Raw genomic sequence first — 55,348 nt, 5'->3', positions numbered from 1 at the left:
CACCGCGATGCGGCAGGCGTCGACCCCATCGACCACGCGGCCGATGTTGCCCAGCTTGTAGGCGCACGAACACACGTCGAGGTCGTCGTTGCGCTGGCGGAAGTCGGCATGGCCGCCAGTCTGCGACAGCGCCTTGCCCGACGGGAAGATGCGCGGGCCCGGCACGAGCCCGGTGCGCACCGCTTCGGCCAGCGACCAGTCGGCCCCGCCCGCGTCGCGCACGGAGGTGAAGCCGCGCTCCAGCATGGCTTTCATGATGGGCAGCGAGCGCAGCATCACGAACACGTTGGGCATCTTCGCGACCGTGCCCAGGTTGAAGGACGAGGCCACCGTGTGCACGTGGCAATCGATCAGGCCGGGCATCAGCGTCATGCCCTTGGCGTCGATCACCGGGGTGCCGACGGGCGCCTGGACGTCGGTGCCAAGCGCGGCGATGCGGCCGTCCTGCACGAGCACCGACAGGCCGCGGCGCAAGGTGAGCGCATGCACATCCAGCACATGGCTGTTCTCGATCAACAAAGAGGTCATGAAGGGTTCAGGGATTCGGGAGGGCTTCGGATTACTCATGGCCGACAGGCGGCATACCTTCGGCAGGGGTTGCATTTATCGGGCCAGACCGCATGAACCGCAACACCTAAAATCTCACCCGCCCATGACTCCTGCTCATACCCCCGCATGCGCCGCCTCTGCCCGACCATCTCCGAACTGAACGCCTTCCACTCGGCAGCCAAGCACCAGGCCTTCACCATGGCGGCCAAGGAGCTGTGCGTGACGCAGAGCGCCATCAGCCGCCACGTCGCCGGGCTGGAGGACTACCTGGGCCAGAAACTGTTCGTCCGCAAGTCATCGGGCCTGGAGCTGACCGATGCCGGCGCCACCTACCTCAACGCCACACGCCCGGCCATGGCCGCGCTCGAATCGGCCACCGCGCAGCTGATGTCCCACGGCGGCGACGGCGGCACGCTCAACATGTCGGTGCCGCCCACCTTCGCGGCGCAATGGCTCTTTCCGCGGCTCGGGCACTTCAAGCGGACCCTGCCGCAGGTGTCGCTGAACTTCGTGCGCTACCAGCATGCGCACGACTTCGCGGTGTCGCACGAGTTCGACGCCGCCATCCAGTACGGCTATGGCAACTGGCCCAGCGCCAATGCGCGCTACCTGGTCGGCAAGGAAACCAGCATCGTCTGCAGCGCCCAGTTGCGCGATTCCCTGCCCCTGCGCACCGCCGACGACCTGCAGCGTGCCACGCTGCTGCAACACATCGAGGTGCCGCTGGCCTGGCACGACTGGATGGAGGTCAACGACGGCGACACCAGCGGCAGCCGCTTCGGGCCGGGCTTCAACCTGTACTCGCTCATCATCCGCGCCGCAGTGTCGGGCTTCGGCGTCGGCATCGTGCCGACCTGCCTGGTGGAAGACGAGATCCAGGCCGGCACGCTGGTCGAGCCGCTGGGCCGACGCTACGAGAGCCCGCTGGGCTACTACCTGTGTGCGCCGATGACGCGCACCAACCTGTCGGTGTACCGGCTGGTCGGCGGCTGGCTGGAGCATTGCTGCAACCACGAGGCTGGCACCCAGACCGCGCCGGCATCGTCCTGCATCTTCTGCAGCCCACAGGCGGCGCTCGCTGCTTGATCAGTCCTGGACGCGGCCGCGCAGGCTCTTGGTTTCCGAGCGCTGGCTCTTGCCTTCGAGGCGGCGTTGCTTGGAGCCGTACGTGGGCTTGGTTGCACGCCGGGCGCGCGGCGGCGTGGCGACGCTGTCGATCACGGCCTGCAGCCGCGCCAGCGCATCGCTGCGGTTCATCTCCTGGGTGCGATGCTGCTGCGCCTTGAGCACCAGCACGCCTTCCTGCGTGATGCGGCTGTCACGCAGGGCCAGCAGGCGCTCCTTCACGTCCGGCGGCAGCGAGCTGGCGAGGATGTCGTAGCGCAGGTGCACCGCACTCGACACCTTGTTCACGTTCTGGCCGCCCGCGCCCTGCGCGCGGATGGCGCTCATCTCGACCTCGTCGGGGTCGATTTCCAGGGGGCGGCGGCTCGGGGTCATGGGGCGATTGTCCGGGAAGCGCGGCCCCGGCGCCGCCCGCCGGAATGCGCCACCAAACGTTACCGGCTCGGCGGGGGTCGCGGTGTAGACTGCCGGGTTTTTCGAAGCTCGCGTATGGTGCAAGTCCCCCGGCGTACAGCCTTCGCCGATTCGGCGCTGGTCCGCCTGCTCGCGCGCTGGAACGAGGCCGAGGTGCGCGAGCCCGCGGCCTCCACCGCGGAACGCCTGAGCCAGTGGCTGGCCTGGACCGACGCCATCGCGCTGTCGACGGTACTGAACGCCCCGGCCACCCGCGCCAAGGCCATCGCCGGCCCGCCGGACGACGAGTGCGCTCGGGTGCGTGACGGCCTGGCGCGGACGATCCGCGACGACAGCCTCTATGCAGATGTCGATGAGGCCGCTGTGGGAACCATCGACTTCGCGCCCTACCGCCTGCGCTACCTGGCGCGGCAGCAGGCGATGGAGGCTGGCGTCGGCCCGCTGCGTGCCAAGCTGCGCAGCGCACTGGCGGCGCGCTCTGCGGCGATGGCCAAGCTCGCCACGGTCGACGCGGTGATGGAACAGGCGCTGGAAGCGCGCGGGCACAGCCTGCTCGCGACCGTGCCCGCGATGCTCGAGAAGCGTTTCAAGCACCTGCATCAGGCTGCCCTGCCAGCGCCGGACGCACCCGAGACCGACGCCGCGCCGACGGCCTGGCTGCCGGTCTTCCACCAGGACATCCGCGATCTGCTGCTCGCGGAACTGGACTTTCGATTTCAACCGGTCGACGGGCTGCTCGAAGCCCTGCGATCGCATTAGGGCCTGTTGCCCTTAGGTGTTCATGAACAGATTCCTTCAACCCCTCGTCTTCGCCGCCGGCCTCGCCGCCATCGGCTGGGTCGGCGTCGGCTACATCGGCCACCATCCACTGGCGCTGGCCATCACCGCGCTGATTGCCGTCTTCTACTTGATCGGCGCACTCGAACTGCACCGCTACCAACGTGCCACCGTCGGCCTCGCCGACGCGCTGCAGGGCCTGAACGAAGCGCCCGCCCGCCTCGGCCCGTGGCTCGACCGGATCGACGCCTCGCTGCAGAACGCGGTGCGCCTGCGCATCGAGGGCGAACGTGTCGGCCTGCCCGGCCCGGCGCTCACGCCCTACCTGGCCGGACTGCTGGTGCTGCTGGGCATGCTCGGCACCTTCCTTGGCATGGTGGTCACGCTCAACGGCACCGGCGCCGCGCTGCAGGGCGCGACCGACCTGCAATCGATCCGCGATTCGCTCTCCGCGCCCGTCAAGGGCCTGGGCCTGGCCTTCGGGACCTCGGTGGCCGGCGTGGCCGCCTCGGCGATGCTCGGCCTGATGTCGGCCCTGTGCCGCCGTGCGCGGCTGCAGGCGGGGCAGCAGCTCGACACGCGCATCGCGACCACGCTGCGCCCCTTCTCGCTGGCGCACCAGCGCGAGGCCTCGTTCCAGCTGCTCGAACGGCAGGCCCAGGGCATGCCCGAACTGGTGGCCCAACTGAGCGCCATGACGGCCGCGATGGAGCGCCAGAGCGAAGCGTTGAGCGAACGCCTGCTCGCCGGCCAGGACCGCTTCCACACCGAAGCCGGCGGTGCCTACACCGGCCTGGCCGCATCGGTCGACCGCGCGCTGAAGGACAGCCTGATCGAAAGCGCCCGCCTGGCCGGCGCCACCATCCGCCCGGTGGTCGAGGAAGCGATGGCCGGCATCGCGCGCGAAACCACCGCGCTGCACGGCGCCGTGGCGCAGACGGTGCAGCAGCAGCTCGACGGCGTGTCGGCCCGCTTCGACGCCGCCACGGGCGACGTCACCGGCACCTGGAAGGCCGCGCTGGCCGACCACCGCCAGACCAGCGAGACGATGGCCGGCGACCTGCGCCAGGCGCTCAATGGTTTCAGCGACACCTTTGCGCAACGCTCGGCCGCGCTGGTCGACGGCGTGTCGACGCGCCTCGACAGCACCGTCGGCACCGTGTCGACGCAATGGAGCGGCGCGCTCGCGCAGCACGAACGCACCAGCGCCCAACTGGCCGCCGACACGCAACAGGCGCTGACGCGCGCCGCCGACAGCTTCGTGCAGCAGGCCGCCGGCCTGCTGCAGAGCGTCGACCAGGCCCATGCCGGGCTGCAGACCGACATCGCATCGCGCGACGCGCAGCGGCTGGCCGCATGGACCCAGGCCCTCGAAGCGATGGCCGCCGCGCTGCGCCAGGAATGGCAACAAGCCGGCGAGCACACCGTGCGCGAACAACGCCAGCTCGGCGAGACGCTCACGCAGGCCGTGCGCGAGATGTCGGAGCGCACCGAGGCGCAGGCCAAGAGCACCATCACCGAAGTCGCCGGCCTGCTGCAGGCCGCAGCCGAAGCGCCACGCGCCGCCGCCGAGGTGGTGGCCGAGCTGCGCACCAAGCTGTCGGACAGCATGGCGCGCGACAACACGATGCTGGAGGAGCGCGCCCGCATCCTCGAGACGCTGGGCACCCTGCTCGATGCGGTCAACCATGCATCGACCGAACAGCGCGCGGCGATCGACACGCTGGTCGCGTCGTCGGCCGACCTGCTGGAACGCGTGGGTGGCCGACTCACCGGCCAGATCGGCGAACAGGCCGACAAGCTGGCCACCGTGGGCGCGCAGATCACCGGCAGCGCCGTCGAGGTCGCCAGCCTGGGCGAGGCCTTCGGCTTCGCGGTCGAGCGCTTCGGCGAATCGAACGACAAGCTGGTGGCGCACCTGCAGCGCATCGAAGGTGCGCTGGGCAAATCGATCACGCGCAGCGACGAGCAACTGGCCTACTACGTGGCGCAGGCGCGCGAGGTGATCGACCTGAGCATCATGTCGCAGAAGCAGATCGTCGAAGACCTGCAGCAGATCGCCGCGCGGCAGACGGCGGGCAGCGACGCATGATGCGCGACGACATCGACGAGGCCGACGGCGCCGGCGTGGCGCAGACGGTGCCCGTCTGGGCCGTCTTCGGCGACCTGATGGCCGGGCTGGTCGGCGCCTTCGTGCTGATCCTCGTCTACGCCATCGGCATGCAACTCGACCTGGCCAGCAAGCTCGAAGCCGAGGTGCAGCAGCGTCAGGTCGCGGCGAAGCGCCTGCAGGCGCTGGAAGAAGCGCTGGCCGGCCCGCTCGCCGCCGGCCGCGTGACGATCGCCAACGGGCGCATCGGCATCAGCGGCAGCGTGCTGTTTGCCTTCAACTCCGCCGACCTGCAGCCCGAAGGCCGCCAGGTGCTCAAGAGCCTGGCCAGCCCGCTGGCACGCTACCTGCGCGAGCGCAACGAGATTTTGATGATCAGCGGCTTCACCGACGACCGGCAGATGCGCGGCAACGCGCGCCTCTTCGCCGACAACTGGGAGCTGTCGGCCCAACGCGCACTGACCGTGACGCGTGCGCTGATCGAAGAAGGCATGCCCGCGGCGTCGGTGTTCGCCGCGGCCTTCGGCTCGGAACAGGCGGTGGCGTCGAACGCCGACGCCGAAGGGCGCGCGAAGAACCGCCGCGTGGAGATGGCGCCCACGCCGAAGCCATCGAACGACATCGGCGCGAAGCCCCGTGGCTGACGGCGGGTCGACGGTGGCCACGGTCAGCGAAACGCTCGACGCATGGCGCCAGCACGGCGCCGATCGGCTCGACCCGGTGCGCTTCCGCTTCATCGAAGCCCTGGCGCGGCGCACGGCCGCGCACGAGGGCGAGGCGCGCCGCCGCCTTGACGAGCGGCTGGCCGAGCTGGTGACCGCGTACAGCGCGACGCTGGCCGCGAGCGACACATCGAAGAAGAAGACAGTGCCTGCGACGACGCCCGCTGCGAGCGGATTGGCGGAACTGCTTGCGCACGTCGCCGAGCGCAACGGTGCGACCGAAGGCACTGCCCCACCGGCCGTACTGCAGGGCACCTCCGACCTCAAGTCACTGCGCTACTTCCGCAGCACCTGGTCACGCCTGAGCGCCGACCGGCGGCTGACCCAGTCGCAGGCCAGGATGCCGGAGAACGCCGGGCCGCTCAATTCGCAGCACCTGGTGCACCGCGCGATCACGCTGATGCGCGATGTGTCGCCGGACTACCTCAATCGCCTGATGGCCTACGTCGATACGCTGTCGTGGATCGAGCAGGCGAATGCGAGCGCGGCGCCGCCCGCAGCGGCCCGGCCCGAAGGTCGCAAGGCCGCGCGCAACAAGAACGCCTGAGCGCCGCGCGCGACGCGTTCAGACGCGCTCGAAGATCGCCGCGATGCCCTGCCCGCCGCCGATGCACATCGTCACCAGCGCATAGCGCCCGCCCGTGCGGTGCAGTTCGGCGATCGCCTTCGTCGTGATGATCGCGCCGGTCGCGCCGACCGGGTGGCCCAGCGAAATGCCCGAGCCGTTCGGGTTCACCTTCGCCGGGTCGAAGCCCAGTTCCTGGATCACCGCACAGGCCTGCGCCGCAAACGCCTCGTTCGACTCGATCACGTCGAGGTCGGCCACCTTCAGGCCCGTGCGCTCCAGCACTTTGCGCGTGGCCGGCACCGGGCCGATACCCATGTACGCCGGCTCGACGCCCGCGTGCGCATAGCCGACCAGGCGCGCCATCGGCTTCAGGCCCAGCGCCTTCACGCGGTCGCCGTTCGCCAGCACCACGGCGGCCGCACCGTCGTTGATGCCCGAGGCGTTGCCGGCCGTCACCAGGCCGTCCTTCTTGAAGGCCGGCTTCATCTTCGACAACGATTCGACGGTGGTGTCGGCGCGCACATGCTCGTCGGTGTCGAACAGCACCACGCCCTTGCGCGTCTTCACCTCGACCGCAACGATCTGTTCCTTGAAGCGGCCGGCCGCGATGGCGGCGGCGGCACGCTGCTGGCTCTGCGCGGCGAGCGCGTCCTGCATCTCGCGCGAGATCTGGTAGCGCGCGGCCACGTTCTCGGCGGTGATGCCCATGTGCATCTTCTCCCACGGGTCGTGCAGGATGCCGAGCATGTAGTCGACCAGCACCGCGTCGCCCATGCGCATGCCGTAGCGCGCCGAGGTGTCGAAGTACGGGCCGCGGCTCATCGACTCCGAACCGCCGCCGATGGCGATGCCGCAGTCGCCCAGCGCGATCGCCTGCGCCGCCGACACGATCGCTTGCAGGCCGGAGCCGCAGAGGCGGTTGACGTTGAAGGCCGGCGTCTCGATCGGGCAGCCCGCGTCGATGGCGGCCACGCGGCTGAGGTACGCGTCCTTCACGTCGGTGGGGATCACGTTGCCCATCACGACGTGGCCGATGGCGTCGGGCGCCACGCCGCTGCGCTCGATCGCGGCCTTCACCGCGGTGGTGGCGAGCTGGGTGTTGGGCACGTCCTTCAGCGCGCCGCCGAAGGTACCGATGGCGGTGCGGGCGGTGCCGACGACGAAGATGTCCTGGATGCTCATGGGTTGCTCCTGAAGATGAAGAGGTGTCGGCCTAGCGGCCGGTGAAGGTGGGCGTCTTCTTCGCGAAGAAGGCGTCGATGCCGAGTCGGAAATCATCGCTGGTGGCGCATTCGCGGAACGCCGCGGATTCGGCGTCGAGCTGGCCGGGCAGGTCGCGCTCGAACGAGGTGCGCATCAGACGACGCAGCCGCCCGAGCGCCACCGTCGGCCCCTGGGCGAGGCGCTGCGCGAAGGCCATCGCCTCGCGCTCGAGGTCGGCGGCAGGCAGCACGCGGTTGATCAGGCCCATGCGCTCGGCGGCGGCGGCGTCGAACATCTCGCCCAGCATCGCGATCTCCAGCGCGCGGCGCAATCCCACCAGCCGCGGCAGCGCCCACGAAGCACCGACGTCGCAGCTGGCACCGATGTTCACGTAGGCCAGATTGAAGCGCGTGCCCTCGGCGGCCAGCACGAAGTCGGCTTGCAGCATCAGGCTCAGTCCGGCGCCGGCCGCCACGCCGTGCACCTGCGCAACCAGCGGCGCGTCCATGCCCGCGAGCACCGTGAGCGCCTCGTGCAGCGGGCCGATCAGGTCGGCTGCACCCTGCAGCGGATCGGCCTGCAGCACGGCGAGGTCGCCGCCGGCCATGAAGCCCTTGCCGGCGCCACTGAGCAGCACGGCACGCACGCTCCGGTCGGCAGACAGTTCGCGTGCCGCGGCAAGGAAGGCATTCGCCATCGGCACGTCGATGGCGTTCAGCGCACCCGGCCGGTTGAAGCGCAGCGTGGCGACGTCCCCTTCACGGCCGACGAGGAGCGAGGGCTCGGAGGTGGTCATGCTTTTCCTTTCTTGCGAGGCGTCTTGGCGGCGGCCTTCGAAGCCACCGCCTTTTTGGCAGCCACAGGGCGCTGGAGCACGCCGTTGAGCAGCAGGTCGATGCCCTGCTCGGCAATCTCTTCGGGCGTGAGATGACCGTCGCTGCGGTACCAGCGGCCGACCCAGCTCAACGCACCGGCGAGCATGAAGGCGGCCATCTTCGGGTCGCACGGCGCGAGCGAACCCTCGGCCACGCCGTCGGCGATGAGGCGGCGGAACTGATGGTCGATGCCCGCCTTGAGCCGACGCAGCTCGGTCTTGAGCGGATCGGGCAGTGGGTCTTCGCCGATGCGGATCACGCACATGCCGAAGTCCTGCGTGACGACGCCGGTGTAGATGCGCATGCAGGCCTTGAGCTGCGCGATGGCGCTGCCGCCGGCCGCACGCACCGCTTCGATGCCGTCGTGCATCAGGTCGAGCGCGGTGCGCACGCACTCGAGCAGGATCTGGTCCTTGCTCTCGACGTAGTAGTAGAGCGTCGGCTTGCTGACGTTGAGCCGCTCGGCGATGTCGTCGAGCGAGGTGGCGTGGAAGCCGCGCTCGTTGAAAAGCTGCGCCGCGGTCTGCAGCACGGCATTGCGCTTGACCTCGCGCTGCTGGGCGCGGGTGCTCGCCGGCTCCCAGGGCGATGCCGGGGCGGCGGTGCGAAGGGCGGAAGTGGCCATGGCGAGAAGGGTGGGCACGGGAAAGTCCGGATGCCGCGACCTGCGGCGAACGGTGACATTACCGGCGAGTAGAAATTCTACGGACAAGTAGATTTTCCCGCTGGTCACGCAAACCCTAGCCATCTTTTCCGCACGCACGCGCCAAGCTCCGTCACCATGTCCGCATCGCTCGCCGGCCACGTCCCCGCCCCTGCATCGCCGGTGCTGCAGGTCGAGGCGTTGACGCTGGCCTTCGGCGGCGTGAAGGCGCTCACGGGCGTGGGCTTCGGCGTGCAGCCGGGCGCCATCACCGCGGTGATCGGCCCCAACGGCGCAGGCAAGACCTCGCTCTTCAACACCATCTCCGGCTTCTACCGACCGGCCGCCGGACGCGTGGTGTTCGAGGGCAGCGACATCACCCGCATGCCGCCGCCTCAGCGCGCCAGGCTGGGCCTGGCACGCAGCTTCCAGAACATCGCGCTGTTCCGTGGCATGACGGTGCTCGACAACATCAAGCTGGGCCGCCACGCGCACCTGAAGACCAACGTCTTCGACGCCCTGCTGTACATCGGGCGCGCGCGCCGCGAAGAGGCCGAGCTGCGCCGCGACGTCGAGGAACGCATCATCGACTTCCTCGAGATCGACCACATCCGCCACGCACCGGTCGCCGCCCTGCCCTACGGCCTGCAAAAGCGCGTGGAGATGGCGCGTGCGCTCGCCATGCAGCCGAAGGTGCTGATGCTCGACGAGCCGGTCGCGGGCATGAACCGCGAAGAGACCGAGGACATGGCGCGCTTCATCCTCGACGTGCGCGACGAATGGGGCGTGACGGTGCTGATGGTCGAGCACGACATGGGCATGGTGATGGACCTGTCGGACCATGTCGTGGTGTTGAACTTCGGCCAGGTCATCGCACAGGGCGCACCGGCGCAGGTGCAGGCCGACCCCGAGGTGATCCGCGCCTACCTCGGCGCCGGTGACGTGGGTGACCTTCGCCGCAAGCTGCGCGGCGAAGCCGTGCCGAGCGAGGCCGCATGATCGACTGGCCCTACCTCTTCGAGATCAGCCTGACCGGCGTCGCCAGCGGCGGTCTCTATGCGCTGGCCGCCCTCGCCTTCGTGCTGGTCTACAAGGCGACGCGCGTCGTGAACATCGCCATCGGCGAGATGCTGATGGTCGGCGCCTACCTGTTCTTCACCTTTGCAGCCAGCTTCGCGCTGCCGATCTGGATGGCGGTGATCGGCGCGGTCATCGGCACCGGCCTGCTGGGCGCCGTCGTCGAGCGCACGATGATCCGCCCGCTGCTGGGCGAGCCGCCGATCTCGGTGTTCATGGTGACGGTGGGGCTGGCGTCCATCCTCGTCGGCCTCGTCGAGATCATCTGGACCTCCGACCAGCGGCGCCTGCCCGAGTTCCTGCCCAAGGCGCCGATCATGGTGGGCGACGCCTTCCTCGCGCCCAAGGTGTTCTACGGTGCGCTGATCGCGGCCGTGCTGATCGGTGCGGTGCTGCTGGTATTCCGCTTCTGGCGCGGCGGCGTGGCCCTGCGCGCCACGGCGTCGGATCAGGCGGCCGCCTATTCGATGGGCATCAACGTGCCGCGCGTGTTCTCGCTGGCGTGGGTGGCCTCGGCCATGATCGCCTCGGTCGCCGGCATCATGGTCGGCGCCATCGGCGGCATCTCGTCGTCGATGGGCGTGTTCGGGCTGTCGGTGCTGGTGGTGGTGATCGTGGGCGGTCTCGACAGCGTGCTGGGAGCACTGGTCGGCGGCGTCTTCATCGGCCTGATCGAGGCACTGGCCGGGGCGTTCCTGGGCGGCGAGTACAAGCTGCTGGCCACGTTCATCGTGCTGGTGCTGGTCTTGATGGTGCGGCCCTACGGGTTGTTCGGCACGCATGAGATCGAGAGGCTGTGATGACCGCGCTTCCTTTGCTTGAGAGCGTTTGGAGTCATTCGGGGCGAGATCACGCCGACGGCGTACTCTGCTCCGCGAATGTCCCCCGGCCTGCGGCCTCCTCCTTGATTTCGCTGCGCAGAGCACACCATCGACGCGATCCGGACGCGCAGTGGTTGATCGCCGGCGGCAGCCTGCGCACACCGCGTCCACGTGCGCAGGGTATCGGGTGCTCCCCGCAGCGAAATAAAGGAGGAGCCGAAGGCGGGGGACATTCGCGGAGGGGAGTACCCGGTGGCCTGCACACGCCCCCCGAACAGCAACGCAACAAACACGAGCAGGCGCACCCATGCGCATAGGCACCCTCAAAGAAAGCTACGTCGCCGACGCCGCGCTGTTCGACTCGCGCACGCAGAAGGCCTGGCTCGCCATCGGCGCAGCGCTGTTGCTGCTGTTCCCCTTCATCGCCAGCGACTACTGGCTCTACCTCGCCTGCCTCGTCGCCATCAACGTGGCCAGCGCCACGGGCCTGAACATCCTCACGGGTTACACCGGCCTGGTGAGCCTCGGTCAGGCGGCCTTCATGGGGCTCGGTGCGTACACGGTGGCGATCCTGGAGACGCGCCTGGGCACGCCCTTCCTGCTGAACCTGATCGCGGGCGGCGTTGTCGCGATGCTGGGTGGCCTGGTGGTGGGCATTCCGTCACTGCGCGTGAAAGGCCTGTACCTGGCCATCGCCACCATCGCCGCGTCGTTCATCACGCACTTCCTCTTCGCCAACCTCAAGCTCACCCGCGGCACCAGCGGCATCTCGCTGCCGCCCGCGACCTTGTTCGGCGTGGCGCTCGACACGTCCTTTCGCCTCTACTGGCTGATCGTGCCCGTCATGGTCCTGATGGTGCTGGGCGCGGCCAACCTGTTCCGCACGCGCGTGGGGCGCGCCTTCATCGCGATCCGCGACCGGGACATCTCGGCGGAGGTGCTGGGCATTCCGCTGCTGCGCTACAAGCTGCTGTCCTTCGGTCTCTCGTCCTTCTACGCCGGCGTGGCGGGCGGGCTGTGGGCCTACTTCTTTCGCGTGGTCACGCCAGAGAGCTTTCCGCTGCTGATGTCGATCTTCTTCCTGGCCGCGATCATCGTGGGCGGCATGGGCTCGATCCTCGGCGGCATCTTCGGCGCGGTCTTCATGACCATGGTGCCCGAGCTGCTCAAGCTCATCGTCGACATCCTGCCCGGTGGCACCGAGATGACGGTGTTCCTGTCGCCGGTACGCACCGTCGTCTTCGGTCTTCTCATCGTCGGATTTCTGGTGTTCGAGCCGCACGGGCTCGCAGAAGTGTGGCGGCGCACGCGCCGCTTCTTTCATCTATGGCCGTTCAGAAACTAGACCCCAGGAGACAAGCATGAAAAAGACATCGACGCTCTCGCAGAATCGCCGCGCCCTGTTGCTCGCAGCCGGGATCGGACTGGTGGCGCCCCTCGCGCACGCCCAGGCCAACGAGGACATCGTCATCGGCGGCTCGATCCCGATGACCGGCGTGTTCGCCTTCGCGGGCATCGGCATCAACGCCGGGATGGCCGACTACGTGAAGATCGTGAACGACGCCGGCGGCATCAAGGGCCGCAAGCTGCGCTACGTGCCGGAAGACACCGGCTACAAGGTCGACGTGTCGGTCGCGGCCTTCAAGAAGATCACGAGCCAGAACAAGGTCAACCTCTACTACGGCGACTCGACCGGCTTCTCCAAGACCATCAATCCCGAGCTCGACCGCAACGGCCAGATCCTGATGGCGGGCGCGTCCTTCGCGACCGAACTCAACGACCCGGCCAAGTACCCGAACCAGTTCCTGGTCGGCCCCGACTACACCGAGCAGATCGGCATCCTGCTGCGCCACATCGCCAAGGAAAAGCCGGGCGCCAAGGTCGCCTTCGTGTACTCCGACTCCGAGTTCGGCCGCGACCCGATCGAGGCCAGCGAAGCCGCCGCGAAGAAGCTGGGCCTGTCGGTGCCGATCAAGCTCATGACGCCGCCGGGCAGCGTCGACGTGTCGACCGAGGTCATCAAGCTGCGCCGCGCCGCGCCCGATTACACGATCTTCCACGGCTACGTGCTGGCACCGATTCCGGAGTTCGTCCAGCAGGGCAAGCAGATGGGCATGACCAGCCAGTGGATGGGCACCTTCTGGACCATGGACAGCTCCACCGTCATGAAGATGGGTGAAGGCGCCGACGGCTTCATGGGCGTGATGCCCTACCGCTACTACTACGACACCTCGGCCAAGTCGCCGATGCTCGACAAGATCCGCGCGCTGCGGCCTGAGTACCAGAGCACCGCCTACACGCAGGGCTTCCTCACCGCGATGCTCTTCACCGAGGCCGCCAAGCGGACGCTCGATGCCGGCAAGCCGCTGGACGGCAAGAACCTGAAGGCCGCGCTCAACACCATCAAGGACTTCGACACCGGCGGCCTGATCGGCACGCCGATCACCATCAGCGGCAACTCGATCCCCGTGGGACGCGTCTACAAGGCCGACATGAAGGCGCAGAAGATGGTGCCCGCGTCCGACTGGATCAACCTCAGCAAGTAGGCCGATGGAAGCAGGCGCGGTCATGGCAGGCGAGATCGTCCTCGGTGTGAACAACATCGAGGTGGTCTACAACAAGGTGGTGCAGGTGCTGCGCGGCCTGTCGCTGGCCGTGCCGCGCGGCGAGATCGTCGCGCTGCTGGGCAGCAACGGTGCAGGCAAGTCGACCACGCTCAAGGCCATCTCGGGCCTGCTCGCGCTCGAAGACGGCGAGGTCGAGGCCGGCCGCATCGAGTTCAACGGCCGCATCACGGCCGACCGGCTGCCGCAGCAGCTGGTGCGCGACGGGCTCAGCCACGTGATGGAAGGCCGCCGCGTCTTCGAGGACCTGACGATCGAGGAGAACCTGGTCGCCGCGACCTACGCACTGACCGGCCGCAAGGACGCGAAACCCGACTTCGACGCGGTCTACAGCTACTTCCCGCGCCTGCACGAGCGGCGCAAGGGCCTGGCCGGCTACCTCTCGGGTGGCGAGCAGCAGATGCTGGCCATTGGTCGTGCGCTGGTGGCGCAGCCGCAACTCATCCTGCTCGACGAGCCGTCGCTGGGCCTGTCGCCCAAGCTGGTCGAGGACATCTTCACCATCATCGCGCGCATCAACGCCGAGCGAGGCGTGTCGATGCTGCTGGTGGAACAGAACGCGACGGTGGCATTGGCCGTGGCGCACCGCGGCTACATCATGGAGAACGGCAAGATCGTGATCGACGGCAGCGCGGAACGGCTCGCGTCCGACCCCGACGTGCGGGAGTTCTACCTGGGCGTGGGCGGCAGCGGCGAGGCGCGCAGCTTCAAGGCCATCAAGCACTACAAGCGGCGCAAGAGATGGCTGTCGTGAAGCTGCCCGAACTCACCCTCCCGCAGATGCTGCGCGAGCAAGCGCGGCTCAAGCCGTCGCACATCGCGATCCGCCAGAAGGACTTCGGCATCTGGAAGCCGCTCTGCTGGCAGGCCTATGCCGAGCGCGCGATGCATGTCGGGCTCGGCCTGCGCGCGATCGGGCTCGCGGCCGGCGGCCATGTCGGCGTGCTGTCGGAGAACCGCACCGAGTGGGTCCTGGCGCAGATGGGCACTGGCCTGGTCGGCGGCGTGACGGTCGGCGTGTACCCGACCAGCCCGGCGAGCGAGGTCGCCTACGTGGTCGGCCATGCGGACATCGAGGTCCTCGTCTGCGAAGACCAGGAGCAGACCGACAAGGTGATCGAGTCGCTCGCCCTGCTGCCGCGCCTGCGCCGCATCGTCGTGATCGAGACCAAGGGCCTGCGCAACCTGGCGCCGGAACATCGCGACCTGGTGACGCCCTTCGCCGAGCTTGAGCGGCTCGGTGCCGCGTCTGCCGCGCAAGGCGGCGGTGCGCTGGTCGACACGGCGCTCGCCGCGCAGACGCTCGATGACATCGGGCTGATGATCTACACATCGGGCTCGACCGGCAAACCCAAGGGCGCAATGCTGTCGTACCGCAACATCCGCGGCGTGGTGCCGGGCATCGTCGACCGGCTCGGCCTCGACGCCGACACCACGCACCTGTCGTACCTGCCGCTGTGCCATGTGGCCGAGCAGATGCTGACGGCCTTCGTGCCGCCCTACCTCGGCTCGCAGGTGAACTTCGGCGAGTCGATCCGCACCGTGCAGGAAGACCTGCGCGAGGTCGCGCCCAGCATCTTCCTCGGCGTGCCCCGCATCTGGGAGAAGCTGCACGCGTCGATCAGCATCAAGCTGCAGGAGACCGGCCGCCTGCAGCGCGCGCTGTTCGACCGCGCATGGAAACGCTGCGAGGCGCTGGCCGCCAAGCCGCGCACGCACTGGTCGCTGGCCGACCGCACGGCGCATGCCGCGAGCTACTGGCTGGTGCTGCGCGCGCTGCAGAACTTCATCGGCCTGCGCCGCGTGCGCGTGGCGCTCACCGGCGCGGCGCCGATCCCGCCGGACATCGTGCGCTTCTTCCGCACGCTGGGCGTGCCGCTGGTCGAGGTGTATGGCCTCACCGAATCGAGCGGCATGGTGACCGGCCACCGGCCCGTCGACGTGGTGGTCGGCACGGTCGGGCCGCCGACGCTGGGCGTGGAACACCGCGTGGCCGACAACGGCGAACTGCTGCTGCGCGGCGACATGGTCTTCGCGGGCTATTACAAGAACGACGAGGCCACGGCGCAGTCGATCCGCGACGGCTGGCTGCACACCGGCGACGTGGTGCGGCAGGAGCCGAACGGCCACCTGCGCATCGTCGACCGGCTCAAGGACATCATGATCACCGCCGGCGGCAAGAACCTCACGCCCTCGGAGATCGAGAACACGATGAAGGGCAGCCCCTACATCAAGGAATGCGTGATCGTGGCCGAGGGCCGCAAGTTCGTCGGTGCGCTGATCCAGATCGACTACGAGACGGTCGGCAAATGGGCCGAGGCGCAGCGCATTCCCTTCACCAACTTCCGCTCGCTCACCGAGCACGCCGACGTGTTGAGGCTGATCGGCGACGAGGTGGCGCGCGGCAATGGCAAGCTGGCGCAGGTGTCGCACATCCGCCGCTTCCACCTGCTTGCCAAGGAACTGGACCACGACGACGGCGACGTCACCGCAACCATGAAGGTGCGGCGCTCCGCCATCTACAAGAGCTACGCGAACGAGATCGAGCGGCTCTACGTCTGAGGGAAGCGCGACGGCACCGATGAGGGCGATCAGGCGCCGAAGGCACCGTCGATCGTGTGCATCGCCCCCGTCACGAAACCGGCTTCGGGCCCCGCCAGCCATGCCACCATGCCTGCCACCTCTTCCGAACGGCCGTGGCGCTTGATCGCCATGAAGCTGTGCATCAGATCCTTCATCGGCCCGTCTTCCGGATTCGCGTCGGTGTCGATCGGACCCGGCTGCACGATGTTGATCGTGATGCCGCGCGGGCCGAAATCGCGGGCCAGCCCGCGCGCCATTCCTTGCAGCGCGGACTTGCTCAGCGCATAGGACGCCATGCCGGGGATCGGCATGCGGTCACCGTTGACCGATCCGATCACGATGATCCGCCCGCCTTGCGGCATCTGCCGCGCTGCCTCGACCGAGGCGTGGTACGGCGCATGGACATTGATGCGGAACAGGCGATCCACGGCATCGGGGTCTTGCTCCAGCGCATCGCCGAAGATGGCGATGCCGGAATTCACCACCAGCACGTCCAACGGGCCGCTGTCGCGGACGCGGGCGATGACCGCGTCCCGGTCGGCACTGTCCGCCAGGAACGCGGTGCTGCCTGTTTCGGCCGCCAGGCGCTGTGCCGCTTCCGGCGAGCCGGCGTAAGTGAACGCCACCCGCGCACCGTCCGCCACGAAGCGCCGCACGATGGCCGCCCCGATTCCCCGGCTGCCGCCGAGCACCAAAACCGACTTGTCTTTGAACGCTGACATGGATCACTCCTGGGTATTAATGTAGTGCATGATACATAATGTACCCTGCCCCTTGTCAAGGATTTTGTAATCATGGCTACAGATATTTCGCGCACCCGCGGTCGACCGCGGGGATTCGACCCGGACGAAGCGGTCGTGACCGCGCAGCGCCTTTTCCACGAGCGCGGCTACGACGCTGTCAGCGTGGCGGACCTGACGAAAGCGCTGGGCATCAACCCGCCCAGCTTCTATGCGGCCTTCGGCAGCAAGGCCGGCCTGTATGCACGCATCCTCGATCGCTATGCCGAGACCGGTGCCATCCCGCTTTTGGAGATCCTGGGCGCCGACCGGCCGTTGGCCGTGTCGCTTGCACAGGTGCTGGAGCAGGCCGCTCGCAACTACGCCGCGGACCCCACCGCGACGGGCTGTCTGGTACTGGAGGGCACACGCTGCAACGACCCGGAGGCGCGCGACGCGGCCTGCGGCTTTCATGTGGCTGCGCAAGACGTGATTCGCCGCAGCATCGCCGAACGCTACCCGCAGGAGGCGGATCGGCTGGCGGATTTCGTCAGCACCACCATGGCGGGGCTCTCGGCCAGCGCCCGCCACGGGCAAGACCTCGATCGCCTCCTGGCCACCGCGCGGCTTGCCGGCATGGCGCTCAAGCAGGCGATTCCTGCTTAGCTGCGTCTACGTCTAAAAATCTCGCGCGCCCACAAAGACCGCGCCTCAATCAACCCGCAGGGCCGCTTCGACCGCCAGCGCCACCGCGGCGAGCCGCGCATCGTCGCCGCGCACCGACGACAGCATCAGTCCGACCGGCAGCTCGCCTTCGCGCTGGCACGGCAGGCTGAACGAACAGCCGTCGAGGAAGTTGATGGCGAAGGTGTTGCGCAGCAGCAGGCCATTGGCTTTGAAGAAGGCCTCGTCGGTCGCCAGCGCGTCGATGGCCGGCGCGACGATCGGCACCGTGGGGCACAGCAGCGCGTCGAAGCCTTCGAGGGTGCCTTCGACGCGCCCGATCCAGTCGCGGCGGCGGTCCTGCATGACGATGTAGTCGGCCGCGCTCACCGACATGCCGAGGTCGACGCGGGCGGCCACGCGCGGGTCGAAGCGCTCGCGCTGCGCGCCGATACGCGCGCGGTGCACGGCCGAAGCCTCCACCGGCGAGAAGCCGCCGGGGGCGTTGATCTGCGCGATCTCGGCCAGCTCGGCCAGCGTGAGGTCGACCACGATGGCGCCCGCAGCGGACAACACGCCCAGCGCGCGGTCGAAGGCCTGGGCGACCGCGGGTTCGATGCCGTCGAACATCATCGTGCGTGGCACCGCGAAACGCATGCCTTGCAGCGGGCGGCGACGCACGGTCAACGGCACATCGGCGATGGCCGCATCGACGATCAAGCAATCGGCCACGCTGCGCGTCATGGCGCACACCGTGTCGAGCGAGCGTGCCAGCTCGAAGGCGCCGGTGCGCGGCACGCGCGACTGCGTACTCTTGAAGCCGACCAGGCCGCACAGCGCGGCCGGAATGCGGATCGACCCGCCCGTGTCGGAGCCCAGCCCGGCCACCGCCAGACCCAGCGCAACGGACACTGCCGCGCCCGACGACGAGCCGCCCGGGATGCGCGCGACCGCGGCATCCGCCGGATTGCGCGGCGTGCCATGGTGCGGGTTGATGCCGACGCCCGAGAAGGCGAACTCGGTCATGTTGGTCTTGCCGACGATGGCGGCGCCGGCCATGCGAAGACGCGCCACGGCCACGGCGTCCGCCGTTGCAGCAGCCTCGCCCTCGCACACGACGGAGCCGGCCATCGTGGTCTCGCCGGCCACGTCGTACAGGTCCTTCACGGTGACGGGCAGGCCGGCCAGCGCGCGCAGCGCCACACCGGCGCGTTGCGATGCATCGGCATGGCGCGCGGCGGCCAGCGCGGCGTCGCCGTAGAGGCGCGTGAAGACGTGCTTCGCTGCATCGGACGACGCGCCCTCGATCGCCTGCGCGACGACGGCTTCGTGCGACAACTCGCCCCGCGCGATGCGGGCGCGCAGTGTCGTGATGTCCAGGCCTGCGGCGGCGGCCATCAGGCGACCACCTCGAGCGCCTGCACGGCGTAGCGATGCACGATGCTGCGCTTCAAGCGCGGGTCGTGGATCTCCAGTTCCATCTCGGTCGCAGGGCGGATGCCTTCGCCCTTGCCATTGGGAATGGCGCCCAGCGTGCCGCAGGTCATGAAGCGACCTTCGGCGCCGCCCTCGGCCTGGTAGATGCCGTCGCGCAAGGCCGCCAGCGGGCGGATCGAGACGAAGCTGCCCTTCTGGTAGTCGATCCACTGGCCGTCTTCGAGGATGCGCGAGCGCAGCTGCAGTTCGTCCTGGTAGCCGGCCACGTCGCGCCAGCGCCAGGCGGCGGTGGCCAGCGGCTTGGCGCACATCTGCTTGGACACGACGACCGAGTAGGTCTCGACATGGCGGTCGGTGTGGTCGGACGCGACCGTCAGCCACCACTCGCCGTCGGCGAAGAAGAGCATCGGCTCGGCCTCGCCGGAGCTCTGCGCGCCGAGCGCCTCGATGACGGGTGATTGCGTGAGCAGGCCGGCGCCGACGCGGTAGTACAGCGGTACGCTCGACGGCCGCGGCACGCCGATCGCTTCGAGTTCTTCGATGTGGTGTTCGATGGCGGCGGCGTCGCGGCCGGTCCAGCCGGCGATGACCAGCTGGCGCGGCACCACCGACAGCAACTGCGTGGCACGGGTGCCGTCGGCCGCCACGGATTCGCCGGCGAAAGAAAGGGTCAATGACATGAAGGGAGGCTCCGCAAAAAAGGGGATCACATGAGGTAGGCCGGCAGCCACAGCGCGATGGCAGGAAACACCATCAATACGATGATCGCGAGCATGTAGACGAGCATGAAGGGCATCACGCCGGCGAACACATCGGTGATGGGTCCGGGTTGCCGTCGCATGCCCTGCAGCACGTAGAGCACCGTGCCGTCGGGCGGGCTGATCATCGCGATCTCCACCAGCATCGTGATGACCACGCCGAACCAGATCGGGTCGTAGCCCAGCGCCGTGACCACCGGGAACAGCAGCGGGATGGTGGTGATCACCATCGACATGCCTTCCATGAAGGTGCCCAGCGCCAGGTAGAAGCCGATGATCACCAGCATGATCACCCAGCCCGGAAACGGCAGCCCCGTGAGGAACTTCGCCAGCATCTGCGGGATGCCCAGCGACGACAGGATGTAGTTCAGGAAGTACGCCCCGAACAGGATCAGCGCGATCATCGAGGTGGTGCGCGCGGTCGCCTTCATCGACTCGGCCAGCATCTTCCACTTGAGCTTGCGGTCCACCAGCGCCAGCACCAGACTGCCCGCCACGCCGAGCGCGGCCGACTCGGTGGGCGTGGCCCAGCCGGCGTAGATGGTGCCCAGCACCAGGCCGATCAGCAGCGCGGTGGGCACCAGGTCCGACAGGCTGGCGATGCGATGCTGCCAGGTGATGGCCTTGGACGCCTCGTCGCCGTGCAGCTTGAGCTTGTAGCTGTAGTACAGGATGACGGCCGTGAACAGCGCCACCACCAGGATGCTCGGCCCCACCGCCGCCAGGTACAGCGCGCCCACCGAGGTCTCGGTGATCAGGCCGTAGATGATGAAGGTGATGCCCGGCGGGATCAGGTTGCCCAGCGCACCGCCGGCGGCGAGCGAGCCCAGCACCAGCTTGGGCGGGTAGTGGCTCTTCTCGAAGTACGGCAGCGCGACCGAGCCCATGGTGGCGGCGGTCGCCACGCTGGAGCCGGCCACGGCCGAGAACACGCCGCACGAGATGATGTTGGTGTGCAGCAGGCCGCCGGGCAGGCGGCCCATCCAGATGTTGAGCGCACGGTACAGCCGCTCCGACAGGCCGGCGCGCAGCATCACCTCGCCCATCAGCAGGAAGAGCGGCACCGACACCAGCACGAAGTTGGTCGACGGGCTCCAGATCATCTCGCCGATGAAGTTCCAGAACGGGCGGTCCGACAGCGCATAGCCGGCCAGCAGCGACAGTACCGCGAGCGCGGCGCCCACGTAGATGCCGCCCGCGAAGAAGCCGACGAAGGCCACCAGCACCGAGGCCAGCGCCCACCAGGGCACGCCGGAGGTGGCAATGGCCGCCGCATGGTCGTGCATGCCGAACAGCGAAGCGCCGCCGATCAAGAGGCCAATCGCGACGATGAAGACGATGGCGATCATCGCGAAGCTCCTGTGGTCGTGGAAACGGCAGGTTGTTGCATGCCTTGCTGCGCCTCGGCCACGGCCTCCAGCGTTTCGGCCGCTTCGTCGACGTAGGTGCGCGCCATCAGCATGCGGTCCATGCCGTCGGCGTCGCCCTGGGCGAGCTGGCGCACGGCGCGCGCGCCGATGGCCACGCAGGCGAGCAGCATCAACACCAGCCCGGCGGCCCACAGGCCTTGCGGGATGGCCAGCGGTGTGTGCAGCGCCGAGAGGTCGGTGGCACCGAAGTCCCACGAATCCTTGGCCAGCGAGAAGGCGCCGAAGGCGAAGAAGCCGGTGGCCACCAACAGGGCCAGCAGCGACGCCAGGTGGAGCCAGACGCGCACCTTCAGCGGCATCTTCTGCACCAGCACGTCGATGCGCACATGGCCGCGCTCGAACAGCGTGCCCGCCAGCCCCCAGCTCATGCCGATGGCCATCAGGTAGCCGGTGACTTCGGTCGTCGCCTCGGTCGAGAAGCCCAGCAGGCGCCGGGCCGCGATGTCGAAGCAGATCAGCAGGGTGATCACCAGGTAGCACCAGCCGGCGATGGTCATCGCCTTGGCGCTCACCCATTCGAGCGCACGGAACATCACTTGGCCACGTACTTGATGCCGGTGATCGGGGCGATCACCTCGGTGTACACCGCAGCGCAGCGGTCACCGCAGCGCTTGATCCAGCCGGGCAGCACGTCGTCGGCCAGGTGCTTCTGCAGCGACACGGTCACGCCGGCTTCGGGCTTGGCTTCGACCATCGGCTTCTTCATCAGCGTGTGCAGCTTGCAACCTTCGGCGCGGCCGACGTTGCAGGCGATGCCGTCGTTGGTGGCTTCGACGCCGAGCTTCCACTGCGCTTCCTGCACCTCGCTCATGGTCTTCTCGAACTGGCCGCGCACGGCCGGGTCGAGCTTGTTCCACCAGGCCAGGTTCACGAAGTAGCCCGAGGTCGACCACGACAGCGGCAGTGTGTAGAGATGCGTCGTGACTTCCGGCCACTTCACGCCGTTGCCCGAACCGGCACCGGTGATGCCGCAGTCGACTGTGCCGCGCTCCAGCGCGGTGTAGACCTCGCCGAAGGCCAGCGACACCGGCTGGCCGCCAAGCGACTTGATCAGGTCCGACGCCGACGGGCCGTTGGTGCGCACCTTCAGGCCCTTGAGGTCGGCCAGGCTCATCACCGGCTTGCGGCAGAACAGCATCTGGCCGGAGAACGGGTAGGTCGCGACCAGCTTGATGCCCAGGCGCTCCAGTTCCTTGTTGGCGACCGGCACCATCGCGTCGGCCACCTTGCGAGCCTGGGCGATGTCGGCGTTCATGCCCGCGAGGTCGACGCCGTCGAGCATCGGCACGTCGCCCGACACGGTGGTCAGCGGCGCGGCGGCGATGTCCACCTGGCCGGAGCGCACCAGGCGCAGCACTTCAGGGCCGTTCACGTTGCGTTCCGGCCAGGACGACAGCGTGACCTCGACGCGGCCGTTGGTGGCCTTGTTGATGCCGTCGCGCAGCAGCGGCTGGTCGACCTTGGTGTACTGCGGCAGGTTGGGCGCCACCTGCGTGATGGCCTGCACGGCGATCTTGGGACCGGCCGGCACCTGGGCGACGGCGGTGCCGGCGAGCAGCATGGCGGCCACGGCGACAGATGCGAGGGAAGAGAGCGTTGGCTTCATCGAGGACTCCTGAAGAAAAGAAGAAAGACGGCGACTAGAAACTGGCGATGCGGTGGTTGAGCCAATCCGTGACCAGCATGCAACCCGGCGCATGCGTGATGCAGAACGAGGGCTTGGCGGCCATCACGACGGACTGCGGCGTGACGCCGCAGGCCCAGAACACGGGCAGCTCGTCGTCCATCACGGCCACCGGCTCGCCAAAGTCCGGTGCACCGAGGTCGGCGATGCCGATGAGGTCGGGCCGGCCGATGTGCACCGGCGCGCCGTGCACCTGCGGGAAGCGCGAGGTGACCTGCACCGCGCGGATCGCGTCGGCCGCCTTCATCGGACGCATCGACACCACCAGCGGGCCCTGGAAGATCCCGGCGGGCACGGTCGACACGTTGGTGCGGTACATCGCGACGTTGCGGCCCTCGGCCACGTGCCGCAACGGCACGCCGGCTTCGAGCAGTGCTTCTTCGAATGAGAAGGAACAACCGATGACGAAGCTCACCAGGTCGTCGCGCCAGAGCGCGCCGATGTCCTGCACCTCGTCGACCAGCACGCCGTCGCGCCAGACGCGGTAGAGCGGCAGGTCGCTGCGGATGTCGATGTCTTCGCCCAGCGTCGGCAGCGCCGGGTCACCCGGCTCCGACACCGCCAACAAAGGGCAGGGTTTGGGGTTGCGCTGGCAGAAGCGCAGGAAGTCATCGGCCTGCGCCTTCGGCAGGATCGCGAGGTTGCCCTGCACGTGGCCCGGCGCCATGCCGGCCGTGTGGCCGCCGTAGCGCCCGCTGCGCATCAGCAAGCGCGCATCGCGGCCGGTGGGCGCCAGGGTGGCGAGGGAAGAAGTGGCGGTGCTCATTCGTAGTACTGGATCTCGAACATCACGCAGCCGGTGCGGGAGACGAAGGGGCCGTGCACCGCGCCCGGCGGGCGGCAGGCGAAGGTGTAGGGACCGAAGGCTTCACCGCCCTCGCCTTCGGCGTCGCAGCCGACCACCAGCTCGCCTTCGACGATGAAGACCTCTTCATGGAAGTCGTGGACCACCGGCCGGTCGATCAGCGCGCCGGCCGACCAGCGGGCCAGCCGCGTGCGCGAGCCGGTGCCGGCCGCCGTGTCGAGGTTGTCGGCCAGAATGATCTCGTCGATGCGGCCGGCCGAGCAGGCCACGGGCGACCATTCGGTGGACGCGGCGGCAGGACGGATCGCGAAGAACTCGCGATGTCTTTTGGCGGTCATGGACTTGTGCATGGCGCGCAGTGTTGTCGCGCGCCCTCGCAGGGTCAAACGGGAAATTCTTTCGGCGACCCATAGCGTTTCGTGATGCACAGCCCTGGCGCACCCAACCGCCCCAGCTTCGGGCGCAATGTGGGCCGGATCAGGGCGCGAGCACGTCGTCGCGGCAGGTCGCGATGAACTGCTCGCATGCGGCCTGCGCCATGGTGATGAGCGCTTCGGCCAAGGGCGACGCGGGTTCCAGGCGCATGCTGGCGACCAGTGGCAAGGGGATGGGCACCGGGTCGACGTCCAGCACCACCAGCTTGCCCTGCAGCAGGTCCTGCTGGATGACGGCCAGCGGCAGCAGCGCCGTGCCGAAGCCGGAGCGCGCCAGATCGACCATGGCGCCGAGCGACGAAAAGTAGCTCACCCGCAGGTTTGCGCAGCCACTCGCGTTCTGCGCGATGTTGCGGTAGACGCTGGAATCGCGGTGGAAGGAGATGATGGGCTGCTCCGCGATGTCGGCGAAGGACAGCAGCCTGCGCGACGGAAACTTCAGCGCCAGCGACGGACTGGTCACCCACCGCATCGCGAAGTTGGCGATGCGCCGGTTGTCGATGAAGCCTTGGGTGATCTCTTCCGACAGGATTGCGCAGTCGAGCGTGCCCCGCAGCAGATCGTCGCGCAGCCGCGGCGTGATGTCGGAGATGAGCTCCAGCGTGGCGTTCGGGTATTTTTCGGCGAAGCGCGAGAACAGGTCGGGCAGCCAGGTGTGGGCCACCGTCTCGATCACGCCGATGCGCAACATGCCCGAGTACGCGTCGGTCTGGCCCATGGCCGCCACCATGCGCGCCTGCAACTCGATCATGCGCTCGGCGTGCGGCAGTAGCTCGGTGCCCTGGTAGGTGAGCAGCACGCCGCGGTGCTCGCGGTCGAACAGGCGTACGCCGAACTGCTCTTCCAGCGTCGCGATGCGGCTGGAGATGCCGGCCTGGGTGGTGTGCATCTTTTCGGCGGCCGCCTTGAAGCTGCCCAGCTTGGCAACCCAGACGAAGGCCTCGAGAAAACGCACGTTCATGCGCGGAGTCTACGGGCAGTGCCGGCCCAGCCGGCGGAGGCTCACTCGCCGCGCGTGGCGGGGCGGGCCCGGACGTCGGTCACCTCGCCGACGTCGCCCAGGGCAGCGACCGGGCTGCGCGCCGACTCACCCCGCGCCCGGGCGCTGACCACGTCGGCCGCGGTCGGCTCGGCGGGTTGCTGCGCCGCACGAAAGCGGTCGAAGCCGCTGCGCGGGTTGAAGCGCCCACCCAGCGTGGCACTCCACGGCGCGACCGGCTGGCCTGTCAGGCGCGCCCAGCCGTAGCGCAGGCCCCACACGGCCGCCAGCAGCAGCACTGCGACGGCCAGGCTGGCCGCGAAGACCAGCCCCAGGCAGAAGAGAACGAAGCGGAGGATGAAATTCATCATCGGCATTAGGCCAGCGCTTGGGCCGATGGTTCCCCGCCCTTCGTGAACGAGAACTGCCCGGGCGACTGGATCGGGTCGGTTTCCACCCGGATCGTGTCCTTCGGCCCGAAACTGCCGTCCAGCAGCAGCTTGCTCAGCGGGTTCTCGATGCGCTGCTGGATCGCCCGCTTGAGCGGCCGCGCACCGAAGACCGGGTCGAAGCCGACCTTGGCGATCTCCGCCAGCGCGGCCGGCGACACATCGAGCGCCAGGTCCATCTTCGCGAGCCGCGCCTGCAGCACCTTCAGCTGGATCGCGGCGATCGATTCGATGTTCTTCGCGTCAAGCGCGTGGAACACCACCGTCTCGTCGATGCGGTTCAGGAACTCGGGGCGGAAGTAGTTCTTCAGCTCGTCCCACACCGCGTCCTTGATGTCCTGGCTCGGCTGGCCGACCATCGCCTGGATGATCGGCGAGCCGATGTTGCTGGTCATGACGATCACCGTGTTCTTGAAGTTCACGGTGCGGCCCTGCCCGTCGGTCAGGCGGCCGTCGTCCAGCACCTGCAGGAGGATGTTGAACACGTCCGGGTGCGCCTTCTCGACTTCGTCGAGCAGCAGCACGCTGTAGGGCTTGCGGCGCACGGCCTCGGTGAGGTAACCGCCTTCCTCGTAGCCCACGTAGCCGGGCGGCGCACCGATCAGGCGTGCGACCGAATGCTTCTCCATGAACTCGCTCATGTCGACGCGGATCAGGTGGTCTTCGCTGTCGAAGAGGAAGCCCGCGAGCGCCTTGCACAGCTCGGTCTTGCCCACGCCCGTCGGGCCGAGGAACAGGAAGGAGCCGGTCGGGCGGTTGGGGTCACTCAAACCCGAGCGCGAGCGGCGGATCGCATTCGCGACTGCACCGATGGCCTCGTCCTGGCCGACCACGCGCTCATGCAGCTTGTCTTCCATCACGAGCAGCTTGTCGCGCTCGCCCTGCATCAGCTTGGCGACCGGGATGCCGGTGGCGCGCGCCACGACCTCGGCGATCTCTTCGGCACCGACCTGCGTGCGCAGCAATGTGGGCTTGTTCGAGCCACCCTTGCTGGCTTCGCTGGCTTCGGCTTCCTTCAGGCGCTTTTCGAGCGCGGGCAATTGGCCGTACTGCAGTTCGGCCAGTTTGTTGAAGTCGCCCTTGCGCTCCCAATCCTTGATCTCGATCTTGAGCTTCTCCACCTCCTCGCGGATGTGTGCACTGCCCTGTGCCTGGGCCTTCTCGGCCTGCCAGATTTCGTCGTAGTCGGCGATTTCCTTCTGCAGCCGCACGATCTCTTCCTCGATCAGGCCGAAGCGCTTTTGCGACGACTCGTCCTTCTCGCGGCGCACGGCTTCGCGCTCGATCTGCAACTGGATCAAGCGGCGGTCGAGGCGGTCCATCACCTCGGGCTTGGAGTCCATCTCGATCTTGATCTTGGCCGCGGCCTCGTCGATCAGGTCGATCGCCTTGTCGGGCAGGAAGCGGTCGGTGATGTAGCGGTCGGAGAGCTCTGCCGCGGCGACGATCGCCGGGTCGGTGATCTGCACGCCGTGGTGCACTTCGTACTTTTCCTGCAGGCCGCGCAGGATGGCGATGGTCGCTTCGACCGAGGGCTCGCCGACGATGATCTTCTGGAAGCGGCGCTCCAGCGCGGCATCCTTCTCGATGTACTTGCGGTATTCGTCGAGCGTGGTCGCGCCGACGCAATGCAGCTCGCCGCGCGCGAGGGCCGGCTTGAGCATGTTGCCCGCGTCCATGGCACCCTCGGCCTTGCCGGCGCCGACCATGGTGTGCAGCTCGTCGATGAAGACGATGGTCTGGCCTTCGTCCTTGGCCAGCTCGTTGAGCACGGTCTTCAGGCGCTCTTCGAACTCACCCCGGAACTTGGCGCCGGCCAGCAGCGCGGCCATGTCGAGCGACAGCACGCGCTTGCCCTTGAGCGACTCCGGTACCTCGCCCGCGACGATGCGCTGGGCCAGGCCTTCGACGATCGCGGTCTTGCCGACACCGGGTTCGCCGATGAGCACCGGGTTGTTCTTGGTGCGGCGTTGCAGCACCTGGATCGCACGGCGGATTTCCTCGTCGCGTCCGATCACCGGGTCGAGCTTGCCCAGGCGCGCACGCTCGGTCAGGTCCATGCAGTATTTCTTGAGCGCCTCGCGCTGGCCTTCGGCGTCGGCGCTGTTCACGCCCTGCCCGCCGCGCACCGCGTCGATGGCGGCTTCGAGCGACTTGCGCGTCATGCCATTGGCACGCGCCAGGTTGCCGACGTCGGCCTTGGAATCAGCCACGGCCAGCAGGAACAGCTCGCCCGCGATGAACTGGTCGTTGCGCTTGATGGCTTCCTTCTCGGTCGCCTGCAACAGCTTGTTGAGCTCGTTGCCGACCTGGACGGCCTCGCCGCCCTGCACCTGCGGCAGCTTCTTGATGGCGGCCTCGGCCGCCTGTGACAGGCCCGGCACGTTGACACCGGCGCGCTCCAGCAGCGCGCGCGGGCCCTCGTCCTGCCGCAGCATGGCGGCGAGCAGGTGGACCGGCTCGATGTAGGCGTTGTCGTTGCCCAGCGCGAGCGATTGCGCATCGCCCAGGGCTTCCTGGAACTTGGTGGTGAGTTTGTCTTGGCGCATGGTGTGATTTCCTTGCCTTCAAAATAGGAGCGTTCGCGCACCGTTCAAGAGCGCGGACAAAATCAGGCACGGCTATTGCACCGCCGCCCGCTTATCTCATTGATTGGAGTCGATCATGGTTTTTTCAACGCAGCGTGCTCAACCGGTTCGCCGGGCGCTGACGCTCGGCCTCGTTGTAGCCTCCCTGAGCCTGTCGGGCCTTGCGCAGGCGCAAGGCGGCACGCCGCTTCGTCTGCTGGTGGGCTTCCCGGCCGGTGCGGGCACAGACGCCATCGCCCGGACCCTGGCGGAAAAACTCAAGGACGAACTCGGCTCGCCGGTCGTCGTCGAGAACCGCGCGGGCGCGGGCGGTCAGATTGCGGCGCAGGCCCTGAAGGCCGCCCCGGCTGATGGCCACACGCTGTTCCTGACGCACGATCACAGCATCTCCATCCTGCCGCAGGTGGTCAAGAACCCGGGCTTCAACCCGGCGACCGACTTCGTGCCCGTGGCCGGCTTTGCCACCTTCGCCAACGTGCTGGCCGTCTCCGGTGGCACCCCGGCGAAGACGATGGACGCCTACGTGAAATGGGTGCAGACCGCGCGCGGCGGCAAGGAGACCATCGGTGTGCCGGCGCCCGGCTCGATCCCCGAGTTCCTGGTCAAGCTGATCGGCGAAAAGTACAAGCTCGACCTGCAGGCCGCCCCCTACCGCGGCAGCGCCCCGATGACGGCCGACATGCTGGGCAACCAGATCACCGCCGGCATCGCCTCGGTGCCCGACTTCATCGAGAACCACAAGGCCGGCAAGGTGACCATCGTGGCCGTGATCGGCGCCAAGCGCCAGCCGCTGCTGCCGCAGGTGCCGACCTTCACCGAACTGGGCTTCGCGAACCTGGACGACTACCCCTACTACGGCCTGTTCGCACCGGTGGGCACGCCCCAGCCGGTGATCGACAAGTTCGGCACCGCGCTGCAGAAGGTGCTGGCCATGCCCGATGTGAAGAAGAAGTTGACGGACATGGGCCTGAACGTTGCCTACGAATCGCAAGGCCAGTTCGCAGGCCGGGTGCGCACCTACACCAGCGCCTGGGAAAAGATCATCCAGGCCAGCGGCTTCAAGCCACAATAAGGCGCTTCAGGCGTTCGGGGCATCGATGCCCCAGCGCGCCAGGGCCGCGTCGTCGGCGACGCGTGCATCGACCCAACGGGCGCCTTCGGGCGTCCGTTCCTTTTTCCAGAACGGCGCCTGCGTCTTGAGGTAGTCCATCAGGAACTCGCAAGCCTGGAAGCTCTGACCGCGGTGTGCCGAGACCACGGCGACCATCATGATCTGGTCGAGCGGCTGCAGCAGACCGACGCGGTGCACCACGCGCGCGCCGAGGATGTCGAAGCGGCGATGCGCGGCGTCGATCATGGCCTCGATGGCCTTCTCGGTCATGCCGGGGTAGTGCTCCAGCTCCATCGAGGTGATGGTGCTGCCGTCGTCTTTCGCCGCCGGGCCGCCCCAAGGCGAAAGCACCCCCTCGGGAGGCAGCGAGGACACGTCAGTGCCGAGCGTGGGGGCCCTATTTCTGTCGCGCACCGTGCCGATGAAGCTGCAGACGGCGCCGACGCGCGTGTCGCCGGCGCGCAGCGTGGCGATCTCCTGCTGCAGGTCGAAGTCGGCGGTCTGGATGGAAACGCGTGGGCCGGTCATCGCCGAATTGTGGCATCGCGATAGACTCCGGTCATGCCCTCCTGCACTTCGCATTCCCTCTCGCCTTCGACCGAAGGCCGGGGCTGCGTGCACCGGAACGGCAAAGCCAAAAAACCACAGTTCGTCTGACCGGAGCTGCGGTTCCGTCGTCGGATGAGCGACGGAACCGGCAAGGCTCAGGCTGTAGCCCGTGGCGCACGCGCATCCGACGGTGGTTCTTCCATCGGTCGCTTCCGCAAGGAGCTTTTGCGTGCCTTACCTTTCAGACCCTTCTCAGCAGACACCCGATTTTTCGGGTCTCTGGATTCCGTTGATCACGCCGTTTCGCGATGGCGCGGTCGACCACCTGGCCCTCCGCGCGTTGGTGCGCCGGCTCGCATCCACCGGCATTGCCGGTTTCGTCGTGTGCGGCTCGACTGGCGAAGCCGCCGCCCTCGAAGAAGCGGAGCAACTGGCGGTGCTGGCCACCGTGGCCGACGCTGCACCGGATCTGCCGCGGATCATGGGCATTTCCGGCAGTCACCTCGAAAAGACGCTGGCCTGGGTGCGGCGCTTGGCTGCCGAACCGCTGACGGGGCTGCTGGTGCCGGCGCCCAGCTACATCCGCCCGGCGCAGGAAGGACTGCTGCTCTGGTTCCGCGCCATCGCCGAGGCGAGCCCATTGCCGATCCTGATCTACGACATCCCCTATCGCACGGGCACGACGATCTCGATGGAGACCTTGCTCGCGTTGTCGGCTCACCCGCAGATTCGCGCCGTGAAGGACTGCGGCGGCGATCCGTCGAAGACGCACGCACTGATCGTCGATGGCCGTCTGCAGGTGCTCGCGGGTGAAGACGCGCAAATCTTCGCGACGCTGGCCGAGGGTGGTGCCGGCGCCATCGCCGCCAGCGCGCACCTACACACCGAGCACTTCGTGCGACTGCTGCACCTGCTTGCCGAAGGTCGGTTGGCCGATGCCCGCGAAACCTGGCGCTCGCTGCGCCCGCTGATTGCGCTTTGCTTTGCGGAGCCCAACCCCGCCCCCGTGAAGGCCATGCTGGCAAGCGGCGACGCGCTGTGCGATGAACTTCGCGCGCCCATGACGCCCGCCAGCGCGGCGCTGCGCGAACGTCTGCGCGTCGCCGTCGAATTGCTGGATTAGCCGCCCGTCACCGGCGGAAAGAAGGCGACCTCGCTGCCGTCGTGCAGCGCTGTCGACTCCGGGCACATGACCTGGGCCATCGCCATGCGAACGGCCTTGCCGCGCGCCAGTGCGTTGGCGTGCGGGCCGCCGCGGGCGATGAGTTCGTCGCGCAGCTCGGCCAGGGTGGCGACCTGCGTCTCAACGGTTTCGCCGTTGCCCAAGGCTTCGCGCACCGAGGCGAAATAACGGATGTCGATCTTCATGATCAAAGACTCTCAGGCCAGCAGGGAGGCGAAGGGAATGAACTGCACCGTGTCGCCCTTCTTGAAGGACTGTCCCGCCGGCGTGTCGATCACCCCATCGCCCCAGACGGCCGAGGTGAGCACGCCGGAACTCTGGTTGGGGAACAGGTCGAGCCCGCCCGCCGCATTGCGCCTTGCACGCAGGAACTCGCGGCGGCGATCGGCGCGCGGCCATTCGAAGTCTGCGCGCATGGCCACCGGTCCCGGTGCCACGCGTGTCGCGCCCTGCAGCGTCAGCAGGAAGGGGCGCACCAGCAGGAGGAACGTTAGGAAGCTCGAGACCGGGTTGCCGGGCAGGCCGGTCACATGCGCGTTGCCGATGCGGCCATAGGCGAAAGGCTTGCCGGGCTTCATCGACAGCGACCAGAGCTGCAGCTCGCCGAGCGCTTCGACGGCCGCCTTGATGTGGTCTTCTTCGCCCACCGACACGCCGCCGGTGGTGACGATCAGGTCGTTGTGTTCGGCCGCGGTGCGCAGTGCGTCAATGGTGGCGTCGCGCCGGTCGGGCACGATGCCCAGGTCGCTCACGTCGCAGCCCAGGCGTGTGAGCAAGGCACGCATGAAGAAGCGGTTGGAGTTGTAGATGGCGCCGGGCTTCATGGCCTCGGGTGCGACCTCGCCGGGCATGACCAGTTCGTCGCCGGTCGACAGCAGCACGACCCGCGGCCGGCGCGCGACCTGGAGGCGGTCGAAGCCGACGCTGGCGGCCAGGCCCAGCGCGGCGGGCGTGAGGCGCTCACCGCGCGCCAGCACGACGTCGCCGGCGGCCACGTCCTCACCGGCACGGCGGATCCACTGGCCGGCAGCCGGCACGGTGTCGATGCGCACGCGGCCGAGCGAACCTTCTTCGGGCAGAGCACCGGTGTCTTCCTGCATGACGACCGCGTCGGCGCCTTCGGGAATCTGCGCGCCGGTGAAGATGCGCGCCGCGGTGCCGGCTGCCAGCGGCGTGCCGACGCTGCCCGCGGGAATGCGCTGAGCCACCGTCAGCACCGCACCGACGGCGGCGCAATCGGCCGCGCGGACGGCGTAGCCGTCCATCGCGCTGTTGTCGCGCGGCGGCACGGTGAGGCCGGACACCACGTCCTGCGCCAGCACCCGGCCATCGGCCTCGAAGGTCGACACGCTTTCGGTGTCCAGCCGCGGCGTCGCCTTGGCAAGCAGGCTCGCCAGGGCCTCGTCCAGGGGCATCAACAGAGGGCGTTCAGAGGGGCGGGACATGATCGTCGGCTCGGTATTCGAAACGATGGGCATTGTCGAGCAGCCATTGCGCGAGCGCATCGACATCGTCGATATCGAACACCGGGATCAGGGTCGGCCGCGGCAGGTCGTTCGGGGTGTCGGTAGCCAGCGCGACGATGAAGGGGTCGTCGCCGTACTGGGCCGGCCGCGGCGGCTCGCCGGCCGCGGGCTCGCGCCAGATCTCGACCTTGTGCAGGTCGCTGTGCTTGAAGCCTTCGACCAGCACCCAGTCGACGCCGTCGTAGAGCTCCGCAATCAGGTGGTGCACCGACAGCTGGGCCGGCTGCTCGAACTCGCGCATCAGCGCCAGCCGCTTGTCGGACGCCACCACCACCTCGAAGGCACCGGCCTCCCGGTGGCGGTAGGTGTCCTTGCCGGGATGGTCGATGTCGAACTTGTGGTGCGCGTGCTTGACCACCGACACGCGCTGGCCCTGCAGCCGGAGCACCGGGATCAATCGTTCGACCAGCGTGGTCTTGCCTGCGCCGGAATAGCCGGCAAAGCCGATGACGTTCATGCGGTGGTCGGTGCGGTCATTCGTCGCAATGCTCCGCGATGTAGGCCTTGACGGCTTCGGCATCGGCCGGCAGTTTGACGACGCGCTTGGGCAATGCCTCGATCCCCTCGAACCGGGCGGGCCGGTCGGGCTCGTGGCCCAGCGCCTCGACGATGGTCGCCGCGAACTTGATCGGCAACGCGGTCTCGAGCACGACCATCGGCACGCCCGGCACGACGTGCTCGCGCGCCGCCTTCAGGCCGTCGGCCGTGTGCGTGTCGATGAGCACGGCGAAACGCTTGTCGGTGTCGCGGATGGTGGCCAGGCGGTCGGCGTGCGTGCTGCGGCTGCTGACGAAGCCGAAACGCGCTGCGGCCTGCGCGAAGGCGGGGTCGGCACTGAGGTCGAAGCGGCCGCTGCGGCCGAGCTCGTCCTGGAACAGCGCGCGGGTGCGGGCGCCGTCGCGGCCGAGCAGGTCGAACACGAAACGCTCGAAGTTGCTGGCCTTGCTGATGTCCATCGACGGGCTCGAGGTCTCGTGCGTGTCGGCCGCGGCGCGCACGCGGTAGACGCCGGTGCGGAAGAACTCGTCGAGCACGTCGTTCTCGTTGGTGGCGACCACCAGCGTGCGGATCGGCAGCCCCATCATGCGGGCGACGTGGCCGGCGCAGACGTTCCCGAAGTTGCCGGACGGCACGGTGAAGCTGACCTGCTTGTCGTCCTTGCTGGTCGCTTGAAAATACCCGGCGAAGTAGTAGACGACCTGCGCCAGCAGCCGCGCCCAGTTGATCGAATTGACCGTGCCGACGCGGTACTTGCGCTTGAAGCCGAGGTCGTTCGACACGGCCTTCACGATGTCCTGGCAATCGTCGAACACGCCGGCGATCGCGATGTTGTGGATGTTCGCGTCCTGCAGGCTGAACATTTGCGCCTGCTGGAAGGGGCTCATGCGCCCGTCCGGCGAGGTCATGAAGACGCGCACGCCCTTTTTTCCGCGCATGGCGTATTCCGCCGCGCTGCCGGTGTCGCCGCTGGTCGCGCCGAGGATGTTGAGTTCTTCGCCGCGGCGGCCCAGTTCGTACTCGAACAGGTTGCCCAGCAGTTGCATCGCCATGTCCTTGAAGGCCAGCGTCGGGCCGTTCGACAGGCCCTCAAGGTACACGCCGTCTTCCAGTTCGCGCAAGGGCACGATCTCGTCGCTGCCGAAGACCTCGGCCGTGTACGTCTTCGCGCACAGCGCCTTCAGGTCGTCGGCCGGAATGTCGTCGATGTAGAGCGAGAGGATCTCGAAGGCCAGCTCGGCGTAGGGCAGCGTGCGCCACTTGGCGAACATCGCAGCATCGACCTGCGGGTAGTGCTCGGGCAGGTACAGCCCGCCATCGGGCGCCAGGCCCTCGAGCAGGATGTCGCAGAAACGGCGGCGGTCGGGGTGGCCGCGGGTGGACAGGTAGCGCATCAGGACAGCTCTTCCTTGCGGATGCGCACGATCGGCGCCAGCACCGTCGGCAGCGCCTGGAGCTGCGCCATCGCGTCGTCGAGCGTGCCTTCGCGCGTGTCGTGCGTGAGGATGATGAGGTCGGTCTGCGTGGAGCCTTCACCGCCAATTTCGTCGGCTTCGCGCTGCAGCACGGCGTCGATGCTGATGCCCGCGTCGGCCAGCAGACCGGTGACCTTGGCGAGCACGCCAGCCTCGTCGGCCACCCGCAGGCGCAGGTAGTAGCTGGTGACCACTTCGCGCATCGGAACGACCTTCAGGTCGTCGCTCATGGCGTTCGGGTGGAAAGCCAGGTGCGGCACGCGGTGTGCCGCGTCGGCCGTGTGCAGGCGCGTGATGTCGACCAGGTCGGCGATGACGGCGCTGGCGGTCGGCTCGCTGCCGGCGCCCTTGCCGTAATAGAGCGTGGTGCCCACGGCATCGCCGTGCACGACCACCGCGTTCATCGCGCCTTCGACATTGGCGAGCAAGCGCTTCGACGGCACGAGCGCCGGGTGCACGCGCAGCTCGATGCCACCCTTGGCGCGGCGCGTGATGCCCAGCAGCTTGATGCGGTAGCCCAGTTGCTCGGCGTACTTGATGTCCTGCGCGGCCAGCTGGGTAATGCCTTCGACGTGCGCCTTGTCAAACTGCACCGGAATGCCGAAGGCGATGGCGCTCATCAGCGTGACCTTGTGGGCGGCGTCGACGCCTTCGATGTCGAAGGTCGGGTCGGCTTCGGCATAGCCCAGGCGCTGCGCCTCCTTCAACACGGTGGCGAAGTCCGAGCCCTTGTCGCGCATCTCGGACAGAATGAAATTCGTCGTGCCGTTGATGATGCCGGCGATCCACTGGATGCTGTTGGCCGTGAGGCCTTCGCGCAGCGCCTTGATGATCGGGATGCCGCCGGCCACGGCCGCCTCGAACGCGACCATCACGCCCTTCTGCTGGGCTGCCGCGAAGATCTCGGTGCCATGCACCGCGAGCAGCGCCTTGTTGGCGGTCACCACGTGCTTGCCGGCCGCAATGGCTTCGAGCACGAGGTCCTTCGCGACGCCATAGCCGCCGATCAATTCGACGACGATCTCGATGTCCGGGTTGGCGATGATCTGGCGCGCATCAGCAAACACTTCGGCCGCGTCGCCCACGAGCGCCTGGGCCTTCGCCACATCACGGCGTGACACCGCGACGATCTCGATGCCGCGGCCGGCACGACGTTTGATTTCGGCTTGATTGCGGCGCAGAACCTCGAACACGCCGCTGCCGACGGTGCCGATGCCGAGCAGGCCTACTTGGATGGGTTTCATTCTTTGGAGAGTCAGTTCAGGAAAGCGTCTGCGCCGAATCGGGCGCGGCGTCAGGCGTGGCGGTTGCGGTAGCGCTCGAGGAATTTCGCGATGCGGCCGATAGCCTCTCGCAAATCGTCTTCATGCGGCAGGAACACGATGCGGAAATGCTGGTTGTCCGGGAAGTTGAAGCCCGAGCCCTGCACCAGCATCACGCGCGTTTCGCGCAGCACCTGCATGAAGAATTCGCGGTCGTCCGCGATCGGGTACATCACCGGGTCGAGCCGAGGGAAGATGTAGAGCGCGGCCTGCGGCTTCACGCAGGTCACGCCGGGGATGGCCGTGATGAGCTCGTAGGCCAGGTCGCGCTGACGACGCAGACGGCCGCCGGGCTTGACCAGGTCGTTGATGCTCTGGTAGCCACCGAGCGCGGTCTGTATCGCCCACTGGCCGGGCACGTTGGAACCGAGCTTCAGGTTGGCCAACATGTTCAGGCCCTCGATGTAGTCAGTCGCATTGGCCTTCGGGCCCGACACGATCATCCAGCCCGCACGATAGCCGCACGAACGGTAGGCCTTCGACAGCGAGTTGAAGGTGAGCGTGAGCACGTCGGTCGACAGGCTCGCCATGGCGGTGTGCTTGGCGTCTTCGTAGAGCACCTTGTCGTAGACCTCGTCGACCAGCAGCACCAAGCTGTGCTCGCGCGCGATGGCGACGATGCCGCGCAGCAGCTCGTCCGGGTACAGCACGCCGGTCGGGTTGTTCGGGTTGATCACGACGATGCCGCGCGTGCGCGGCGTGATCTTGGCGCGGATGTCGGCCAGGCTCGGCAGCCACTGGTTGTCTTCCTCGCAGCGGTAGTGCACCGGCTTGCCGCCCGACAGCGACACCGCGGCAGTCCACAGCGGGTAGTCAGGCATCGGCACCAGCAGCTCGTCGCCATCGTCGAGTAACGCGTTGGTCGCCATCACGATCAGCTCGCTCGCGCCATTGCCCAGGTAGATGTCGTCGAGCGTGACGCCCTCGATGCCCTGCTGCTGCGTGTAGTGCATCACCGCCTTGCGCGCGGCGAAGATGCCCTTGCTGTCGGAATAGCCCGCCGAATCCGGCAGGTTGCGGATCATGTCCTGCTGGATTTCCTCGGGCGCATCGAAGCCGAACGGCGCCATGTTGCCGATGTTCAGCTTGATGATCTTCTGGCCGTCCTCCTCCATCTGGCGGGCGGCATCGACGATGGGCCCGCGCACGTCGTAGAGCACGTTGGCCAGCTTGGCCGATTTCTTGAGCTGCTTCAAAGTCCCTCCAGGGGGCGCCTACATAGGGGAAAACCTATAATTTGACCACAGTTCCCTTCCAGTGCCGATGAAGCTCCAGCCCGACAAATCCGACGTCCAGACCCTCACCGCGCACGGCCCGGGCTGGGTGGCGATCAACAACGAACGCGTTGAGCAGAGCGTGGTGCTGGGCTCGCGCGGCGAGCGCTTCGTCTGGAACTGCGCGCGCTTCGAGGAACTCGGCCCCGAGCACTTCGCGCAGCTGGCGGAAATCGGTGCCGAAACCGTGATCTTCGGCAGCGGCGCCCGCATCCGGTTTCCACAGCCTGCGTGGCTGCGCCCGTTGATCGACCGGCGCACCGGACTGGAGACGATGGACACCGCCGCAGCCTGCCGCACTTACAACATCCTGGCCGGCGAAGGCCGGCACGTGCTGGCGGCGCTGCTCGTTGAGGCCCCTACCGCTGGCAAATAGGGCCCATTTCGGGCTAAAATCGCAGGTTGCGAACCGGCGATCCGCCCACAGTGAGCAACGACCAATCCTCCAGCGCTCCGGCCTGCAGCCGCGCGATTGGAACCCAACGGAGAAAACAAGTTTCATGGCGATCGTTGTCAACAAACCCATCCCCGAATTCGAATCCACCGCCACCGGCGGTCTCAAGGTCTCGAACACATCGCACCTCGGGCACGTTCTGGTGATGTATTTCTATCCGAAGGACAACACGCCCGGCTGCACCACCGAGGCGATGCAGTTTCGCGATCGTTACAAGGACTTCGTGAAGGCCGGTGCCACCGTCTTCGGCGTGTCCCGCGACAACATGAAGTCGCACGACGAGTTCAAGGCCAAGCTCGAGCTCCCTTTCGAACTCATCGCCGACACCGAAGAGAAGATGTGCCACATGTTCGGCGTGGTCAAGAACAAGATCATGTACGGCAAGAAGGTCAAGGGCATCGAGCGCAGCACTTTCCTGATCGGCGCCGACGGCGTGCTCAAGGCCGAATGGCGCGGCCTCAAGGTGCCAGGCCATGTCGACGACGTGCTCAAGGCCGTCAAGGCCCTCAAGAAGGAAGCCTGATCCGGCTGCGCCCGCGTGCGCTTTCGCACAGGCCTGTTGGCAAGCTGCCACGCGCGCCTGACGCGACACGCACGTTGTGCATAATGGACGCATGCCGTTGAGCTCCACGACCGCATCCACCGAACAAAGCCGCCCGGGTCTTCTGGCGGCTTTTTCGTTTTCCGGCCCCTACCTTTTGTGAGCACACCGCCCCATGCCATTGCCCCCCGCCCCCACGAAGCGTGCAGCCCTCCTCTCCCCAGATGCACTCGACGCACCGGCGCACACGTCGGCCAAGGCACCGCGACGCGGTGGCCGCGCAGCGGACGACGCGCAAGGCGACGGTCCTCGGGCGCTCGAACTGTTCGATGAACGCGACCGGCCTTCTGCCGGCGGCCGCTCGGCCGCGCCGGAAGCCATGCAGCAGATCGAGACCAAGCCGCGCCCTGCACCCAAGCCGGAGTCGACGCCGCAGCCCGTGCGTGCAGAGCGCGCACCGGCACCCGCAGTGACAGCTCCCGCACCAGCACCCGCACCGGCATCGGCCGCGCGGCCGCGTGCCGAGCGCGGCACTCACGAGACGACCCGGCCTCGCCGCGCGAAGTCGAGCGGCCCGGCCAAGCTGTTCGTGCTGGACACCAACGTGCTGTTGCACGACCCGATGTGCCTGTTCCGCTTCGAGGAACACGACATCTTCCTGCCGATGATCGTGCTGGAAGAGCTGGACGGCCACAAGAAGGGCACGACCGAAGTGGCCCGCAACGGCCGGCAGACCAGCCGCACGCTCGACGCACTGGCCGGCGCCAAGGACGCCGACATCGTCAAGGGCTTGAAGCTGGACGCCACCGGCCACCGCCAGGCAGGCGGCAAGCTGTTCTTCCAGACTGCACCGCTCGACTACACGCTGCCGACCAGCCTGCCGCAGGGCAAGGCGGACAACCAGATCCTGGGTGTGGTGCAGGCCCTGCGCGACCTCTACGCGACGGACCGCCCGGGCATTCCGAAGCAGGAAGTGGTGCTGGTGTCGAAGGACATCAACATGCGCGTCAAGGCGCGCGCGCTGGGCCTGGCCACCGATGATTACCAGAACGACAAGACGCTCGAGGACGGTGACCTGCTGTATGCAGGCTCGTACGCGCTGCCGGCCGACTTCTGGACGCGCCAGAGCAAGACGGTCGAGAGCTGGCAGAGCGGCAGCAGCACCTTCTACCGCATCAGCGGCCCGATCGTGCCGAACCTGTACATCAACCAGTTCGTGTACTTCGAAGCGCCCGGCGAGCCAAGCATGTACGCACGCATCACCGAGATCCGCGACAAGACGGCCGTGCTCAAGACGCTGAAGGACTACGCATCGGCCAAGAACGCGGTGTGGGGCGTGTCAACCAAGAACCGCGAGCAGAACTTCGCGATGAACGTGCTGATGGACCCCGAGATCGACTTCGTCACGCTGACCGGCACCGCCGGCACCGGCAAGACGCTGATGGCACTCGCCTCGGGCCTGACGCAGGTGCTCGACGACCGCCGCTACACCGAGATCATCATGACCCGCGCGACAGTGAGCGTGGGCGAGGACATCGGCTTCCTGCCCGGCACCGAGGAAGAGAAGATGGGCCCGTGGATGGGCGCGCTGGACGACAACCTCGAATTCCTGGCCAAGGGCGACGGTGGCGGTGCTGGCGAATGGGGCCGTGCGGCCACCAACGAGCTGATCCGCAGCCGCATCAAGATCAAGAGCATGAACTTCATGCGCGGTCGCACGTTCCTGAACAAGTACGTGATCATCGACGAGGCACAGAACCTGACGCCCAAGCAGATGAAGACGCTGATCACCCGTGCGGGGCCGGGCACCAAGATCATCTGCATGGGCAACCTCGCCCAGATCGATACGCCCTACCTCACCGAAGGCTCGTCGGGCCTGACGTTCGCGGTCGACAAGTTCAAGGGCTGGCCGCACAGCGGGCACATCACGCTGGCGCGCGGCGAGCGTTCGCGGCTGGCCGACTTCGCGAGCGAAGTGCTCTGAGACAGCAGCGCACCATGGCTCCAGAGAGCCCGCGCAGCCTGCAGGCCGCGCGGGCTTTTTTTCGTCCGGCGCGACGCGCTCCTGACAAGACGCTGTCAGGAGCCGGCGTGCACCATCGCCGCTCCTTCAACAGAAACGAAAGCGAGTCGATCATGCAAAACGCCCTCAGCTGGTTCGAGATCCCCGTCAGCGACCTGGACCGCGCGCAGACCTTCTACCAAACCGTGCTCGGCCAGGAATTGCAGCGCCAGGACTTTGGCGGCGCACCGCTGGCGGTGTTCAAGTACGAACGTCCCGGCGTCGGTGGCGCGCTGCAGGCCAGCGCCAAGGAAAGCGCTCCGGCGGGCAGGAGCATTCGCATCTATCTGAGCTGCACGCGGTTGGATGCCGTGCTCGAGCGCATCGCCCCCGCCGGCGGCGCCATCGTGTCCCCCAAGGAAGCGTTGCCACAGGGGATGGGCTTCATCGCCCACTTGCGCGACACCGAGGGCAATGCCGTCGGCCTGCACTCGCTCGATTGAAGTCAGCACAAGCAGAGCCTCGACACAGCGACGCTCCGAGACCAGGAATCCATCTGATGCGCCGCGCCGACCGCCTGTTCCATATCGTGCAGCTCGTTCGCGGACGACGGCTCACCACAGCGGCGTTCCTGGCGCAGCGGCTCGAAGTCTCGGAGCGCACGGTGTACCGCGACGTCGCCGACCTGCAGCACCAGGGCGTGCCCATCGAGGGCGAAGCTGGCGTCGGCTATCGCTTGGGCGCTGGCTTCGAATTGCCGCCGCTGATGTTCACCCAGGAGGAAGCGACGGCTCTCGTGGCTGCGGCGCGCGTGGCACAGACATGGGTCGACCCGGCGATGGCACGCGCCATCGAGACCGGCCTTGGCAAGATCCTGTCGGTGCTGCCCCCGGCCGCGCGCGTGTCGGCCGAGGCGCTCACCATGTATGCGCCTGCCATGGCCCTCGACGATGCCACGCGCATGCAATTGCAGACACTGCGTGAAGCGGTGCAGTCACGCAGCAAGCTGCGGGTGTCGTACCGCGACCTGGCGGGCGGCGCGAGCGAGCGCACCGTGCGGCCGCTCGGCTGCCTCTATTGGGGCAAGGTGTGGACGCTGTCGGCCTGGTGCGAACTGCGCGGCGACTTCCGCGGTTTTCGCGTCGACCGCATGGGCACCGTCACCGTGCTCGAAGAACGTTTTCGCGACGAGCCCGGCAAGACGATGGCCGACATGCTGCGCCAGGTCGAGGCCGAGCAGCGCGCACGCCAACGCGCAGCTCAGTAGTCGTTGCTGCTTCCGAAACTCGCCAGGTTCTCGAACTTGGTCAGCGGCTTGAGGAAGGCCAGCTTCACCGTGCCGGTGGGGCCGTTGCGGTGCTTGCTGATGATCACCTCGGCCACGCCCGGCTCCTTGCTGTTCTTATCGTAGTAGTCGTCGCGGTAGATGAACATGATGATGTCCGCGTCCTGCTCGATGGCGCCCGATTCGCGCAGGTCGCTCATCATCGGGCGCTTGTCGGTGCGGCTCTCGACGCCGCGGCTCAACTGCGACAGCGCGATCACCGGGCACTTCAGTTCCTTGGCCAGCATCTTCAGGCCACGCGAGATTTCACCGACCGCCGTCGCGCGGTTCTCGTCGTTCATGCTGCTCGACACACTCATGAGCTGCAGGTAATCGACCACGATCAGCCCGAGCTTGCCGTACTGGCGGGCCAGCCGGCGCGCGTTCGCGCGCAGTTCGCTCGTGGTGAGGCCGGGCGTCTCGTCGATGTGCAGCGAGATCGTCCGCAGCTTCTCGATGGCTTCGGTCAGGCGCGGCCATTCCTCATCGGTCAGCTTGCCGGTGCGCAGATGGCCCTGGTCGATGCGGCCGATGGAACCGACGATACGAACCGCCAACTGCGACGCACCCATTTCCATCGAGAACACTGCCACCGGCAGGCCTTCATTCAACGCCACATGCTCGGCGATGTTGATCGCCAGCGAGGTCTTGCCCATCGACGGCCGGGCAGCGAGCACGATCATGTCCCCAGCCTGCAGGCCCGAAGTCATCTTGTCGAACTCGTAGAAGCCGGTGCGGATGCCAGTGATGTCGTTCGGGTTGTCCGCCATCTCGGTCACGCGATCGAGCAGTTCGACCACCAGCGAGTCCATGCTCTGGAAGCCCTGCTTCATCCGCGAGCCTTCCTCGCCGATGTTGAAGATCTTCTGCTCGGCCTCGTCCAGGATCTTGTCGACCGCCTTGCCCTGCGGGTTGAAGGCGTTCGTCGCGATCTCGTCGGCCGCGCTCACCAGCTTTCGCAGGATCGAGCGCTCGCGCACGATCTCCGCGTAGCGGCGGATGTTGCTCGCACTGGGCACGTACTGCGCCAGCGAGTTCAGGTAGATCAGGCCGCCCATCTCGTCGGCCTTGCCCAGGTTCTGCAACTGCTCGTAGACGGTGATCACGTCGGCCGGCTTCGAGGCATTGATCAAGGTGCCGATGGCTGCGTAGATGAGCTTGTGCTCGTGCCGGTAGAAGTCGGCGTCGACCAGCAGGTCGCCCATGCGGTCCCAGGCGCCGTTGTCCAGCAGCAAGCCGCCGAGCACGCTCGACTCCGCCTCGATGGAGTGCGGCGGAATGCGCAACTGGGCGATCTGGCGGTCGGGCGAAGGGTCGTTTTCGGCGTAAGAGAAGACAGCGGACATGGATTTCCTGAAGGAGCGCCCATGCTACGGCGCAGACGCTGCGCCGTCATGGGATAAGGCTGTGGATAAGCAGTGACTTGCCGGTGCAGCGTCAGGGACAACACCAAAGAAAAAGCCGCCCGAAGGCGGCTTTCGCGATGCGCCGAAGCGCCAGGGCGGACTCAGGCGCTTTCGCCGTAGACCGACACGGTGATGTCGACCACCACGTCGGTGTGCAGCGCGACGCTCACGGTGCTGTCGCCGACGACCTTGATCTGGCCGTTGGGCATGCGCACTTGCGACTTCACGACCTTGTAGCCTTGCTTGTTCAGCTCTTCAGCGATGTCGCTGTTGGTGACCGAACCGAACAGGCGGCCGTCGACGCCGGCCTTTTGCGTGATCTTGACCGCCGTGCCGGCGAGCTTTTCGCCCTGGGCTTGCGATTCGGCCAGCTTGGCGGCCGCAGCCTTTTCGAGTTCGACGCGCTTGGCTTCGAATTCGGCCTTGTTGGCTTCGGTGGCGCGGCGGGCGCGGCCCGTCGGGATCAGGAAATTGCGTGCGTAACCGTCCTTGACCTTGACGATTTCGCCGAGGGTACCGAGGTTGACGACCTTGTCCAGAAGAATGACTTGCATGGTGTCTGCTCCTTAGACGCGGTGCTGGTCGCTGTACGGGACCATGGCCAGGAAGCGCGCGCGCTTGATGGCGGTGTTGAGTTGACGCTGGTAGATCGCGCGCGTGCCGGTCAGGCGTGCGGGAATGATCTTGCCGTTTTCGCTGATGAAGTCACGCAGCGTGTCGATGTCCTTGTAGTCGATCTCTTCGACGCCAGCGACGGTGAAGCGGCAAAAGCGCTTGCGCTTGAACAGCAGCGACTGGGTGTTGCGCTTGGGGCGCTTGTCTTTGTTGAATTTCTTGAACGTGGCCATTTCGGGACCTCTCTTCGAAAATTAATCTTGCTGAAAATCCTGGATGTGCAGCACCGGATGCTTCGCCGTCCCCGGCGTCGCCAGAAAGCCCCTGAACAACCAGAGACTCCCCAACGCCTGCTTCGCGAGCCGTTCGGCCACTGCGCCGAAGGCGACGGCCTTGAGGGCCGCCTTCACCTGTCGGGGCTTGCCGGCTTCGTCGATCGTCGACTCGTGTTCGAGTCGCAGATCCAGAGCAGGCAGACCGGCAGGCGTGAAGCGCAGGGCGCCGAGTTCGGCAACGCAGGCCGTCAGCAACAGCTGATTGGCCGCGACAACCGGGCTCACACCATCAGTTGTTGTTGGCGGCGTATTCGGCCTGCTGCGCCTTGCGGGCTTCTTCGCGCTCGACCGTCTTCATCATCGACGAAGGACCGGTGTCGGCCTTCTTCTTGACCACGGTCAGGTGGCGCAGCACGGCGTCGTTGAACTTGAACGCGTGTTCCAGCTCGGCCATCACGGCTTGTTCAGCCTCGATGTTCACGCACAGGTAATGCGCCTTGTTGAGCTTGTTGATCTGGTAGGCCAGCTGGCGACGGCCCCAGTCTTCAACGCGGTGGATCTTGCCGCCGCCGGCCGTGATCAGGCCCTTGTAGCGTTCCAGCATGGCCGGAACTTGCTCGCTCTGATCCGGATGGATCAGCAAAATGATTTCGTAATGACGCATGGCACTCCTTGTGGATCTTCCGTAGAAGGGATAAAGCCACCCGCAGCGTCGGCGCAGTGTGGCAAGGCAAAGCCGGCGATTATAGCAGTGCGCCCGGGCCTGAGACCCGGAAAGCGCCGAACGGCGGCTCAGATCCCGAGGGCGCGATCGAGGACGGCGGCCTTCTCTGCACCCACCGAGGCACGGATCTTGGGTGCGAGGGCGAGAAGATCTTCGTAGGAACTCGTCCCCTCGACGGCAAGGTTGAGCCGGAATCCTCGCAACCCCAGCCCACCCGTCAACTGCGTGGCGACCGGGTAGGCATCCTTGTAGCGCTGTTGCAAGGAGCGGCCGGCCGGCGACGAGGGCGGCTCCAGCTCTCGAACGGCGGCGGCGCGAGGCGCCAGGTCCAAGGCGTTGGCCTCGAGAAGCACGGGCACAGCCATGGCGACCGGCTGGGACGCGGCCGATGCCACGGCTTGACCGGTCTGGCCCAGCAACCCGAGTTCGATCATCTGGTCGACGTCCTGCGCTGTGACGCCCTCGCAGGCCGTCAGGATGTCACCGATCGAGCGGCGGCCGTCGAAGAGGATGAAGGCGGAGCGTTGCCGCGGTGTCAGCCGGATCGAACGGTCTTTGAAGACCTGTTGGCCGGTCTCTGTCTTGACAAGAATCATGGCGCCCTCGACAGGAGTGTCTCAAGCGGTCAGTTTGCCAGCAAAAAAGCAATTTGTTGCAAATATAACCAACTGACGCAGGGATTACGCCGCACATCGGCTGCTGCGCGCGTTGCGCAGATTCAACATCTGCGCAACGCCTTGCCTCGCCTGACCGCTCAGCGATTGGCCAGTTGCTGCCAGGTGTCGATCACGCTGTCGGGATTCAGAGAGATCGACTCGATGCCCTCGTTCGCCAACCACAGCGCAAAGTCCGGGTGGTCGCTGGGGCCCTGGCCGCAGATGCCGACGTACTTGCCTTGCGCCTTGCAGGCCTTGATGGCGCGGCTGAGCATGGCCTTGACCGCCGGGTCGCGCTCGTCGAAGTCTGCGGCCAGCAGTTCGAGGCCCGAGTCGCGGTCCAGGCCCAGGGTCAGCTGGGTCAGGTCGTTCGATCCGATCGAGAAGCCGTCGAAGAACTGCAGAAATTCGTCGGCCAGGATGGCGTTGCTCGGCACCTCGCACATCATGATGATCTTGAGATCGTTAACGCCGCGCTTCAGGCCTTCCGCGGCCAGCAGATCGGTCACGCGCTCTGCCTGCTTCAAGGTGCGCACGAAGGGCACCATGATCTGCACGTTGGTCAGCCCCATGTCGTTGCGCACGCGCTTCATCGCCTCGCATTCCATCAGGAAGGCTTCGCGGAATTCCTCGCTCACGTAGCGCGCGGCACCGCGGAAGCCGAGCATCGGGTTCTCTTCTTCCGGCTCGTAGCGGCTGCCGCCGATCAGCTTGCGGTATTCGTTCGACTTGAAGTCCGACAGGCGAACGATCACCGGCTTGGGCCAGAAGGCCGCGCCGATGGTCGCAATGCCTTCGGCCACCTTGTCGACATAGAACGCACGCGGCGACGCATGACCGCGTGCCACCGACTCGACCGCCTTCTTCAGATCGGCGTCGACGTTCGGGTAGTCGAGGATCGCCTTGGGATGCACCCCGATGTTGTTGTTGATGATGAACTCGAGCCGCGCCAGACCCACGCCGTGGTTCGGCAGCTGCGCGAAGTCGAAGGCCAGCTGCGGGTTGCCGACGTTCATCATGATCTTGAGGTCGATCTCGGGCATGGCGCCGCGCTTGACTTCGGTCACCTCGGTCTCGAGCAGGCCGTCGTAGATGAAGCCGGTGTCGCCCTCGGCGCAGCTCACGGTCACCAGGGTGCCTTCCTTCAGCAGGTCGGTGGCGTCGCCGCAGCCGACCACGGCAGGAATGCCCAGTTCGCGCGCGATGATCGCGGCGTGGCAGGTGCGGCCGCCGCGGTTGGTCACGATGGCGGCAGCGCGCTTCATCACCGGCTCCCAGTTCGGGTCCGTCATGTCGGTCACCAGCACGTCGCCGGCCTGGACCTTGTCCATCTCGCTGATGTTGTAGACCAGGCGCACGGGACCCGTGCCGATCTTCTGGCCGATGGCGCGGCCTTCGGCCAGCACCGCGCCCTTGCCCAGCAGCTTGTAGCGCTGCTCGGCCTTGCCCTGCTGCTGGCTCTTCACGGTTTCCGGACGCGCCTGCAGGATGTAGAGGTGGCCGTCGGTGCCGTCCTTGCCCCATTCGATGTCCATCGGGCGACCGTAGTGCTCTTCGATGACCAGCGCGTACCGGGCCAGTTGCTCGACATCGGCATCGCTCAGCGAATAGCGGTTGCGCAGCTCGGTCTTGACGTCGGTGGTCTTCACCAGCTTGCCGGTGGCGGCCTTTTCCTCGGGCGTGGCGAACTCCATCTGGATCAGCTTGGAGCCCAGGTTGCGGCGGATCAGCGCGCGCTTGCCGGCTTTGAGCATCGGCTTGTGGACGTAGAACTCGTCGGGGTTCACGGCGCCCTGCACCACCGTCTCGCCCAGGCCGTAGCTCGAGGTGATGAACACCACGTCTTCGAAGCCCGACTCGGTGTCGATGGTGAACATCACGCCGGCTGCGCCCAGGTCGGAGCGCACCATGCGCTGCACGCCGGCCGACAGCGCGACCACGTCGTGCGCGAAGCCCTTGTGCACGCGGTAGCTGATGGCGCGGTCGTTGTAGAGGGAGGCGAACACCTCCTTCATCTTGTGCAGCACGTCGTCGATACCGACCACGTTCAGGAAGGTCTCCTGCTGGCCGGCGAAGGATGCGTCGGGCAGGTCTTCGGCCGTGGCCGAAGAACGCACGGCGAAACTGGCCTGCGGGTTGCCTGCGCTCAGGGTGGAAAACGCGTCGCCGATGGCCTTTTGCAGGTCGGCCGGAAACGGCTGGGCTTCGACCATGGCGCGGATCTCGGCACCAGCCACGGCCAGGGCACGCACGTCTTCGGTGTCGAGCGCGGCCAGGCGCTTGCTGATCTTGTCGGCCAGGCCGTCGTGCGCCAGGAACTGACGGAAGGCATGGGCCGTGGTGGCGAAGCCCGTGGGCACCCGCACGCCCTGCGGCAACTGGGAAATCATCTCGCCGAGGCTGGCGTTCTTACCGCCGACCGACTCGACGTCGGTCATCCTCAGGTTTTCAAACGGTACGACCAGGGCGGTCGCGTCGAAAAGGGCAGACATGGGAAGGCTCCAGAAGTTAAAACCGTGGTCGCATGCGGACGGCGCTGCACGATCGTTCTCGTTGCTGTGGGTGCAGGCGCGGTGGGCATGGGGAAATTCGGGGTGCGAGAAATGCGGTTCGTGGGGGCCGGAATCTCGATAATGGGCCGGATTGTAGGCGCGCGCCCGCCGGTCGTGCCGAAGGACAAAACCGCCAAACCATGACCACACGCTCCGTTTTCTTTGTCTCCGACGGCACCGGCATCACCGCCGAAACCTTCGGCAACGCCGTGCTCGCGCAGTTCGAGATCAAGCCACGTCACATCCGACTGCCGTTCACCGACACCGTGGACAAGGCCCACCAGGCGGTTCGGCAGATCAATCACACGGCCGAGATCGAGGGTCGGCGGCCGATCGTCTTTACCACGCTGGCCAACATGGACGTGCTGGAGGTGATCGAAACCGGCTGCAAGGGCATGCTGCTCGACATGTTCGGCACCTTCGTGCGGCCGCTCGAGATCGAGCTGGCGATGAAGTCGAACCACCGCATCGGCCGTTTCAGCGACGTCAGCAAGAGCAAGGAGTACAACGACCGCATCGCCGCGATCGACTTCAGCTTGCAGCACGACGACGGCCAGAGCAACCGGGACCTGCAGGGCGCCGACGTGATCCTGGTCGGCGTCAGCCGCAGCGGCAAGACGCCGACGTCGCTGTACCTGGCCATGCAGCACGGCCTGAAGGCGGCGAACTACCCGTTGATCCCGGAAGATTTCGAGCGGCTCCAGCTGCCGCCCGCGCTCCTGCCCCATCGCAAGAAGATCTTCGGCCTGACCATCCTGCCCGAGCGCCTGAGCGAGATCCGCAACGAGCGCCGCCCCAATTCGCGCTATGCCAGCCTCGAGAACTGCCGCCATGAGGTGAGCGAGGCCGAGGCGATGATGCGGCGGGCCGGGATCCGCTGGCTCAGCACCACGACCAAGTCGATCGAGGAAATCGCCACGACCATCCTGCAGGAGCTGCAGCCGCAGCGACTGACCTACTGACGAAAAAGGCCACCGCATGCGGTGGCCTTTCCATTGCAGGCGTTGTGCGCTCAGATCACGCGGCCACGGCTTCCGCGTCGATCTTTGCGGCTTCCACCACGGGTGACGGTGTGCGAATCAGGTGGTCGAAGGCGCTCAGCGCAGCCTTGGCGCCGTCACCGGCGGCGATGATGATCTGCTTGTACGGCACGGTCGTCGCGTCACCGGCCGCGAACACGCCGGGCACCGAGGTCTGCCCGCGCGCATCGACCACGATCTCGCCATGCTTGGACAGCTCGACCGTGCCCTTGAGCCAGTCGGTGTTGGGCACCAGGCCGATCTGGATGAACACACCTTCGAGCGGCACGGTATGGCTCTCGCCGGTCGCACGGTCCTTGTAGACCAGGCCATTCACCTTTTGCTGGTCGCCGGTGATCTCGGTCGTCTGCGCATTGGTGTGGATGGTCACGTTCGGCAGGCTCTGGAGCTTGCGCTGCAGCACCGCATCGGCACGCAGTTGCGTGTCGAATTCGATGAGGGTCACGTGGCCCACGAGGCCGGCCAGGTCGATCGCCGCTTCCACGCCGGAGTTACCACCACCGACGACCGCGACGCGCTTGCCCTTGAAGAGCGGGCCATCGCAGTGCGGGCAATAGGCCACGCCCTTGTTCTTGTACTCGTGCTCGCCCGGCACGTTGATGTTGCGCCAGCGGGCACCGGTCGAGATGATCACGGTACGGCTCCTCAGAGACGCGCCGCTTTCCAGCTTGACCTCGACGTAGTCCTTGCCCGGCACCAGCGCGGCGGCACGCTGCAGGTTCATGATGTCCACGTCGTAGGCGCGCACGTGCTCTTCGAGCGCCATCGCGAACTTCGGCCCTTCGGTCGCCTTGACCGAGATGAAGTTTTCGATGCCCATGGTGTCGAGCACCTGGCCGCCGAAGCGCTCCGACGCGACACCGGTGCGAATGCCCTTACGGGCTGCGTACACGGCCGCAGCCGCACCCGCGGGACCGCCGCCGACGATCAACACGTCGAACGGGGCCTTGGCCGCGATCTTCTTCGCTTCGCGCTGGACGCCGCTGGTGTCGATCTTCGCGAGAATCTCTTCGAGGCTCATGCGGCCCTGCCCGAACTCGGTACCGTTGAGGAACACGGTGGGCACCGCCATGATCTGGCGTTCCTTGACCTCGTCCTGGAAGGTGCCGCCTTCGATCATCGTCGTGCGGATGCGCGGGTTCTGCACCGCCATCAGGTTCAGCGCCTGCACGACGTCCGGGCAGTTGTGGCAGGTCAGCGAGACATAGATCTCGAACTCGAAGTCGCCATCGAGCGCGCGAATCTGATCGAGCACTTCCTGCTCGACCTTGGGGGGATAGCCGCCGATCTGCAGCAGCGCGAGGATCAGCGACGTGAATTCATGGCCCATCGGCAGGCCCGCAAAACGCGGGCCGTGGTTTTCGCTCGGGCGATTGACCGAGAACGAGGGCTTGCGGTGGTTGTCGTCGCGGCTTTCGGTCAGCTTGACCAGCGGCGACGACTCGGCGACGTCCTTCAGCAGCGACAGCAGCTCGCCGGAGGCCTGGCTGTCGTCGAGCGAAGCGACGATCTCGATCGGCTGCGTGGCGCGTTCGAGGTAACTCTTCAGTTGGGCTTTGGTGGCTGCGTCGAGCATGGCGGACTCACTTTCGATATTCAAAAACTATCAAATCGGGATAAAAAGACCCGGGGCCTCGTGGGCGCCCGGGCCTTCTGGCGCAAGGCGCTTAGATCTTGCCGACGAGGTCGAACGACGGGGCAATGGTCTTGTCGCCTTCGTTCCACTTGGCCGGGCAGACTTCGTTAGGGTGCGCCGCTGTGTACACGGCCGCCTTGAGCTTGCGCAGCGTTTCCTTCACGTCGCGGGCGATTTCGTTGGAGTGCACTTCCATCGTCTTGATGATGCCATCCGGGTTGACGATGAAGGTGCCGCGCAGCGCCAGACCTTCTTCGGGGATGTGCACGCCGAAAGCGTTGGTCAGCGTGTGCGTCGGGTCGCCCACCAGCGGGAACTTGGCCTTGCCGACGGCCGGCGACGTGTCGTGCCACACCTTGTGCGAGAAGTGCGTGTCGGTGGTCACGATGTAGACCTCGGCACCCAGCTTCTGGAACTCGGGGTAGTTGTCGGCCGCATCTTCGACTTCGGTCGGGCAGTTGAAGGTGAAGGCTGCCGGCATGAAGATCAGCACAGACCACTTGCCCTTGAGCGTCTCGTCGGACACATCGATGAACTTGCCGTTGAGGTAGGCCTGGGTCTTGAAGGGCTGGACTTGGGTGTTGATCAGGGACATGGTGATTCCTTGGCGGTGCAGATGAAGAAAAGGTGAGCCATGAGTATAGCTACCAAATTTTGGCATTCGATAGCAATGAACTATCGAATGCATCGGTTGGACCTATGAATTCTCGAATGGCACGTCTCGCCGAACACGAACGCCTATCACCCTCACACGCATGCAGACCGGTTGCGCATGGGATTGCTTGCGTGCCCCTGCGAGCCGCACGGACAATCGCTGTTTCGAGAACAAGGAAGAACACCATGAAGGGCGACCCACAGGTCATCGAACATCTCCAGGCGCAGCTCAAGAACGAGCTCACTGCGATCAACCAGTACTTCCTGCATTACCGCATGCTGAAGCATTGGGGCTTGGACAAGCTGGCCAAGAAGGAATATGCGGAGTCGATCGGCGAAATGAAGCACGCCGACTGGCTCATGGACCGCATCTTCATGCTGGACGGCCTGCCCAACCTGCAAGACCTGGCCAAGCTGAACGTCGGCGAGGACGTGCCTGAACTCCTGGCGTGCGACCTCAAGGCGGAATACGGCGCGCAGGCCACCATCAAGGCCGGCATGGCCCACTGCGAGACGGTGCGTGACTACGTGTCGCGCGACCTGCTGCAGAAGATCCTCGATGACACCGAGGAACACATCGACTTCCTGGAGACGCAGATCGACCTGATCGGCAAGGTGGGTCTGCAGAACTACTTGCAGTCGCAAATGGGCGAACTCGAGTAAATCGGCAGGCTGCCGATGCCATGGCGGGACTTCGGTCCCGCTTTTTTTTTTCGCTTTACGCAACTTCACAAGCTATCAAATATGTAGCAGCATGACTCTGCACGGCGGTCCCTTTTGGGCCTTTCATGGATCGAAAGCCCTCGACGCAGATAGCAGTGATTCTCATTTGTAAGGCTAGAATTCTCGCCTTCGAATGACCTCCACCGCCTCCCCCGACACCCGCCGCCGTGCCTATTGGCTCAAGACCCTGCATGAATGGCACTGGGTGAGTTCGGCGCTTTGCCTGATCGGCATGATCCTTTTCAGCGTCACCGGCTTCACGCTGAATCACTCCTCGCAGATCGAAGCCAGGCCGGAGGTCACCGCCCTGCGCGGCAAGGTCGACGACGCGCTGCGCGCTCAACTCGAACGACAGGCTGTCGAGGTTCGAGGAGCCCGCAAAGGCAAGGCAGAACTGCCGCCCGAGTTGCGGGTCTGGGTCGACAAGGCCTGGCGAATCGACACCGGCCGCGGCGACGCCGAATGGTCCGACGACGAGGTCTATCTTTCGCTCCCCCGACCTGGCGGCGATGCCTGGCTGCGGGTGAGCCTGGGCGACGGTGAAATCGAATACGAACGCACCGACCGCGGCTGGATTTCCTATCTGAACGACCTCCACAAGGGCCGCCACACGGGCGCGGCCTGGAGCTGGTTCATCGACATCTTTGCAGCCGCGGCGCTGGTGTTCTCGATCACCGGCCTCTTCATTCTGAAGATGCATGCCGGCAACCGCCCCTTCACCTGGCCAATGGTCGGCATGGGTCTGGTCATCCCGGTGCTGCTCGCACTGCTGTTCATTCACTAGTTCGTCCCAAGAAAGGTCTCCCGTGCAAGTCCGCTACTCCCTGGCCATTCCCGCGCTCGCAGCCCTGTTCGGCGTTCCCGCCGTCGCCGCCGGTCTCGGCGCGAGCATCGAGGTGCCGCGCCTGAACGTGTCCGAGTACCACCGCCCCTATGTGGCGGCATGGATCGAGCGGGCGGACAACAGCGTCGCCGCCACCGTGGCCGTCTGGTACGACGTTCGCACACGGACGAACAATCCCGAAGGTGAAGGCACCAAGTGGCTCAAGGACCTGCGCCAGTGGTGGCGCCGCACGGGCCGCGAACTCCAGGTACCAATCGACGGCGTGACCAGCGCGACCAAACCCGCCGGCACCCATGTGATCAGCCTTCCCGACGCCGCCGCCGCGAAGCTGGCGCCGGGCGCCTACAAGTTCGTGGTCGAGGCCGCACGGGAAGTCGGCGGCCGCGAGGTCGTGTCCGTCCCCTTCCAGTGGCCGCCCACCAAGGCCGATCAGCAGCGCGCCAGCGGCAGCACCGAGCTGGGCGACATCAAACTCGAGCTCAAGCCCTGAGCGAGCGCCCACCCGATCACCCTCACCGGAAAGTCCACCATGACCTTGTCCCTTCGCACCCTCGCTTTCGCCACCGCCCTGACGGCCGTCGGCATGGCCCACGCGCACAACGCCTGGCTGCTGCCGTCGACCACGGTGCTGTCCAAGCCCGACACCATCTCGGTCGACGCTGCCGTCTCGAACGACCTCTTCGTCGCCAACCACGCCGCGATGCGTCTGGACAACCTGCTGATCACCGCACCCGACGGCAGCACGGTCAAGCCCGAGTCGGAGGCCAAGCTCAAGCACCGCAGCGTGTTCGACGTGAACGTCGGGGCACCGGGCACCTATCGCATCGCCGTCGTCAATGCCGGCGGCTTCGCGAGCTGGAAGGACAAGGCAACGGGCCAGCAGAAGCGCGCCCGTGGCACGCCCGAAGCACTCGCCAAGGAAATTCCGGCCGACGCGCAGGAGGTGACGGTCACGCAATCGGTCGGCCGCATCGAAACCTTCGTGACGGTGGGCAAGCCCTCGGCACCGAAGCCGATCGGGCAGGGCCTCGAGATGGTGTCGACCGGCGGCGCGTTCACCGATCTCGCCAAGGGCGAGAAGGCCACCTTCGCGCTGCACATCGACGGCCAACCGGCGAAGGACCTGGAAGTGACCGTGACGGCCGGCAACACGCAGTATCGCGACCAGCTCGCAGAAACGAAGCTCAAGACCGACGACAAGGGCCAGTTCAGCGTGACCTGGCCCACCGCCGGCATGTACTGGATCGACGCCAGCACCAAGGACAACAAGACGACGATGCCGCAGGCCAAGGAGCGCCGCCTGAGCTATGCGGCTACCGTGGAAGTGATGCCCTGAGCCCAGCGACAGTGAACGCGCAGGTGCGCCCCTCCTTCGCCACCTGGCACGCCAGCGGCTATGCGAACGCGGCCATGCCGCGCCTGGCTGACCCTTCGCGCCTCCAGTCGCTGGCCGGCCGCACCATGGGCACCACCTGGTCGCTCCGGTTCGACAACCCGTCGATGCAGCCGCCCGACGCGGTCCGCGCCGCCGTGACCGACGCGCTCGACCGGGTGGTCGCGCAGATGAGCACCTGGGAGCCGGCGTCCGACATCAGCCGCTACAACGCGGCCGAAGCGGGCACCCGTCATGCCCTGGCCCCGGCCTTCGCCGACGTGCTGGCCTGCGCGCTGCATTGGGCCGAGGCGAGCGGCGGTGCCGTCGACCCGACGGTCGGCCCGCTGGTCGCGTTGTGGGGCTTCGGCGCACAGGCCGGGACGGGCCCTGACCACCGCCCGCCGTCGCCGAAAGCACTGGACGCGGCGCGCGCGCGCACCGGGTGGCAACGCCTCGCATTCGACGCGGCGGACAGGCACCTCACGCAACCTGGCGGCCTGCACCTCGACCTGTCCGGCATCGCCAAGGGCTTTGCCGTGGACCACGTGGCCGATGCGCTGATCGCGGCCGGTCTGCAGGATTTCCTGGTGGAGGTCGGAGGCGAACTCCGGGGCGTGGGTCGACGACCCGACGGTCAGGCCTGGCGCGTGCGGGTCGACACGCCCATCGATACCCTGCCCCCCGTGGCGCTGACCGACCTGGCGATCGCCACCTCCGGCGACCACTGGCATGCGCACGAGCACGCCGGCCGGCGCTGGTCGCATACCATCGACCCGCGCAGCGGCGAACCGAGCTCGCACACGCTGGCCTCGGTCACGGTGCTGCATCCCTCCTGCATGCATGCCGATGCGCTGGCGACCGCCCTCACCGTGCTCGGCCCCATCGACGGCGCCGAGTTCGCCGCGCACCACGCGGTCGCGGCGCTGTTCGTCAGCCGCGACGGCGATGCCGGGCATCGCGCCATCGCCACGCCGGCCTGGACGGCGCGCGTTTCATGACCCATTTCCCGCCGTCACAACGCCCTTCGCGCCGCTGATCGATGACCGAGCCGTTCCATCGCATCGGGGCTGCGGGCCTGCTGGTGCTTGCGTACATCGTCATGTGCCTGGCCATCTGGTGGCGCCAGCGCCGTCGCCACGCCGCGGCGGCGCGCGCTGCAACAGCGCTGGCCGGCGACGGCGCGCAATCGCCGGTGCTGGTCGTCTTCGCGACGCAGACCGGGCAGGCCGAGGCGATCGCGTGGCAGACCGGCCGCGCGCTGCATGCCAAGGGCACGCCGGTGCGCGTGCTTTCGCTCAACGACGTGGACACCGCGACGCTGCGCGCGGCGCAGCGCGCGCTCTTCGTGGCCAGCACCTACGGCGAAGGCGATGCGCCGGACGGCGCCAGCGTGTTCGCAGAACGTTGGATGGGCATGGCAGAGACACTGCCGGCGCTGCGCTATGCCCTGCTCGCGCTGGGCGACCGCCAGTACGCCCAGTTTTGCGGCTTCGGCCGCGCACTGGATGCCTGGCTGCAATCGACCGGCGCCGTGCCGGTCGCACCCCGCATC

58 protein-coding genes (2 of these 58 running past the window's edge) are annotated in these 55,348 nt (G+C 67.0%); 26 read left to right on the top strand and 32 right to left on the bottom strand.

Annotation, left to right across the window (positions count from 1 at the left end; all coding sequences use genetic code 11):
* On the bottom strand, positions 1-528 hold the 5' end (the start) of the coding sequence (locus ACSFA2_RS03340; RefSeq protein ID WP_435453875.1) for a metal-dependent hydrolase family protein. It extends 705 nt beyond the left edge of the window; only the first 528 of its 1,233 coding nucleotides appear in the window; the start codon lies at positions 526-528; the stop codon falls past the left edge of the window.
* Positions 529-675: 147 nt separating this feature from the next.
* Between ACSFA2_RS03340 and ACSFA2_RS03335 the strand changes: the two genes are divergently transcribed.
* Entirely contained in the window at positions 676-1,635 is a 960-nt protein-coding gene (locus ACSFA2_RS03335; RefSeq protein WP_435453874.1) for a LysR substrate-binding domain-containing protein, read from the top strand.
* Here ACSFA2_RS03335 and arfB read toward each other — a convergent pair whose 3' ends face one another.
* A complete protein-coding gene (gene arfB, locus ACSFA2_RS03330; protein WP_435453873.1) occupies positions 1,636-2,049 on the bottom strand; it encodes an alternative ribosome rescue aminoacyl-tRNA hydrolase ArfB in 414 nt (137 codons plus the stop codon). It abuts the gene before it with no gap.
* A 114-nt stretch (positions 2,050-2,163) separates the two neighbouring features.
* On the opposite strand from arfB, the gene ACSFA2_RS03325 reads away from it, so the two are divergent.
* Genes ACSFA2_RS03325 through ACSFA2_RS03310 form a run of 4 tightly spaced genes read left to right on the top strand, consistent with a single transcriptional unit; the run spans position 2,164 to position 6,244 of the window.
* The gene (locus tag ACSFA2_RS03325; protein WP_435453872.1) at positions 2,164-2,847 is read left to right on the top strand and encodes a DUF3348 domain-containing protein; all 684 of its coding nucleotides are present in this window, start codon (positions 2,164-2,166) and stop codon (positions 2,845-2,847) included.
* 22 nt (positions 2,848-2,869) lie between these two features.
* The gene (locus ACSFA2_RS03320; protein WP_435453871.1) at positions 2,870-4,957 is read left to right on the top strand and encodes a DUF802 domain-containing protein; all 2,088 of its coding nucleotides are present in this window, start codon (positions 2,870-2,872) and stop codon (positions 4,955-4,957) included.
* Positions 4,957-5,619 carry an OmpA family protein gene (locus tag ACSFA2_RS03315; RefSeq protein WP_435454168.1) on the top strand — a complete coding sequence of 221 codons (663 nt, stop codon included), beginning with the start codon at positions 4,957-4,959 and terminating at the stop codon, positions 5,617-5,619. The genes ACSFA2_RS03320 and ACSFA2_RS03315 overlap by 1 nt, the downstream gene beginning before the upstream one ends.
* Before the next feature lie 13 nt (positions 5,620-5,632).
* Entirely contained in the window at positions 5,633-6,244 is a 612-nt protein-coding gene (locus ACSFA2_RS03310; RefSeq protein WP_435453870.1) for a DUF2894 domain-containing protein, read from the top strand.
* Between the two features lie 18 nt (positions 6,245-6,262).
* Here ACSFA2_RS03310 and ACSFA2_RS03305 read toward each other — a convergent pair whose 3' ends face one another.
* From ACSFA2_RS03305 to ACSFA2_RS03295, 3 genes are read right to left on the bottom strand one after another with little or no spacing between them, the layout of a single operon-like run.
* Positions 6,263-7,447, bottom strand: a complete 1,185-nt coding sequence (locus ACSFA2_RS03305; RefSeq protein WP_435453869.1) for an acetyl-CoA C-acyltransferase family protein — start codon at positions 7,445-7,447, stop codon at positions 6,263-6,265.
* Positions 7,448-7,478: 31 nt separating this feature from the next.
* Positions 7,479-8,264 carry an enoyl-CoA hydratase/isomerase family protein gene (locus ACSFA2_RS03300; protein WP_435453868.1) on the bottom strand — a complete coding sequence of 262 codons (786 nt, stop codon included), beginning with the start codon at positions 8,262-8,264 and terminating at the stop codon, positions 7,479-7,481.
* Positions 8,261-8,968: a TetR/AcrR family transcriptional regulator gene (locus tag ACSFA2_RS03295; protein WP_435454167.1), complete on the bottom strand. Its 708-nt coding sequence runs from the start codon at positions 8,966-8,968 to the stop codon at positions 8,261-8,263. The genes ACSFA2_RS03300 and ACSFA2_RS03295 overlap by 4 nt, the downstream gene beginning before the upstream one ends.
* A gap of 156 nt (positions 8,969-9,124) precedes the next feature.
* Between ACSFA2_RS03295 and ACSFA2_RS03290 the strand changes: the two genes are divergently transcribed.
* The 6 genes from ACSFA2_RS03290 to ACSFA2_RS03265 all read left to right on the top strand — a co-directional run bounded on the left by ACSFA2_RS03290 (position 9,125) and on the right by ACSFA2_RS03265 (position 16,070).
* Positions 9,125-9,985, top strand: coding sequence for an ABC transporter ATP-binding protein (locus ACSFA2_RS03290; RefSeq protein ID WP_435453866.1), 861 nt, complete (start codon positions 9,125-9,127; stop codon positions 9,983-9,985).
* Positions 9,982-10,863 (top strand): branched-chain amino acid ABC transporter permease, encoded by an 882-nt coding sequence (locus ACSFA2_RS03285; RefSeq protein ID WP_435453865.1) that lies wholly within the window; start codon positions 9,982-9,984, stop codon positions 10,861-10,863. Before ACSFA2_RS03290 ends, ACSFA2_RS03285 begins: the two co-directional genes overlap by 4 nt.
* 328 nt (positions 10,864-11,191) lie before the next feature.
* Positions 11,192-12,229, top strand: coding sequence for a branched-chain amino acid ABC transporter permease (locus ACSFA2_RS03280; RefSeq protein ID WP_435453864.1), 1,038 nt, complete (start codon positions 11,192-11,194; stop codon positions 12,227-12,229).
* Positions 12,230-12,245: 16 nt separating this feature from the next.
* On the top strand, positions 12,246-13,430 hold the full coding sequence (locus tag ACSFA2_RS03275) for an ABC transporter substrate-binding protein (RefSeq protein WP_435453863.1): 1,185 nt from the start codon (positions 12,246-12,248) through the stop codon (positions 13,428-13,430).
* Between the two features lie 22 nt (positions 13,431-13,452).
* A complete protein-coding gene (locus ACSFA2_RS03270; RefSeq protein ID WP_435453862.1) occupies positions 13,453-14,262 on the top strand; it encodes an ABC transporter ATP-binding protein in 810 nt (269 codons plus the stop codon).
* Positions 14,250-16,070: an AMP-dependent synthetase/ligase gene (locus ACSFA2_RS03265; RefSeq protein ID WP_435453861.1), complete on the top strand. Its 1,821-nt coding sequence runs from the start codon at positions 14,250-14,252 to the stop codon at positions 16,068-16,070. Before ACSFA2_RS03270 ends, ACSFA2_RS03265 begins: the two co-directional genes overlap by 13 nt.
* A 29-nt stretch (positions 16,071-16,099) precedes the next feature.
* Here the strand turns inward: ACSFA2_RS03265 and bdcA are convergent, their stop codons facing one another.
* Entirely contained in the window at positions 16,100-16,813 is a 714-nt protein-coding gene (gene bdcA, locus ACSFA2_RS03260; protein WP_435453860.1) for an SDR family oxidoreductase, read from the bottom strand.
* A 135-nt stretch (positions 16,814-16,948) separates the two neighbouring features.
* On the opposite strand from bdcA, the gene ACSFA2_RS03255 reads away from it, so the two are divergent.
* Positions 16,949-17,476, top strand: coding sequence for a TetR/AcrR family transcriptional regulator (locus ACSFA2_RS03255; protein WP_435453859.1), 528 nt, complete (start codon positions 16,949-16,951; stop codon positions 17,474-17,476).
* 45 nt (positions 17,477-17,521) lie between these two features.
* Here the strand turns inward: ACSFA2_RS03255 and ACSFA2_RS03250 are convergent, their stop codons facing one another.
* From ACSFA2_RS03250 to clpB, 10 genes are all read right to left on the bottom strand, one after another.
* A complete protein-coding gene (locus ACSFA2_RS03250) occupies positions 17,522-18,871 on the bottom strand; it encodes an amidase (protein WP_435453858.1) in 1,350 nt (449 codons plus the stop codon).
* The gene (locus ACSFA2_RS03245) at positions 18,871-19,590 is read right to left on the bottom strand and encodes a DUF2848 domain-containing protein (protein WP_435453857.1); all 720 of its coding nucleotides are present in this window, start codon (positions 19,588-19,590) and stop codon (positions 18,871-18,873) included. Before ACSFA2_RS03245 ends, ACSFA2_RS03250 begins: the two co-directional genes overlap by 1 nt.
* Before the next feature lie 26 nt (positions 19,591-19,616).
* Positions 19,617-21,017, bottom strand: coding sequence for a TRAP transporter large permease (locus ACSFA2_RS03240; protein WP_435453856.1), 1,401 nt, complete (start codon positions 21,015-21,017; stop codon positions 19,617-19,619).
* The gene (locus ACSFA2_RS03235; protein WP_435453855.1) at positions 21,014-21,631 is read right to left on the bottom strand and encodes a TRAP transporter small permease subunit; all 618 of its coding nucleotides are present in this window, start codon (positions 21,629-21,631) and stop codon (positions 21,014-21,016) included. The genes ACSFA2_RS03240 and ACSFA2_RS03235 overlap by 4 nt, the downstream gene beginning before the upstream one ends.
* Positions 21,631-22,704 (bottom strand): TRAP transporter substrate-binding protein, encoded by a 1,074-nt coding sequence (locus ACSFA2_RS03230; protein WP_435453854.1) that lies wholly within the window; start codon positions 22,702-22,704, stop codon positions 21,631-21,633. The genes ACSFA2_RS03235 and ACSFA2_RS03230 overlap by 1 nt, the downstream gene beginning before the upstream one ends.
* A gap of 34 nt (positions 22,705-22,738) precedes the next feature.
* Positions 22,739-23,548, bottom strand: a complete 810-nt coding sequence (locus ACSFA2_RS03225; protein ID WP_435453853.1) for a putative hydro-lyase — start codon at positions 23,546-23,548, stop codon at positions 22,739-22,741.
* A complete protein-coding gene (locus ACSFA2_RS03220) occupies positions 23,545-23,925 on the bottom strand; it encodes a cupin domain-containing protein (protein ID WP_435453852.1) in 381 nt (126 codons plus the stop codon). Before ACSFA2_RS03220 ends, ACSFA2_RS03225 begins: the two co-directional genes overlap by 4 nt.
* Before the next feature lie 139 nt (positions 23,926-24,064).
* Positions 24,065-24,982 (bottom strand): LysR family transcriptional regulator, encoded by a 918-nt coding sequence (locus ACSFA2_RS03215; RefSeq protein ID WP_435453851.1) that lies wholly within the window; start codon positions 24,980-24,982, stop codon positions 24,065-24,067.
* Positions 24,983-25,023: 41 nt separating this feature from the next.
* Positions 25,024-25,368, bottom strand: coding sequence for a hypothetical protein (locus ACSFA2_RS03210; protein WP_435453850.1), 345 nt, complete (start codon positions 25,366-25,368; stop codon positions 25,024-25,026).
* 8 nt (positions 25,369-25,376) lie between these two features.
* The gene (gene clpB / locus ACSFA2_RS03205; protein ID WP_435453849.1) at positions 25,377-27,998 is read right to left on the bottom strand and encodes an ATP-dependent chaperone ClpB; all 2,622 of its coding nucleotides are present in this window, start codon (positions 27,996-27,998) and stop codon (positions 25,377-25,379) included.
* Positions 27,999-28,113: 115 nt separating this feature from the next.
* Between clpB and ACSFA2_RS03200 the strand changes: the two genes are divergently transcribed.
* Complete coding sequence (locus ACSFA2_RS03200) at positions 28,114-29,109, top strand: Bug family tripartite tricarboxylate transporter substrate binding protein (RefSeq protein WP_435453848.1); 996 nt, start codon at positions 28,114-28,116, stop codon at positions 29,107-29,109.
* 6 nt (positions 29,110-29,115) lie between these two features.
* On the opposite strand, the gene ACSFA2_RS03195 is transcribed toward ACSFA2_RS03200, so the two are convergent.
* Positions 29,116-29,676, bottom strand: coding sequence for a molybdenum cofactor biosynthesis protein MoaE (locus tag ACSFA2_RS03195; protein ID WP_435453847.1), 561 nt, complete (start codon positions 29,674-29,676; stop codon positions 29,116-29,118).
* Positions 29,677-29,926: 250 nt separating this feature from the next.
* On the opposite strand from ACSFA2_RS03195, the gene dapA reads away from it, so the two are divergent.
* Positions 29,927-30,820: a 4-hydroxy-tetrahydrodipicolinate synthase gene (gene dapA / locus ACSFA2_RS03190; RefSeq protein WP_435454166.1), complete on the top strand. Its 894-nt coding sequence runs from the start codon at positions 29,927-29,929 to the stop codon at positions 30,818-30,820.
* Here dapA and ACSFA2_RS03185 read toward each other — a convergent pair.
* The 6 genes from ACSFA2_RS03185 to ACSFA2_RS03160 are packed head-to-tail and all read right to left on the bottom strand — an operon-like array spanning position 30,817 to position 36,897.
* On the bottom strand, positions 30,817-31,065 hold the full coding sequence (locus ACSFA2_RS03185; protein ID WP_435453846.1) for a MoaD/ThiS family protein: 249 nt from the start codon (positions 31,063-31,065) through the stop codon (positions 30,817-30,819). The two genes, dapA and ACSFA2_RS03185, sit on opposite strands and share 4 nt — an antisense overlap.
* Positions 31,066-31,077: 12 nt before the next feature.
* Entirely contained in the window at positions 31,078-32,325 is a 1,248-nt protein-coding gene (locus tag ACSFA2_RS03180) for a molybdopterin molybdotransferase MoeA (RefSeq protein WP_435453845.1), read from the bottom strand.
* Positions 32,309-32,863 carry a molybdopterin-guanine dinucleotide biosynthesis protein B gene (gene mobB / locus ACSFA2_RS03175; protein WP_435453844.1) on the bottom strand — a complete coding sequence of 185 codons (555 nt, stop codon included), beginning with the start codon at positions 32,861-32,863 and terminating at the stop codon, positions 32,309-32,311. Before mobB ends, ACSFA2_RS03180 begins: the two co-directional genes overlap by 17 nt.
* A gap of 16 nt (positions 32,864-32,879) precedes the next feature.
* Positions 32,880-34,298 (bottom strand): threonine synthase, encoded by a 1,419-nt coding sequence (gene thrC, locus ACSFA2_RS03170; RefSeq protein ID WP_435453843.1) that lies wholly within the window; start codon positions 34,296-34,298, stop codon positions 32,880-32,882.
* On the bottom strand, positions 34,298-35,623 hold the full coding sequence (locus ACSFA2_RS03165) for a homoserine dehydrogenase (RefSeq protein ID WP_435453842.1): 1,326 nt from the start codon (positions 35,621-35,623) through the stop codon (positions 34,298-34,300). Before ACSFA2_RS03165 ends, thrC begins: the two co-directional genes overlap by 1 nt.
* A 50-nt stretch (positions 35,624-35,673) precedes the next feature.
* Positions 35,674-36,897 (bottom strand): pyridoxal phosphate-dependent aminotransferase, encoded by a 1,224-nt coding sequence (locus tag ACSFA2_RS03160; RefSeq protein ID WP_435453841.1) that lies wholly within the window; start codon positions 36,895-36,897, stop codon positions 35,674-35,676.
* Between the two features lie 67 nt (positions 36,898-36,964).
* Here ACSFA2_RS03160 and ACSFA2_RS03155 point away from each other — a divergent pair, with 67 nt between their 5' ends.
* From ACSFA2_RS03155 to ACSFA2_RS03135, 5 genes are all read left to right on the top strand, one after another.
* Entirely contained in the window at positions 36,965-37,351 is a 387-nt protein-coding gene (locus ACSFA2_RS03155) for an Mth938-like domain-containing protein (protein ID WP_435453840.1), read from the top strand.
* 124 nt (positions 37,352-37,475) lie between these two features.
* Positions 37,476-37,952 carry a peroxiredoxin gene (locus ACSFA2_RS03150; RefSeq protein ID WP_286644802.1) on the top strand — a complete coding sequence of 159 codons (477 nt, stop codon included), beginning with the start codon at positions 37,476-37,478 and terminating at the stop codon, positions 37,950-37,952.
* 193 nt (positions 37,953-38,145) lie between these two features.
* Complete coding sequence (locus ACSFA2_RS03145; RefSeq protein WP_435453839.1) at positions 38,146-39,954, top strand: PhoH family protein; 1,809 nt, start codon at positions 38,146-38,148, stop codon at positions 39,952-39,954.
* Between the two features lie 14 nt (positions 39,955-39,968).
* Complete coding sequence (locus ACSFA2_RS03140; RefSeq protein WP_435453838.1) at positions 39,969-40,475, top strand: VOC family protein; 507 nt, start codon at positions 39,969-39,971, stop codon at positions 40,473-40,475.
* Between the two features lie 56 nt (positions 40,476-40,531).
* Positions 40,532-41,239 (top strand): helix-turn-helix transcriptional regulator, encoded by a 708-nt coding sequence (locus ACSFA2_RS03135; RefSeq protein ID WP_435453837.1) that lies wholly within the window; start codon positions 40,532-40,534, stop codon positions 41,237-41,239.
* On the opposite strand, the gene dnaB is transcribed toward ACSFA2_RS03135, so the two are convergent.
* From dnaB to ppsA, 7 genes are all read right to left on the bottom strand, one after another.
* Entirely contained in the window at positions 41,233-42,642 is a 1,410-nt protein-coding gene (gene dnaB / locus ACSFA2_RS03130) for a replicative DNA helicase (RefSeq protein ID WP_435453836.1), read from the bottom strand. The two genes, ACSFA2_RS03135 and dnaB, sit on opposite strands and share 7 nt — an antisense overlap.
* A gap of 161 nt (positions 42,643-42,803) precedes the next feature.
* Positions 42,804-43,256, bottom strand: coding sequence for a 50S ribosomal protein L9 (rplI, locus tag ACSFA2_RS03125; RefSeq protein ID WP_435453835.1), 453 nt, complete (start codon positions 43,254-43,256; stop codon positions 42,804-42,806).
* Between the two features lie 12 nt (positions 43,257-43,268).
* Positions 43,269-43,550, bottom strand: coding sequence for a 30S ribosomal protein S18 (gene rpsR / locus ACSFA2_RS03120; protein ID WP_007830781.1), 282 nt, complete (start codon positions 43,548-43,550; stop codon positions 43,269-43,271).
* A gap of 21 nt (positions 43,551-43,571) precedes the next feature.
* Positions 43,572-43,877 carry a primosomal replication protein N gene (gene priB / locus ACSFA2_RS03115; RefSeq protein ID WP_435453834.1) on the bottom strand — a complete coding sequence of 102 codons (306 nt, stop codon included), beginning with the start codon at positions 43,875-43,877 and terminating at the stop codon, positions 43,572-43,574.
* Positions 43,878-43,881: 4 nt separating this feature from the next.
* A complete protein-coding gene (rpsF, locus tag ACSFA2_RS03110; RefSeq protein WP_158720371.1) occupies positions 43,882-44,256 on the bottom strand; it encodes a 30S ribosomal protein S6 in 375 nt (124 codons plus the stop codon).
* Positions 44,257-44,384: 128 nt separating this feature from the next.
* Positions 44,385-44,912: a hypothetical protein gene (locus tag ACSFA2_RS03105; protein WP_435453833.1), complete on the bottom strand. Its 528-nt coding sequence runs from the start codon at positions 44,910-44,912 to the stop codon at positions 44,385-44,387.
* 158 nt (positions 44,913-45,070) lie between these two features.
* On the bottom strand, positions 45,071-47,464 hold the full coding sequence (ppsA, locus tag ACSFA2_RS03100) for a phosphoenolpyruvate synthase (RefSeq protein WP_435453832.1): 2,394 nt from the start codon (positions 47,462-47,464) through the stop codon (positions 45,071-45,073).
* A 200-nt stretch (positions 47,465-47,664) separates the two neighbouring features.
* On the opposite strand from ppsA, the gene ppsR reads away from it, so the two are divergent.
* Positions 47,665-48,486, top strand: coding sequence for a posphoenolpyruvate synthetase regulatory kinase/phosphorylase PpsR (gene ppsR, locus ACSFA2_RS03095; RefSeq protein WP_286644792.1), 822 nt, complete (start codon positions 47,665-47,667; stop codon positions 48,484-48,486).
* 55 nt (positions 48,487-48,541) lie between these two features.
* Here ppsR and ahpF read toward each other — a convergent pair whose 3' ends face one another.
* The gene (gene ahpF / locus ACSFA2_RS03090; protein WP_435453831.1) at positions 48,542-50,140 is read right to left on the bottom strand and encodes an alkyl hydroperoxide reductase subunit F; all 1,599 of its coding nucleotides are present in this window, start codon (positions 50,138-50,140) and stop codon (positions 48,542-48,544) included.
* Between the two features lie 91 nt (positions 50,141-50,231).
* Complete coding sequence (gene ahpC, locus ACSFA2_RS03085) at positions 50,232-50,795, bottom strand: alkyl hydroperoxide reductase subunit C (protein ID WP_435453830.1); 564 nt, start codon at positions 50,793-50,795, stop codon at positions 50,232-50,234.
* Between the two features lie 245 nt (positions 50,796-51,040).
* Between ahpC and bfr the strand changes: the two genes are divergently transcribed.
* The 6 genes from bfr to ACSFA2_RS03055 all read left to right on the top strand — a co-directional run.
* Positions 51,041-51,517 carry a bacterioferritin gene (gene bfr, locus ACSFA2_RS03080; protein ID WP_435453829.1) on the top strand — a complete coding sequence of 159 codons (477 nt, stop codon included), beginning with the start codon at positions 51,041-51,043 and terminating at the stop codon, positions 51,515-51,517.
* A 193-nt stretch (positions 51,518-51,710) separates the two neighbouring features.
* Entirely contained in the window at positions 51,711-52,361 is a 651-nt protein-coding gene (locus ACSFA2_RS03075) for a PepSY-associated TM helix domain-containing protein (RefSeq protein WP_435453828.1), read from the top strand.
* A gap of 22 nt (positions 52,362-52,383) precedes the next feature.
* Positions 52,384-52,911: a DUF2271 domain-containing protein gene (locus ACSFA2_RS03070; protein WP_435453827.1), complete on the top strand. Its 528-nt coding sequence runs from the start codon at positions 52,384-52,386 to the stop codon at positions 52,909-52,911.
* A 39-nt stretch (positions 52,912-52,950) separates the two neighbouring features.
* Positions 52,951-53,757, top strand: a complete 807-nt coding sequence (locus tag ACSFA2_RS03065; RefSeq protein WP_435453826.1) for a DUF4198 domain-containing protein — start codon at positions 52,951-52,953, stop codon at positions 53,755-53,757.
* Between the two features lie 23 nt (positions 53,758-53,780).
* Positions 53,781-54,794: an FAD:protein FMN transferase gene (locus ACSFA2_RS03060; RefSeq protein WP_435453825.1), complete on the top strand. Its 1,014-nt coding sequence runs from the start codon at positions 53,781-53,783 to the stop codon at positions 54,792-54,794.
* Positions 54,795-54,835: 41 nt separating this feature from the next.
* Positions 54,836-55,348, top strand: the 5' portion of a protein-coding gene (locus tag ACSFA2_RS03055) for a sulfite reductase subunit alpha (protein WP_435453824.1). 849 nt of this gene lie beyond the right edge of the window; 513 of the gene's 1,362 nt are visible here — the first part of the coding sequence; it begins with the start codon at positions 54,836-54,838; its stop codon lies off the right edge, out of view.

The sequence above is a fragment of the Variovorax cryoconiti genome, assembly GCF_051216395.1.
Lineage (GTDB): Bacteria > Pseudomonadota > Gammaproteobacteria > Burkholderiales > Burkholderiaceae_C > Variovorax.
The sequence above is the reverse complement of the archived record's forward strand: the minus strand, read 5'-3'. Positions and strand labels throughout refer to the sequence as shown.

Coding starts and splice junctions, on each gene's coding strand:
- ACSFA2_RS03275 (WP_435453863.1), top strand. CDS start 12,246: ATGAAAAAGACATCGACGCTCTCGCAGAATCGCCGCGCCCTGTTGCTC.
- ACSFA2_RS03135 (WP_435453837.1), top strand. CDS start 40,532: ATGCGCCGCGCCGACCGCCTGTTCCATATCGTGCAGCTCGTTCGCGGA.
- ACSFA2_RS03250 (WP_435453858.1), bottom strand. CDS start 18,871: ATGGCCGCCGCCGCAGGCCTGGACATCACGACACTGCGCGCCCGCATC.
- ACSFA2_RS03320 (WP_435453871.1), top strand. CDS start 2,870: ATGAACAGATTCCTTCAACCCCTCGTCTTCGCCGCCGGCCTCGCCGCC.
- ACSFA2_RS03195 (WP_435453847.1), bottom strand. CDS start 29,676: ATGACCGGCCCACGCGTTTCCATCCAGACCGCCGACTTCGACCTGCAG.
- ACSFA2_RS03220 (WP_435453852.1), bottom strand. CDS start 23,925: ATGACCGCCAAAAGACATCGCGAGTTCTTCGCGATCCGTCCTGCCGCC.
- ACSFA2_RS03165 (WP_435453842.1), bottom strand. CDS start 35,623: ATGAAACCCATCCAAGTAGGCCTGCTCGGCATCGGCACCGTCGGCAGC.
- ACSFA2_RS03140 (WP_435453838.1), top strand. CDS start 39,969: ATGGCTCCAGAGAGCCCGCGCAGCCTGCAGGCCGCGCGGGCTTTTTTT.
- ACSFA2_RS03265 (WP_435453861.1), top strand. CDS start 14,250: ATGGCTGTCGTGAAGCTGCCCGAACTCACCCTCCCGCAGATGCTGCGC.
- ACSFA2_RS03065 (WP_435453826.1), top strand. CDS start 52,951: ATGACCTTGTCCCTTCGCACCCTCGCTTTCGCCACCGCCCTGACGGCC.
- ACSFA2_RS03185 (WP_435453846.1), bottom strand. CDS start 31,065: ATGAAGATCGACATCCGTTATTTCGCCTCGGTGCGCGAAGCCTTGGGC.
- ACSFA2_RS03240 (WP_435453856.1), bottom strand. CDS start 21,017: ATGATCGCCATCGTCTTCATCGTCGCGATTGGCCTCTTGATCGGCGGC.
- ACSFA2_RS03230 (WP_435453854.1), bottom strand. CDS start 22,704: ATGAAGCCAACGCTCTCTTCCCTCGCATCTGTCGCCGTGGCCGCCATG.
- ACSFA2_RS03200 (WP_435453848.1), top strand. CDS start 28,114: ATGGTTTTTTCAACGCAGCGTGCTCAACCGGTTCGCCGGGCGCTGACG.
- bdcA (WP_435453860.1), bottom strand. CDS start 16,813: ATGTCAGCGTTCAAAGACAAGTCGGTTTTGGTGCTCGGCGGCAGCCGG.
- ahpF (WP_435453831.1), bottom strand. CDS start 50,140: ATGCTCGACGCAGCCACCAAAGCCCAACTGAAGAGTTACCTCGAACGC.
- bfr (WP_435453829.1), top strand. CDS start 51,041: ATGAAGGGCGACCCACAGGTCATCGAACATCTCCAGGCGCAGCTCAAG.
- ACSFA2_RS03285 (WP_435453865.1), top strand. CDS start 9,982: ATGATCGACTGGCCCTACCTCTTCGAGATCAGCCTGACCGGCGTCGCC.
- ACSFA2_RS03215 (WP_435453851.1), bottom strand. CDS start 24,982: ATGAACGTGCGTTTTCTCGAGGCCTTCGTCTGGGTTGCCAAGCTGGGC.
- ACSFA2_RS03245 (WP_435453857.1), bottom strand. CDS start 19,590: ATGTCATTGACCCTTTCTTTCGCCGGCGAATCCGTGGCGGCCGACGGC.
- ACSFA2_RS03145 (WP_435453839.1), top strand. CDS start 38,146: ATGCCATTGCCCCCCGCCCCCACGAAGCGTGCAGCCCTCCTCTCCCCA.
- mobB (WP_435453844.1), bottom strand. CDS start 32,863: ATGAACGTCATCGGCTTTGCCGGCTATTCCGGCGCAGGCAAGACCACG.
- ACSFA2_RS03180 (WP_435453845.1), bottom strand. CDS start 32,325: ATGTCCCGCCCCTCTGAACGCCCTCTGTTGATGCCCCTGGACGAGGCC.
- ACSFA2_RS03300 (WP_435453868.1), bottom strand. CDS start 8,264: ATGACCACCTCCGAGCCCTCGCTCCTCGTCGGCCGTGAAGGGGACGTC.
- rpsR (WP_007830781.1), bottom strand. CDS start 43,550: ATGGCCACGTTCAAGAAATTCAACAAAGACAAGCGCCCCAAGCGCAAC.
- ACSFA2_RS03210 (WP_435453850.1), bottom strand. CDS start 25,368: ATGAATTTCATCCTCCGCTTCGTTCTCTTCTGCCTGGGGCTGGTCTTC.
- ahpC (WP_435453830.1), bottom strand. CDS start 50,795: ATGTCCCTGATCAACACCCAAGTCCAGCCCTTCAAGACCCAGGCCTAC.
- clpB (WP_435453849.1), bottom strand. CDS start 27,998: ATGCGCCAAGACAAACTCACCACCAAGTTCCAGGAAGCCCTGGGCGAT.
- ACSFA2_RS03075 (WP_435453828.1), top strand. CDS start 51,711: ATGACCTCCACCGCCTCCCCCGACACCCGCCGCCGTGCCTATTGGCTC.
- thrC (WP_435453843.1), bottom strand. CDS start 34,298: ATGCGCTACCTGTCCACCCGCGGCCACCCCGACCGCCGCCGTTTCTGC.
- ACSFA2_RS03105 (WP_435453833.1), bottom strand. CDS start 44,912: ATGATTCTTGTCAAGACAGAGACCGGCCAACAGGTCTTCAAAGACCGT.
- dnaB (WP_435453836.1), bottom strand. CDS start 42,642: ATGTCCGCTGTCTTCTCTTACGCCGAAAACGACCCTTCGCCCGACCGC.
- ACSFA2_RS03280 (WP_435453864.1), top strand. CDS start 11,192: ATGCGCATAGGCACCCTCAAAGAAAGCTACGTCGCCGACGCCGCGCTG.
- ACSFA2_RS03325 (WP_435453872.1), top strand. CDS start 2,164: ATGGTGCAAGTCCCCCGGCGTACAGCCTTCGCCGATTCGGCGCTGGTC.
- ACSFA2_RS03270 (WP_435453862.1), top strand. CDS start 13,453: ATGGCAGGCGAGATCGTCCTCGGTGTGAACAACATCGAGGTGGTCTAC.
- rpsF (WP_158720371.1), bottom strand. CDS start 44,256: ATGCGTCATTACGAAATCATTTTGCTGATCCATCCGGATCAGAGCGAG.
- ACSFA2_RS03235 (WP_435453855.1), bottom strand. CDS start 21,631: ATGTTCCGTGCGCTCGAATGGGTGAGCGCCAAGGCGATGACCATCGCC.
- ACSFA2_RS03155 (WP_435453840.1), top strand. CDS start 36,965: ATGAAGCTCCAGCCCGACAAATCCGACGTCCAGACCCTCACCGCGCAC.
- ACSFA2_RS03305 (WP_435453869.1), bottom strand. CDS start 7,447: ATGAGCATCCAGGACATCTTCGTCGTCGGCACCGCCCGCACCGCCATC.
- ACSFA2_RS03150 (WP_286644802.1), top strand. CDS start 37,476: ATGGCGATCGTTGTCAACAAACCCATCCCCGAATTCGAATCCACCGCC.
- rplI (WP_435453835.1), bottom strand. CDS start 43,256: ATGCAAGTCATTCTTCTGGACAAGGTCGTCAACCTCGGTACCCTCGGC.
- ppsA (WP_435453832.1), bottom strand. CDS start 47,464: ATGTCTGCCCTTTTCGACGCGACCGCCCTGGTCGTACCGTTTGAAAAC.
- ppsR (WP_286644792.1), top strand. CDS start 47,665: ATGACCACACGCTCCGTTTTCTTTGTCTCCGACGGCACCGGCATCACC.
- ACSFA2_RS03295 (WP_435454167.1), bottom strand. CDS start 8,968: ATGGCCACTTCCGCCCTTCGCACCGCCGCCCCGGCATCGCCCTGGGAG.
- ACSFA2_RS03290 (WP_435453866.1), top strand. CDS start 9,125: ATGTCCGCATCGCTCGCCGGCCACGTCCCCGCCCCTGCATCGCCGGTG.
- ACSFA2_RS03225 (WP_435453853.1), bottom strand. CDS start 23,548: ATGAGCACCGCCACTTCTTCCCTCGCCACCCTGGCGCCCACCGGCCGC.
- ACSFA2_RS03335 (WP_435453874.1), top strand. CDS start 676: ATGCGCCGCCTCTGCCCGACCATCTCCGAACTGAACGCCTTCCACTCG.
- arfB (WP_435453873.1), bottom strand. CDS start 2,049: ATGACCCCGAGCCGCCGCCCCCTGGAAATCGACCCCGACGAGGTCGAG.
- ACSFA2_RS03315 (WP_435454168.1), top strand. CDS start 4,957: ATGCGCGACGACATCGACGAGGCCGACGGCGCCGGCGTGGCGCAGACG.